Source organism: Pseudomonas sp. 58(2021), from assembly GCF_017491585.1.
Classification (GTDB): Bacteria; Pseudomonadota; Gammaproteobacteria; order Pseudomonadales; family Pseudomonadaceae; genus Aquipseudomonas; species Aquipseudomonas fluorescens_BT.
Genome location: NZ_JAFGYZ010000027.1, coordinates 1 through 57671 on the forward strand (window position 1 = coordinate 1; position 57671 = coordinate 57671).

The window sequence follows — 57671 nt, forward strand, 5'->3', positions numbered from 1 at the left end:
GTGTTAGGGAAATGAATTGCTGCTGATTGGTGGGTTTTATGGAAGGCTGTTTCGGCCGTAAGGAGACCATGGACACGCAGCGATTTCGCCATTAGTGTAACTGACTCATGTTGTATCTCTCTGCCGAAGGTCGCATTTTTCGCGCGAAAATCAAAAAATAAGGAGTTACACATGGGCAAGGAACGTAACCAGACATAATTAGCTAAATCATTACGTCAGATGTGTCGTCTACTACAGTTAGGTTGCAGATATGTCCCAATTTTTAGAGGCCTTCTGGCCAAACTTGGCTGCCACACTCGTCGGTATTGTACTCGGTGTTCCTATCGCTTTAGCTTTAAACGAGCTTGTTCTTCGACGACAAAGAAGATTGCAGACAGTAGACCAACATCGACAAGTGAGGGGAGCCATAGAAGTATTGGTTGCGGCGTGTCGTTACAATATCGGAGTTCTTGATACTATTCGGTCGGCGGCAGAAAAAGGAAAAGCTATGCATAGTCCTGACTTGCGACTCACTGCATGGGATGTGGTTTCACCTGTACTTTGTACAAATATTTCGGATTCAGAAATTCTTCAAATGCTCTCCCATCATTGGCTTAGACTTAAGCGTGTCCAGGCACTATGTGACGAGATATTCGCTAGAGAAGTAGCAAAATCACTACCTCCTATAGAAGATGAACAAGTGGCTATGGAGTTCTGGAAAATCCTCCACGAAAATACCGGTAACCTTTCTGCGCACGCTTCACAGGCCATCTCAATGCTAGAACATATAAAAACAAATATTGGTACTGATAGTGCTGGCCGAGCTTTCCCGCCTAAGTGGCGTTAGTGCTCAAATCGAAGCATCAGAAAGTAGGGGTGGATAAATTTTTTCGAAAAAGGTATATCCGTCCAATTTTTTCTGTTCCCATTTTTCTCAATATAAGAAACCTTAATGAGCAACGATCTCCCTTTCTTTGAACGCCCCGATCTCTCACCATATTTAGTGCACCTCACTCGGAGGTCTAGCGAAAATGGGAGTTCAGCCTTTGAGAATCTAGTATCCATCCTTTTAGAAGGGCGAATTGAAGGTAGTACAACCAAGAAAGGGTTTATTAAAGGCAGCAATCCTGCGACTTGCTTTATGGATGTACCTCTAAGTTCATTGAAGTACGTTCTAAATGAGGCAAACACGGATCCTGCGAAACCTAGGTACGAGCCTTATGGAATTCTTGTCACCAAAAAAACCGCTTATAAAAAAGGATGCCGGCCAGTAATATATCTTTCGAACGCCGAGATGGAGCAACTCGGAATTGACGAAGACGAAAAATGGCGCGTTGTCCGCTTAGAGAATGTGGATGGCAAAGGGATCAACTGGATCCATGAAAGAGAATGGCGGTGCAAAGGTAGTTTTGATCTTCCGGAATCGCCTATAGCTGTTTTAGTGAAGGATAGTTCAGAAGCTAAAAATCTTCAAAAAATAATATCAAAACACAAGCGCGAACTAATCAGTATACCTAACTCGGTAATCCCACTAAGCATTTTATGCCAAGGTTTACCCTACATGGTCTAATTATTTCGGAATTGAATTCAACAAAAGATTTAAATTTTAGTGATATGCTGTTGATAGTTATAAAAAGAAATGGGCTGATTCACTTTCTGAGAAGTGAATTAGTCCCATTTTTCGGTCCGGCTATCGATTATGGTGTGAAAGGTAAACGACTGAAACAATTGATCAAGCAAGCCGCTCAAGGAGGAAGTATGGGACTCGCGCAAATGTATGATGAGGTTTTCAGCGGCATCACTATTGATGAAATACGTAAGCGCATAGATTTTTTTTACAAGCACTCTGCGTCTTGGAGTGATGGCAAGACACTCGAGTTTATACTGGATTTGGCGATAGGAAAAACAGGATTCGCACGAACGCCAAGAATCCCAATATCGCGAAGGAGCTATCCAAAAAATGCAAATTTTATCAGAGCTCGAAACTTAAGGGATGAGCCTGCAGAGAAGAACTTCTTAATCGGCGATATGTGGGAGGCACCCGCGAGATTTGTAAAAGCTGGAAGACTTAATGCCCCAGGGGAGCAATTTTTGTATGCAACAGAGGGGCAAATCAAAGCACCAAAGCTTGAGGTTGGGATAGTAGAGGACGACCCTTATCTTCTCATATTCTATAAATCCACTGATGACATTGAACTAATTGACGTAGGCTGGCAAGAAAAAGCCATGCCAGACTATTTTGGAGTCCATGCCGACAAGGCAAAGGAAATTCTTGATTTTATAAATAACAGCTTTCGAAAAGATGAGATTTATATGATTAGCAATATAATCGCCAAAGAAGTTCATCAGAGAGGCTTTGATGGTTGGTGCTATCCATCCGTAAAACTGGAGGGCGCAATTAACGTTTGCTTCAATCTGTCAGCTAAAAGAAAATTAGATTTCTCAGGTGCTTTTGTCGCACGAGACCATGGGGATCAAAATAGTGTAATCGCTGTATTTGTTGATGGCGATGCAGGCTTGGCCACATTCAGTGATTGGCAAGATGAAAAATCGCAAGCGAAAAAGTTCTATGATGAAATTTGGGCTGACTATATGCAGACTGGAAATTTAAGTGATCTAAAAGAAAAAAATAAATCAACGAGTCCGGAGATTGTTTATATGCTGAAACCAAGCTAGTAGTATTAATATTTAGACCTGATAGGCTCACTGCACTTGCCAAGTTGTGGCTGAAATGAGGATGGTGAAATGGACTGATTTATTTTCTGAAAAATATATCGGTCCCTGAGAAATCCCCGCTTTTTCTTACAACAAATCAAGAAGTTGGGAATTGAAGAGACCTGCATGGGTCGGCAGCTTGTATTGCACCACACAAAGACAAGATCCCGATCCCATGCAGGCCATCCGATTCTTACACAGCGCGCTCACCCAAGCACTTCCCTCCGTCCACTCTCGTCGTCTGAAAACGTTGATGTGTTGTGTCAGAGCATTACTTCGAGGACGTCGGCCCACTCTGACAGGGCTTGGTCGATTCATGCCCGGCAAGGCCTACCCCAAGCACGCGATAAAGCAACAAAAAGGACAACAAAAAGGGGACTGATTTATTTCCAGATTTAGTCAGCCGGGGTTATAGCCACCTTGCCTAACGAGTGGTGGTCACTGGATCGCTCACTCGCAATTTCTGCGAAAAAAAGAGTGCTACTGCATCCAATCCGAACGCCGCCGCGTATATCAAGCACGGACAGAATCTCCTGGCCGATTTTCCTCACAAAGGATCATCACGATGAAACGCATTTCGATCAAAACGCAATTGATTGCGGGCCTTCTGACCTTGGCGGCAGGTAGCGGATTAGTGTTCAACGCTGCGCATGCTGCATCGATGAGTCACGACAGCGTCATGGTCGGCGGTCAAAGCATGTTGCCGAACAAGGACATCGTCGACAACGCAGTGAACTCGGCCGATCACACCACCCTGGTCGCCGCTGTGAAAGCTGCCGGTCTTGTCGACACCCTCAAGGGAAAAGGGCCCTTTACTGTGTTTGCACCGGTCAATTCAGCCTTTACTGCTTTGCCCGCAGGAACGGTCGATATGTTGCTCAAGCCAGAAAACAAGGCAACCCTCACCAAGATCCTTACTTACCACGTCGTGAGCGGCAAACTGGACATGGCCACCCTTGCCGAAAAGATCAAGGCCGGAGGTGGCAAGACCGAACTGACCACCGTCTCGGGCGGAAAACTGTGGGCAATGATGAATGGTCCGCACAACATCACCATCAAAGATGAGAAGGGCGACGTCGCCGACATCAGTACTTATGACGTATACCAGTCGAACGGTGTGATACAGGTCATCGACAAAGTCCTGATGCCGAAAAGTTGACCGGCGTCGCCGGTCGATTTCAGCATGACCGGCGAGTCTTCCGAGGAGCCCACCCGTGAATGGAACAACCGCGCGCCGTGGGCTAACCTCTGGCTGCAATCGACTTGTAGGACCTCACGACCCAATCGTTTGGAGAAAGGCTATTCCCATCGCCGACACTGACCAACTCAAACACCTTCTAGCCCAGTGTTCCCTGGGTGACCGACGCGCTTTTGAAGCGCTGTATCGTAGCGTGAGTCCGCGTCTGCATGGCGTGGCGCTGCGGTTCATGGGACGCCCAGATCTGGCTGAGGAGGTGCTACAGGAAAGTTTTGTGCGTATCTGGAACAATGCTTCACGCTACCAATCGCAACTGTCGGCGCCGATGACCTGGATGATCAATATCACGCGAAATCAGGCCATCGACCAATTGCGAAAGCGTCGCGAACGTCCGCTGAGTGATCTCGACGCGCAGATGCTGGTAGACGACAGCCCCTCGGCACATGAACAATTGAACAGCTCCCGTGAGACCACTTCATTGAATCGGTGCCTAGATGAGCTCGAAGGGATGCAACGTCAATCAATCACCATTGCTTATTTTGAAGGGCTTTCCTGTTCAGAGCTGGCCGAGCACCTGTCGGCACCGCTCGGGTCAGTAAAGTCTTGGATCCGCCGAGGCATGGAGCGGTTGCGCAGGTGCCTCGAGTCATGAACTACCAAACTCCAAGTCTTCGTCGCGCACTTGCCGCAGATTATGCCATTGGGTTAATGCCACCAGCTGCACGCCGGCGCTTTGAGCAGCTTTTACTGGAGGACTCGGAACTTCGCGCAGAACTTTCGCAATGGCGGGAAAGCCTTGCGAGCCTTACCCAGTCTCTGCCTGAATCACCTGTACCGGATCGTGTATGGCGCGGAGTTACGGCGCGTATAGATCCGCAAACAATGCAGTTGCCTGTGAAGCGACCATTCTGGAGCTGGCTCCGGGTGACGATTGCAACATGTTCACTGGTTGCAGCAGTAACACTGAGCGTTATCTATAACCGTGACGAAGTTCGCTACAGTGCAACGTTGCGTAGTGCCGACGCACAGTCGTGGATGAGCATTGAAGCGCACGAGAATTATCTAAAAATCAAACCCCTGGCTTTGGCGAAGATAGAAAAAAATCGTAGCTTGGAAATGTGGGTTATTCCTTCAGATGGAAAGCCTGTTTCGCTAGGGGTGATACCCCCAGGCGGAGACGGGGAGATCAAGTTGGGCAGTGCGCAGAAAGCGCTTATTGGTGAGTCCATCACGTTGGCCATCAGTCTTGAACCCGAGGGTGGATCGCCAACAGGACAGCCGACTGGTCCGGTGCTGTATCAGGGCGTACTTTCGGCTCTATGACTCAGGGCTGCAAACCGTTAATTTTCGTGAGTAAACGGCTCACTGATCGATCGTTCAGAATTCTGATTCAACGCAACGCGCTCATGAACATAAACGGCAGCTTTTGGCGGAAAGCTGACGCCCGAACAAAAACGATTACTCCCCACCAACCCGCTTCAGCCAATTCCAAAACGGATCGCCCGATTCCTGCGCATCCATACTTTCAGTATCGCGAACAAGCTCCGATGCTCTCACCGGAATGCTCAACCCAAGCGTTCGCTCTACATGGGCCCGTAACAGAAGCGGCGGTGGCGGGTAATCGTCATCGCCGTATTCTTTTTCACGCACTTCTTCAGGCGCCAGCTGGAACTGCTCTGGCCAGCAGAGTTCGTCGTACCCGATAGCCAGCAGGCGCAATAGGTCCTGCACGTTGTCGGTTAAGACACAGAGCATGTCTGATCCTGACCCGGAACCTGGATGGACAATTCGTTGCTGTCCGTTGTCGTCTCGCCACAGTCCGACCCACAAACCGTCACCACCGGTTCTCAAGCATATCGTTAGTCGGTGATTCATTTCGGGATCGTCACTTCGGGTCCATAGCGCAGTAAGGGCAGGATCCGGGACATAGAAGGTTGTCGTGGCAATATCGCTGTTTTCAGGTTCCGGATGCAGGGTCATGTAGCGCATGCCATCGCGACGTGTCCGGACACAGCCGTGTTCTTCCAATAGCTGAAGGGCTTGCTTCAGTAGCGGCGGCATCGGATTGCTGATGGGGAAGGCGGCGCAGATTTCCAAGAGCGGTTCACGCCACGAATACAAGTCCGGCTAGTGGGCCGCTACCCTGTCGACCGCCTATTGCCGATAGCTGAAATGTGATCTGTGTGCCACCCGTCTTGGCGATGCACGTGTGCGCTCAATCATGCCTGCTTGAATAGCCGATTGCTCAGCTGCATTGCCGCTTTGCAGGCAAGATGCCATCATCTGCCGAGCCCTGGAGCTTCATGCGATGCCCAGGATCTATATCGGCTGCATAAGGATGTATATGAACGTCGTGACTGTTAGAACAAAGGACGAACTGGCTACAGCTAGAAAGTCGGGTGTGGAGCAGATTGTTGTTCAGGGGGAACTCGCCGACAAGGTCAAGCGTGGAAAGAAGATTGCTTTTGCTAGTTCGATCACTCTCGCCGCTTTGGGAGCAGCGCTTGTTGCCACGCCATTGACCGGAGGCCTCTCATTTTTCGCCGCAGCCCCGGTCGCCGCGCTGACCGGGCTTGAAATCGCCGCCATTATTGCAGCTGCGTCGATTGGATTAGCACTCATAATTGCCTTGTTTAAGGACTATGAAGAGATTTCATATGAAAGCGGTAAGCTGGTGCTCAAAAAGAAATCATCATGAGTGTATTCATACCAAGCCCCATACTTTTTCTATGTAGTAAATGTAGCGATCTTTTGTACCGCTGGGGTTTGCGTTTCTAAAGTGCCGATCTATCCGAGTGAGGCAGGGTAGATATATTTTTAAGTGATCCTGCTCTCAGGGTTGTTGGTTTGTCAGGGTCGTTACAATAAATGACCTTTGACATAAAACGGAGCAGGTCGCTTGAAGCGGACCTTTGCATCAGTGTGATTTAAAACGCGTTGCGTTGTGTGGGGTTGCATATGGTTATTGTCGTGATTGCTGCAATTGTTTTGGCTATCGTTGTTTTTAAGATGTTGCTTCCTCTTTTGGGGGAGATGATAGGTGTGGTAATTGGGGGAGTGTTATTACTTGGCGCAATTGCTCTGTGCGTGGCTTTTCCGCCGATCATTATTCTTTTCTTGTTTGTCGGCATTGTCATGGCTGGCAAAAATAAATCTAAGGGGGAATGAGTCGCCATGTTAGAGGTAACGGGGGATTCTGCCACTTATCGATCACATTGAGGGGCCGCAGGTTCAGTGCATGATCTTTTGAGGGAAAACCCTCATTGTTGTAACGCTGACGCCTTACTAGCATGAACTCCGACATTGACCCACTCGATGGAGAGCAGCATGGCTACCACGCGGACTGATGACAAGCGCCCAACCCCCGATCCGGCCGAGGACAATGCGTTTTTCCCCTCGCCGTATTCCCTCAGCCAGTTCACTTCGCCCAAATCCGATCTCAGTGATGCCGAGTACCCGAACCGTTACAAGGGCGGGCGCTGGAAGATTCTGATGATCGGCGCGGACGAGCGCTATCTGCTGACCGACAACGGCACGATGTTCTCCACGGGCAATCACCCGGTTGAAACGCTGCTGCCGATGTATCACCTCGACAAGGCCGGTTTCGGCTTCGATGTCGCGACGCTGTCGGGCAATCCGGTCAAGTTCGAATTCTGGGCCATGCCCTCCGAAGACGCCGAAGTGAAGGGCTTCTACGAGCAATACCGCGACAAGTTCAAGCGTCCACTCAAGCTGTCCCAAGTGATCGAGGAAGCGCTGGGCGAGGACTCGGATTATATCGGTGCGTTCATTCCCGGCGGGCACGGCGCGCTGATCGGCCTGCCGGAAAGCGAGGACGTGAAAAAGATCCTGCAATGGGCCGTCGCCAAGGACAAATTCGTCATTACTCTGTGCCACGGCCCGGCGGCGTTGCTGGCGGCCGGCCTCGGTGAAACAAAAGACTCGTGCATCTTCAACGGTTACCGGATTTGCGCCTTTCCTGATGCCCTGGATGCGACGACCCCCGACATCGGTTACATGCCCGGCCACCTGACCTGGAAGTTCGGCGAGCAGTTGCAGGCGCTCGGTGTGGAAATCACTAACCAGGACATTTCCGGGGCCACGCTTCAGGATCGCAAACTGCTGACCGGTGACAGTCCGCTGGCGGGTAACGCACTGGGCAAGCTGGCGGCGGCCGCGCTTCTGAAAGAGGTCACGCCGGGGTGAGTCCCGCACCTGCCGAGGCACTCTTGCGCGCCGCCCTCGACATCGAGGCGGCGCCCACGCTGGCGACGATCCAGAAGGTCGTCCGCGGTTTCGCCGGGGCGTATGGTTACGATCGATTCGTCCTGTTCTCCGCCACCTCGGCGTCGGAGGACGTGGTCGAGCGCATTTACTGGGTGGAAGGCGACTGGTTTGGCGACGGTATTGGCGTCGACGCCGAGACCTACGTTCAACGCTGCCCCGTGACACGCCATCTGTTGGACGCCCGCGAATCCTTCTTCTGGAGCAAAGTGCAGGAGGAGAACGGCGAACTTTATCGGATGGTTCGCGTGCCGAGTGGCCCTGGTGTGCACGGATTGCAGATTCCGGTCTTCGGCCCGCAAGGGCTTGAAGGTGCCATGAGCCTGGGGGGCGAACAGATCGATGCCTCTGCGCGGATTCGTCTGGCGCTCGGCATGCTCGCCTCGGTGGCGTTTTACTCCGCCCGGCGATTGCTCGAAGCACCGCTGGAGGAGACGACCGGCAAACTGTCGAACCGTGAGCGCGAAGTGCTGGCGTGGGTCGCTGCCGGTCGACGTCAGTCGGACATCGCCGCCACGCTCGGTTTGTCCGGGCGCACGGTGGAAAATCACCTGCGTTCGGCTCGTCGGCATCTTGGCGTGGCCACTACCGCTCAGGCCATCAAGATTGCCATTCGCAAGGGGGAAATAAAGGGGTGAGGTTCGCACTCTGCCCGTGCCGTGCTTGAACGACCGTGCAAAACTTCTATGATGCAAAGGGCCTGCGCCGGTGGTCTGTAACCGGCGCCGCCCCGGGCCAAACTGATCGGCCGTGAGGCTGACCTGCAACGGGTCATCGACCCTATGCAGCAACGACCCAAAATGGGACACAAAAATGGGGACCAAAACCCGCCCTTCTTCATTTTTTGCCTTCAGCTCAAGTGGTTAGCTGCCAAGTAAGTGCCATTCAAATCTGTCCCGATTTTTTAGCTTTCATTATTGGTATAGCGCTCATGGCCCGTCAGGGCCGAATTATAAGGATTGGGGCCATGACACAGAAAACTCCTGCATTTCGCTCAATCAAATCGCATGAAGAAACCCTTAGCGCTACTGAAATTGTCGAACGTTTCGAGGCAGTAACCGGGTGTTCCCTGCACCCGACGAATGCTGGGAATGCTGCCAAAGTACTCGGTCTCGACTATATCGAGGTTAAGCAAGAGGTCACCTCTGGGGTTTGGACGGTGCAAAAGCGTTACTCGATTCTAGACATTGATTTTATCTTTGAACGACTTAAGGCGCTTGCAGACAACCGAGCCAGATATCAATGAAAAGGGTCAACACCACTCAAAGCTAGACGCCCCCTTTGGTTCACTTTTCTCTTTTATCTCAGGATCGGCTTGAACGTTGCTCAACTGCCCAAAAGTTTCATCGCCCCAGGGCTTCCGAAGCGTCGGACCACTCGGCGATAAATAAATCAGATATGGGATATTTCAAAAAAGGGGACGGATTTATTTTCTGAAAATAAATCCGTCCCCTTTTCCCGTTGGCGCGCCGCTCCTGCCAGGCAGACAGGGATCCCAATGGGCGCACAGGTTGTCATGGATAATCAGGAGTGAACCGGGTAATCCACATAGCCACGCTGGTCGCCACCGAAGAACGTGCTCGGGTCTGGGGTATTGAGCGACAACCCGTCGCGAATTCGCCTTGGCAGATCGGGGTTGGCCAGAAACGGTCGGCCGAACGCGATGATGTCCGCGCGGCCATCAATCAGGGCCTGTTCCGCCGTCTCGGGGTCGTAGCCTCCGGCGATCATCAGCACGCCGTGCCAGGCCGCACGCAGCTGACTGATGATGGCGTCCCAACGCGGATCGTAGTTTTCATCCTTGACGGTGCCTACGACGGCGGGCTCGACCAGATGCAGGTAGGCCAGTTTCCAGCGATTCAACGAACGTACGATATAGCCGAACGTCGCTTCAGGCGTCTCATCGCCCATGCCCATGAAGCGCCCCATCGGCGTCAGACGAACGCTCACGCGCTCTTCACCGATTTCGTCGACCACGGCGGCGACCACTTCCAGCAACAGGCGTGCACGATTTTCCAGGTTGCCACCGTACGAATCTTCGCGCTGGTTACTGTTGCTGTTGATGAATTGATCGAGCAGATAACCATTGCCCGCGTGAATTTCCACGCCATCCATCCCGGCGTTCAGCGCATTGCGCGCGGCTCGGCGGTAGTCGCTGATGATGTCTGCAATTTCCGACGTCTGCAGTGCGCGCGGCACCGGCACATCTCCCCAGATACCGTTGCCATCCGCATCGACGATGAAGGTCTTGCCCGGTACGGGCAATGCACTCGGGGCCACCGGCAATGCGTTGTCCGGTTGAAAGCTGGGGTGCGATACGCGACCCACGTGCCAAAGCTGCATGAAGATCAACCCGCCAGCCTCATGTATCTGGCGGCTGACTTCGCGCCAGGCCTGCACCTGTTCATCGCTATAGATTCCAGGCGTCCAGGCATAGCCCTGGCCCTGGCGGGAAATCTGCGTTGCTTCGGTGATGATCAACGCGGCACTTGCGCGTTGGCGGTAGTATTCGGCGTTCATGGCCGTCGGGATGTCGCCGGGTTGTCCGGCGCGTGAGCGGGTCAGCGGCGCCATCGCCACCCGATGAGGGAGTGTGTAGGGGCCCAGGGCGATAGGGCGGAACAGGTGCTGCGTCATGAGTGTTCTCCAGTCTTTGTAAAGCGTCGGCAGAGGGTGTCGGACGCTGGGTCTGGCACCGGATGGCCTTACGTTAAGCGGATGCTCTGCGCTTGATAATCCATGCGTGTCGCTACGCTGCGTTGCGTGGAATGCAACGCTGCGACGTTCAGGACGGTTGTTCCGAGCGAGTCAGAGGAAGGTTCAACCAGCGCCGGCCGGTGGCGTTCGCCACGGCATTGCCGATGGCCGCGGCCATGGGGCCCTGGACGATTTCGGCAGCCCCCAGAAACGGCTGTCCGGGTTGGTCGAGCAGATGAACGTCGACCTTTTTCGGTACCTGCGTAAAGCGCAGGATCGGGTAGCCACTCCAGTCGTAGCTGCGTATGCCGCCGGCGTCATAGGCGACTTTTTCATACAGCGTCCAACTGGTGGACTGGACAATCCCGCCTTCGACCTGATTGCGCAGCCCGTCGGGATTGACGATCTGTCCCACGTCCACTGCCGTGACGACATGATCGATCTGCACTTCGCCGGTCTGCGGATGCACCCGAAGACGCACGGCGATGGCGCAATAGCCCATGATGTTTTTGTAGCGAGCGAATGCGAAGCCTAGGCCCGCGCCAGGCTCGCTGCTTTTTTGCGGCCAGTCGACAGCGTCGCGAACCTGCTCCACCACGGCCCGTGCCCGGGGATCCGTCAGGTGCGCAAGGCGCAAGGCAACCGGATCAACCCCGGCACTGGCAGCCAACTCGTCCAGGCACGCTTCAATCGCGAAGATGTTGATGTGCGCGCCGAGCGAGCGCATGGCCGAGGTGCGAAACGGCATCTCGGTGACGAAATTCATGTTGATGCGCTTGGAGGCCAATGTGTACAGCGGCACCGCATTGCGATCCCCGTCGCCTTCAGGTTGTGCGATCGGCACCGACGGCGCGGACACGAAGGGGCGAGCCAGAAGTCGCGCCGGTAGCAATCGTCCGGCATTGACGATGCGTTCGTTGTGCGGTGTTGTCCACAGTTCATAATTCCAGTCCTGCAGTCTTGCGTGTGCATCGAGGTTGGCTTGCACTTCGGTGACCATCGCTGAACTGTAGGGCTCCCAGAGGTTCTCCTGTTCGCGCATCCATTGCACTCGCACCGGCGTGCCCGGCAGTTGCATCGCAATCAACGCTGCGTCGGCCGCCGCATCGTCTGCGCCGTTGTGGCCGTAGCAGCCGGAGCCTTCGGTATGGATACAACGAACGCGCTCTGGGGGTAATCGCACCATTTCGGCGATCCCGGCACGCAGGGGATACACGCCCTGAGTGTGGGTCCAGACGGTGAGGGTGCCGTCCTTGAACCAGGCCACGGCGCATGACGGGCCGATGGAGCCGTGCATCAGATACTGCTTGGTCACGCGTGCGCGATAGCTGTGGTCGGTCGTGCCCCGCGGCGTGCCCTCCTGGCTGATGGGGTAGCGGCGTGAGGGGAGGGTCTCCAGCAACCCATGGATGTCTTGCGCCTCGGGTATCGCCTGTCCGCCAGTCCAGCGCGCCGATTCGTAGCCGCTGCGCATGGCTTTGATGGCTTGCCACTCGTCACGCGCCACCACGGCCAGATAGTTGCCGTCGCGAATCACCTGCACCACACCGGGTAGCGTTTCGATCGATTGCGCGTCGAAGGTTTCCAGTGTGCAGCCTGGCCGAGGCGGGCGAATGACCCGGGCGTGCAGCATGCCCGGCAGACGTATGTCCTGAACAAACGCGGCGCCGCCGCTGACTTTGGCCGGAATATCCAGCCGTTGCAGCGAATGGCCGATCACCTTGAATGACCTCGCGGACACGCTCGGCGATTCGGCTTTGGCGTAGAGGTGCAGATCGACGTTTCTGACGGCATCGGCGTAGGACATGCTTTGTCCGGTGGGGCCATGAATGATGCCTTCCCGGGTCGTCAGCCGGGCAGGTGCTATTTCCCAGCTTCGCCCGGCCGACGCCAACAGCAGCTCTCGCACCTGTGCCGCCGCATTGAACAGCGCGGTTCCGCTGTCGAAAATGCTGTGGCTTCCGGCGGTATAGCCCTCGTTTGGCGTCAGTGCGGTGTCGGCGGTCAGCAGGTTGATCGCTGTCGGGGACACCTCCAGACGTTCAGCGGCAATTTGCAGCAAGGCTGTTTTGACGCCGGTGCCCAGTTCAACCTTGCCGGTGTAGACGGTGATGCCTTCAGGGCCGACGCGGATCCAGGCATCAAGCCAGGGGTTGGTACGCAGGCTGCCGGGGAGGTCAGGCGCCAGCACCACGGTGCCAAGCGTATCGACTTCTGTGTCCGCCCAGGCACGCCGCGTTGCGGGCAGCAGGGTAAACGCTACCAGCAAGGCGCCTCCACGCAAGAATGCGCGGCGACCGTGATCGACCTCTTTGACCCCTGTCATGGTGCGCTCCCGTTTTGCCCGGCCACCAGGCTGATCGCTTCGATAATCCGCAAGTGAGTGCCGCAGCGACACAGGTTGCCTGCCATGTGCTCGCGAATGGTCTCTTCGTCCGGGTGTGGGTTGCTTTCCAGCAATGCCTGCGCGCGCATCAACATGCCGGCAATGCAGTAACCGCACTGAGCCGCCTGTTTATCGATAAAGGCTTGTTGCAAAGGGCCGGGATGTTCGGCGGTGCCAAGGCTTTCGACCGTTCTGACTTTTTTGCCATCAAGGCCCGCGCAGGGTGTCAGGCAGGAAAAAACGGGCTGGTCATCGACGATGACGGTGCAAGCGCCGCATTGCCCCAGACCGCACCCGTACTTGGCGCCGTTCAATCCCAGATGATTGCGCAGCGCGTAGAGCAGCGGCATGTCAGGTTCCAGCTCCAGAGTCTGGGCGGAGCCGTTGACGTTGAGTGTGAGGTGGGTCATTTCGTCTCCTGACGTAGCGCTTCGAGAGTGGCAGAAAGGTCTGTCCAGGGCTGGTCGGGTCTGGCTTGTCGACGCAGGTATGTCGCCAGGGCTGCGAGTTGATCGTTGTCGAGGCTGGCGGCAAACGGCGGCATCACCGGTCCGGGCAAGCCCGGCGTTGCCGGGATGCCTTCAAGCACGGTTTTCAGGAAGTTGCGCGGGTGTAACGCTTGCAGCGCTGACGTGCGATCCAGTGACGGGCGCCCGTCGATTTCGCGCATAGGTGCCGCGTTGGCATGGCAGCCGGCGCAGGCGCTGGCGAACAGCAGGGCGCCCGTGGACTGATCGGAGAGGCCTGCGTTCGCCGTTGCATCTTGCGTTTCGGTGATCGCTTTGTTTGCCGGCAGGCTCAGCAGATACTCGGCGATCGCCTGTGCATCACCGACCGGCAAGGCGGCCAGACCGAGGCTGACCGGGCGCATCGGGCCGGCCGCCGTGCCGTGTCCGTCCACCACTTCTGCCCGCAGATAGCTCACCAACTGATCGTTGCTCCACGCGTTTGCACGGTGAGCCATGCCGAGCAGCGACGGTGCTCCCCAGCCATCCACGACACCGCCCGACAGGCTTTCGCCGGACTTCTCGGCACCGATCAGGTTCAACGGAGAATGACAGCCTGCGCAGTGCCCGGGCCCTTCGACGAGGTAGCGCCCGCGATTCCATGTATCAGATTGCTGCGCCATTGGCGTCAGTGGTTTTGCATGCAAGAACAGCAGATTCCAGAACGACACCAGCGGGCGGATGTTCATCGGGAAATTCATGCGGTTTTCCCGCGGCGGCGAGTTCACGGCCGGGCCGCTCATCAAATAGGCATAGGCATCGGCGATGTCCTCTGCGGTCATGCGCCGGTAGTGAACGTACGGAAAGGCCGGGTACAGGAAGTGGCCGTCGCGGGAGATTCCTTCACGCATCGCCCGCTCGAACGCCGGCAGCGACCATTGCCCGATGCCGGTCTGCGGATCGGGTGTGATGTTGGTGCTGTAGAGCGTGCCGAACGGCGTCACCAGGGGCAGTCCCCCCGCCAGGTGTTGGCCGCCGGGACGTGTATGGCACACCGCACAGTCACCGGCCTCGACCACTCGCGCACCGCGCTGCAGTTGCTCGGAACTGAATGTTCGCGGACGTTCGACGGGCTCGATCGCCGGGCGCCACATCAGTACGACGGCCCCGATTGCACCGAGTGAAGCGACGATTGCTGCGCTGATCCACAGAGGCTTGGATCTCAAGAACTGACCTTTCATGAGGACGTGACCTGCGAGAGACGCGGGGCGGGCATCAATGACGGATTCGAGACCATGAAGAGCTCCTTGGGCGACCGGGAAGGGGCGCCGATGGGGAGCCCTGTGCCAAGTACTCAAGGGTAGAGAGGATGTCGGCGTTCGGGTATTGCCGGAGCACGCAACAGAGTATTGCGTCAACAGCAACGTGCCGTTCGTTGCGGATGACGCATCACTCAATTGCCCGAAGGATGGATTCTCGGGGGCGACCGGAGTCCTTAGCCTTGCCATCACTTTCGCAAATCAGATGAGGTGTCACCATGCTCACGGGTAACCCGGCCGCTGCAGCCAAGTCCGAACAATCCGCTTCTCTCTCCGGCCTGATGGTCGCCTTCCTTGCGTTTTGCTGCGGCGCGGTCGTGGCCAATCTCTATTACGCGCAACCCATTGTCGAACTGATCGCGCCGCAGATCGGTCTGTCCAGCGCCAATGCCAGCCTGATTGTTTCGCTCACGCAGTTGGGTTATGCGTTGGGACTGCTGTTGCTGGTGCCGCTGGCCGATCTCATGGAAAACCGACGTCTGGTGGTGGGATTCACTCTCGCGGCGAGCGCGACCCTGATGGGTGCCGGCCTCACGCATTCGCCATCGATGTTCCTCGTTCTGTCGTTGCTGATCGGTCTGACTTCGGTAGCGGTGCAGATTCTGGTGCCACTGGCCGCGCATCTGGCGCCTGAAGCAACCCGTGGCCGCGTGGTGGGTAACATCATGAGTGGCCTGTTGCTGGGCATTCTGCTGTCGCGTCCGCTGTCGAGCCTGTTGGTGGACGTATTTGGCTGGCGCGGGGTGTTTTTCAGCGCGGCGGCACTGATGGCCTTCATCGCCCTTATCACTGCGATTGTGCTGCCGCGACGTGTTCCGTCACATCAGGCGACTTACGTGGCGTTGATCGGCTCGGTGTTTGCGCTGGCTCGTCGTTATCCGGTTCTGCGCCAGCGTTCCTTGTATCAGGGATTGTTGTTTGCCAGTTTCAGTTTGTTCTGGACCCTTGCGCCCATCGAGCTGATGCGTCACCACGGTTTCAGCCAGGTGCAGGTTGCGATTTTTGCTTTGGTCGGCGCCGTCGGTGCAGTCGCAGCGCCAATTGCCGGACGCCTGGCCGATGCCGGGCATACCCGGCGCGGGACACTCGTTGCACTGCTGCTGGCGCCGGTCTCCTTGCTGATTGCTGCATTGCCCGGCAGCGGTTACATCTGGCTGGTCGTCTGTGCGGTGCTGCTGGACTTCGCCGTGCAACTGAACATGGTGCTGGGCCAGCGTGAGGTGTACGCCATCGATCCGCACAGCCGTGCGCGCCTCAATGCGGTGTACATGACCAGCATTTTCGTGGGCGGGGCGTTGGGATCGCTGGTGGCGAGCCCTCTCTACGAGCATTTCGGCTGGCAGCTGTCTGCCGTCAGCGTGGCATTGCTGCCGGCGCTGGCTCTGGCGATGTTCCTGGGGCACAAGGCAAATGCCTGAGGCGCTCGAGTCGCGGGGGGCGATGGGGCACGGTCATACAAGACGCCTGGCGTTTGGTGATGCACAATCAGCCCCGTTCCTTTTTGACCGGGTCGCGCTTATGGACAAGTTACTGGCATTGAAGATGTTTGTTGAAACCGTGCGGTGCGGCGGTTACTCATCTGCGGCGCGCAAGCTCGGTATTTCGACTTCATCGGTGACTCGCCAGGTGGCGGGGCTGGAACACGAGCTGGGTGCCAGCCTTCTCAACCGCACGACACGCAACACCAGCGTGACCGTCGCCGGGCAAAACTATTTCGAGAAGGCTGTGGCCATTCTTGATGCCATCGACGAGGCAGACGCGATCGTCGCGGACCGTGGAAGCGAGGCGCAAGGGCGCTTGCGCATCAGCGTTCCGGTGGAGTTTGGTCGAAGGATCATCGCGCCCCATCTGGGCCGGTTGCTCGAGCGACATCCGGGACTGGAGTTAAGCATTGCGTTGAGCGATCAGGTCAGCGACCTGCTGAGCGAACAGATCGATGTGTCGGTGCGTCTAGGGTCGTCAGTGGTCAGTGAAGACATCGTCAGCAAGCGGGTCGGCGCTTTTGAACGCTGGGTGGTGGCCAGTCCGGATTACCTGAGTCGTCACTCGGTGCCGTGTCATCCCCGTGACTTGCTCGAGCACGCCTGCCTGCGCTTCGATTACGCGGGTTCTCACCAGAACTGGACGTTCCAGGGTGATGAGGAAACCATCCAGCTCAATGTGCACGGTCGCCTGCAAAGCAACAATGCCGACATCCTGCGAGAAGCGGCAGTGGCGGGCGGCGGGGTGACATTGCTGGCCGACTGGCTGGTGCGCGACGATGTTGCGGCTGGCCGGCTGACACGGTTGTTGGCACGTTATGAAGTCAATCCCGGCAGTGCGAGCAGTTGCATCAACGTGTTGTATTTGCCCAATCACCGGGGTTCGAGCCGAATCAATGTGTTCATTGATTTTCTTGAGGAGATTCTTGACGTTGCCCGGCGAACTGACGGCGTTCAATAAACCGCTGCGAAGTGAGATCCTCATGGCTGGAAACGGGTGAAATCAAGGAGCGACATCCCGGCGCTACACGGGAACAAATGTCTGCGCCATGCTTGAACGATCGTGCAAAACTCCTATGATGCAAGGGCCTGCGCCTGCTGTCTGCAAGCGGCGCCGTCACCTTCGTTCCCAGGAGAGATCGATCTTCGTGGAGTCCTATCCAGACGCCTTGCACGAATCCCTCACGACCCAATTCGTTTTCGGTCCGTTCAGCGTCGTTCCAGGAAAAAGATTACTGACCAGAAACGGCGTTCCGGTGGAGATCGGCGGGCGGGCGCTGGATCTGTTGATCGCCTTGCTCGAGCAACCGGGGCGGGTGCTGTCCAAGTACGACCTGATCGACAAGGTGTGGCCCGACAGCGTGGTGGCCGAAGGCAGCCTGCGCTTTCATATGACCGGCCTGCGGCGGATTCTCGGGGACGGTGAGGAGCAGGCCCGTTACATCGCGACCCAGGTGGGCGTGGGGTATGCCTTCGTCGCACCGCTGGAGAAAAAAACCACCGCTATTCAACCGGCGTCCGTTGCGCTTAGAGCTGCCGAGGGCGTCTGCAGTCTGCCGCCCCGGGCCAAACTGATCGGCCGTGAGGCTGACCTGCAACTGGTCATCGACCATATGCAGCAACCGAAGCTGTTCACCATCGTCGGCCCCGGTGGCGTCGGCAAGACCAGCCTGGCCATCGAAGTGGCGCATCGCATTGCGGCCCAAGGCTTTGAGCGCGTCAGCTTCGTCGATCTGGCGCAAGTCGAAGACTGCGCTTTGGTACCGTCGGCACTGGCCAGATCGCTGGAAATCCCGGTGCAGGCGGAAGACCCGACGTTTGTCCTGCTCTCGCATTTGCGGGAGCAGCGGTTGATGCTGGTGATCGACAACTGCGAACACCTGATCGACGCGGTGTCGACCCTGCTGGAGCAGATCAGCGACACCGCGCCGGATGTCGGGGTTCTGGCCACCAGTCGCGAACCGCTACGGGTGCGTGGCGAATACGTGCACTGGCTCAATCCGCTGGAATTTCCCCGCGAGCGGCAACGCCTCTGCGTTGAGGAATTGCTGGCATTCCCGGCCATCAAGCTGTTTGTCGAACGCGCCTCGTCGAGCAATGCCGCGCTGCTGCTGGAAGCGGGCGGTGGGCAGATGATTGCGGACATTTGCCAACGGCTGGAAGGCATGGCGCTGCCGATCGAACTGGCGGCGATGCGGGTCGCCAGCCACGGATTGAAGGCCACCCACGCGCTGCTCGGCGAGCGCTTCTCGCTAGGCTGGTCAGGGCGCAGAACGGCCGTGCCACGCCATCAAACCCTGCGCGCCATGCTCGACTGGAGTTATGACCTGCTGTCGCCGCAAGAGCGCCTGGCGCTTGAGCGGTTTTCGGTGTTCGTCGGGCCGTTTTCCCAGGAAGCCGCCGCTCAGGTGGCGGCCGAATCGCAACACGAAAGCACCACGGCGGCCGCGATCCTCGATGATCTGGTGTGCAAGGGACTGGTCACGGTCGATCACAGCGACTCGACGGATTCGTATCGATTGCTGGAAATGACACGCGCCTACGCCCGGGAGAAATTGACGGTGCGGGGAGAGGCCGAGGTCAATGCGCTGGCGTTCCGGCACGCGGCGTTTTACATGGACCTGCTCAGCCATCTGGGGACTTCCCCCGACGCAATTTTCCGTCACTCGGCGCGTCTGGCCAGCCAGTTGGGCAACGTTCGCGGTGCGCTGGAATGGAGCTTCGGGCCCCATGGCGATCCGGGTCTGGCGTTGCCGCTGGCGGCCGCGAGTGCGCCGTTGTTCCTGCATTTTTCCTTGCTGGTCGAGTGCCGCAGCTGGTGCTCCCGGGCGGTGGAACTGCTGGAGCTCGGTTACTACGGCACGCCCACCGAAATGGAACTGCAAGCCGCGCTCGGCCTGGTGCTGATGTTCACCCGAGGCAACAGTGAAGCCGCCGAAAAGGCCTTGCTCCGGGCGCAGGACATCGCCGTCGCGCTGAACGACTACGGCTCGCAATTGAGGTTGCTGGGCCGCTTGCAGATCTTCTACGAGCGCATCGGTGATTTCCCTTCGTCCCTGGCCTGGGCGGAGCAGGCAGCCGTGGTCGGCAACATCCTCAACGAGCCCGCCGCCATCGCGATTGCTTCATCGCTGACGGGCATCTCCCACCATCTGCTGGGCGATCAGCGTCTGGCGCGCCAGGAGCTGGAACGCTCGCTGCGCAACAGCTTGCCGTCCCATCCCAGCAACACGATTTATTACGGCTTCGATCACCGCAATCGCACCGGGCTGGCACTGGCCCGTTCGCTGTGGTTGCAGGGTTTTGCCGATCAGGCCCGGCACTGGGCCGAACTGATAGAAGCCGAAGCGTCGGCGCTGCAGCATCCGGTCACCTACTGCATCGCCATGGTCTGGATCTTGTGCATTTATATCTGGACCGGTGATCTGGCGAAGGCAGCTGCCAGCCTTGAGCGGTTCAGCGCTGTCGCCGAAACCAACGCACTCGGTCCCTACATTGCCGCCTGCCAAGGGTTGCGCGCGGCGATCGCCATCCGCGCCGAGGAACCCGGCGAAGCGGTTGCCATGCTGGAAGAAAGTCTGGCGCGGTTGCGTGGCATGCGTTACGAACTGCTCACGACCTCATTCGAAATCGCACTGGCCGAAGGCCTGATTCTGGAGGGCGAACACCCAAAGGCACTGACTCTGGTCGACGGCACCATCGATCACTGCCGGCGAAGCGGTGATGCCTTTGCACTGCCGGAGTTGCTGCGAATCAAGGCCGGTATTCTCAAGGTCGTCCAGGCCGATGATGTTCAGGCCATGCTGGCCGTTCTTGAGCAATCCATTGCGCTGAGCCGCGAACAGGGCGCCTGGGCTTGGGAGTTGCGGTCATCGATGGATCTGGCCCGGTTCTGGCTTGAACAGGGTCAGCCGGATCAGGCCCGGACGTTGCTCGGTGCCTGCCGCGAGCAGGCTTCGGAAGGCTTCGACAGCCTCGATCTGCTTCGGCTGGAAAGCTTCTGGCAGAGTTTGCCCGTCACGCCGGTGTAATCAGGGCGGCCATTTTCACCAGGTCCGCCAGCGAGCGGGCCTTCATCTTGCGCATCACCTTGCCGCGATGGGCCTTGACGGTGATTTCGCTGATGTTGAGGTCAGCTGCAATCAGTTTGTTCAGCCGCCCACTGACCACCGAAGCCATGATCTCCTGCTCGCGCGGCGTCAGAGTCTTGTAGGCCTCGAGCAGTGAGCGCAGGTGCTTTTCTCCCTCCAGCGCCACACGACTGCTTTGCAGCGCATCGGCCATGGCGGTGAGGATCACATCGTCATTGAACGGCTTGGTCAGAAACTCCACCGCACCGGCTTTCAAGGCCCGCACCGTGCGCGGAATGTCTCCGTACCCGGTGATGAAAATGATCGGCATGTTGTAGCGCTCATCGGCCAGGACGGTCTGCAGGTCCAGACCGCTCAGGTCAGGCAGGTTGATGTCGAGCACCAGGCAACTGGGCACCAGCGCCCGGGGCGCGTCGAGAAAGTCCTGCGCGGACTCGAAAAGCCGTGGCTGCCATCCAGCGAAGCGGATCATCAGTTCCAGCGACTCGCGCACGGAAATATCGTCGTCGACAACGAATACGACGGGCGTGACATCACTCATCGGTAATGCTCCACGGGAAAGGGCCATTGCGTTGTTCGCGTTCAACATGTCGATTCCTTTTCTGTTCGGCTTCACGCTCAGTCCAGGGGCAGGGCGGCACTAAGTGCCTTGAGCAACTGGGCTTCGCTGAACGGTTTGAAAAGGCACTCCACCGCGCCGTTGTTCAACAGCTTCGCCTGTTCGCGAGCGTCCCCGTGAGCGGTGATGAAAATCACCGGGATGCAATAGCCGCGACGCAGCAGTTCCTTGTGCAGATCCGGCCCGGACATGCCCGGCATGGCCACATCGAGAATCAGGCAATGGGTCAGGTCGAGATAAGGCGACGCCAGAAACGCCTGCGCCGAGGCAAATGCCTGGACGGCAAAGCCGAACTCCTTGATCAGGTCAGGCAGTGATTCACGAACCGATTCGTCGTCATCGACCACCGATACGAGCAAATGCGTACCCATCAATCATTCTCCACGGTGCGATCGGCGAGGTCGCGGTTATCGGTTTGCGGCAAATCCGTCGAAAGCGGGATGGCAAAGGTAAACGTCGTACCCGGGCCGTCGTTGGCGCTGGCCCAGAGTTTCCCGTCGTGACGCTCGATGATCGAGCGACTGATGGACAGACCGACGCCCATGCCCGAGCTTTTGGTGGTGTAGAAAGCATTGAAGATGCGCTCGACGTCCTGCGGATCTACCCCGTTGCCGCTGTCCCTCACCGCCAGGTAAACGTTCTCGTCCGCCCCCAGGCCGGTGCTGACGATCAACTGCCGGGGCCGGCCGTGGATCGCACTCATGGCCTCGGCGGCATTCATGATCAGGTTGAGGATCACCTGCTGAAGCTGGACCCGGTCACCCCTGACCAGCGGCAGGGCTTCGGCAAATTGCGGATGCAGCACCACGCCGTTGCGTTGCAGCTCGCCCAGCAGCATGGCGATGACTTCCCGTGCCGCGTCATTGAGGTCGACGTTTTCAATGGTGATGCTTTTTTTCGAGAACAACGCTCGCAACCGGTTGATCACATCGGCGGCCCGATTGCCGTCGCGAATGGTGCGGCGCGCGGTTTCCCGGGCTCCGTCGACATTCGGCGGATCGGCTCCGAGCATCCGCAGGCAGGTGCTGGCATTGGTGATGATGCCGGCCAGCGGCTGATTGACCTCATGGGCAATGGACGCGGTGACCGCCCCCAGGCTTGCGACTCTGGCCAGATGCGTCAGTTCGGAACGGGCCTTGTTCAACACTTCTTCGGCGAGCCGGCGCTGGGTAATGTCCTGCAGGGCGGCGATGTATTCGACGCCGTCCGGCGCATGGGTGATCGAATGCGCCACCAGCCGCACGTATTTCACTGTGCCGTCGGGCATCAGCAGCCGATGTTCGTGTTCGAAGTCACGCCCCTTGCGGCGTTGTCGTTTGATCATTTCCCGATGGCTGGAGATATCGTCCGGGTGCACGCGACGATAGATCGCCTCGAAGCCGGGCGGGGTGTCCGGGTCCAGTTCAAGGATGCGGTAGACCTCGTCCGACCACGTGATCTCGTCTGTACTCACCCGCCAGGAAAACGTGCCGGTAGCACTCAGGCGTTGGGCCTTGGCCAGAAAGACTTCCGCCCGCTTGCGGTCTTCGATATCGGTGTTCTCACCATACCAGCGCTCGACCCGGCCTGTGTCATCGCGCTGGGGCACGGCGCGGATCAGAAACCAGCGGTAAATGCCGTCGAAGCGCTTCAGACGAGCCTCATACTCACCGGCGCTGCCCGATTGCAGAATGGCTTGCCAATAGACCGCCAGTCCCGGCGCGTCGTCCGGGTGGATGGATGCCGTCCAGCCATCACCGCAGGCTTGTTCGAGGGACATGCCGGTGTAGTCGCACCAGCGTCGATTGACGAAGCCGACGCTACCTTCCGGCGAGGCACTCCAGACAAAACCCGGAACGGCATCGATGATCCCGCGCAGACGCTCTTCCGACGCGCTGACTTCGGCGAGGGCGCTGGCGATCAAGGCCTTGTCCCGCCGGCGCTCATCGATATCGACCTGCAGCACGCACCAGCGCGTGATGGTGCCTTCGCTGTCTCTGATCGGCAGGCCGCGCACATGGAACCAGCGATAGACTCCGTCGGCGCGCCGAATGCGATGCTCGATCTCGTAGGGGGTGCCGGTACTGACCGAGTGCATCCAGGCGGCGATGACCGAGGGTAAGTCGTCCGGGTGTACGGTTTCGCCGGCTTGCCATTTTTTCAGTTCATGGAGCGGGGCACCGATGTAATCCATGATTTGCCGGTTGACCTGCTCCAGTTCACCGGAAGGCGTCATGAACGCGACCATGGCCGGGATGCTGTCGATGATCGAATCGACCTCCGGCGCTGGCATGAGCGCATCAACCGCGCGGTCTGGAGCGTCCTTGATGACGCGCTCCTGCTCGTTCGTCATACCGATTCTCATTGTTTGCAGTCACCGTCGAACAAAGATGCGCCTTCGCATGGCACTCGCCCATCATACTTTGGTGTCGCCCGTAGCGAATATCTGCCGCCATCGCACACTGCGATGGGCATCACAGTGCCGGTTTTGTAAGCCACTGTATCCAGGGCCTGTCGAGCCATACAAGCATGCAAAGCGCCCGGTTCGGGAAACCGCGCAGATACATTCGCCGCGCAGCCTTGCCCCTGGTTTCAACATCCTTCGATGTTGATTGAAGACAACGTGACGTCCGCGCTCCTGCCAGCAGAACGGCAGCAGGACAGGTCGTCCCTGTAACAGGGCAGAACATTATGAAAGCAGTCGTAATCCAGGCCTTTGGCGGGCCCGAAGTCTTGACGGTGCAAGACATTCAACTGGCAGAACCGGGGCCGGGACAGGTCCTGGTCAAGGTCATGGCGGCAGGTATCAACTTCATGGACACCGGTGTTCGACGGGGCCTCGGCGCCGCGTGGGAGCTGCCGCTGACGCTGGGTGCAGAAGGCGCCGGCATCGTCCAGGCCACTGGCCCGCAGGTGACAGAGTTCGCTGCCGGTGACCGCGTAGCCTGGCACTACGTGCCGGGCAGCTACGCCGAACAGGTGATCGCCCCGGTCAGTCAGTTGGTGCCGCTGCCGGACGATATCGACTTCGCCACGGCCGCCAGCCTGATGATGCAGGGCCTGACGGCCAGCAATCTGGTGGACAAGGTGCATGCGATCCAGCCGGGTGACGTGGCCTTCGTGCACGCGGCGGCAGGTGGCGTGGGGCTGATGCTGACCCAGTTGATCAAGTTGCGAGGTGGCAATGTCATTGGCCGGGTGTCCCACGCCGACAAAGTGGAGGCGGTGCTCGCGGCCGGGGCTGACTATGTGGTGATCGGGCGGGCGCAAAACATTGCCGGTCAGGTCATGCGCCTGACCGACGGGCAGCGGGTGAATGTGGTGTACGACGGCACCGGTGCGGAGGGGTTCGCCGACTCGCTGGAGCTGCTGGATTATTTCGGCACCCTGGCTTTGTACGGACCGTTCATGAATCCGACCCCGCCGATCGATATCTTCAGCGTGCCGCGCAGCATCAAGCTGACGTATCCCTCGGTCATGCACTACGTGCGTGATCGCGAGGTACTGCTGGAAAAATCCCGGCAACTGTTTGCGTGGGTCAGTGCCGGCAAGCTGAAAACCTTCATCGGCAATCGTTATTCACTGGACGAGGTGCAACAGGCCCATCGTGATATCGAGTCGCGCAATACGACGGGCAAGCTGATCATCGTCCCTTAGTGCTGCGCCAGATCAGCAGGGCCGCCAGGACCTGGCCACCGGCGAAGAAAGTGAACAGGTCTTGTGCGGTCCATCGGGCATCCAGCAGAAAACCGGCGACCACCGGCGAAATGATCGCCCCCAGACGCCCCATCGCCAGCACCACGCCGACGCCGGTCGTGCGAACCGAAGTGCAGAACGCCTGGGGGGCCAGGGCATACAGCGCGGCGACCGCACCATTGAGCATCAAGCCCAGCGTGACGGCGACGAGCGCGGCCACACCGGGTACGTGTGAGGCCGACATCATCAGAGGCAGCAGGGCGGCGTTGAGCAGCAAAAAAACCGACAACAATCGCCGGCAGCCGAAACGATTGGCCGCCAGCCCCAGCAACAGCGCGCCGAGCATACCCCCAGACGCCAACAGAACTCCGATTTGCGCGCCTTGCCGATCGGTAAAGCCGTTGTGGACCAGCAGACTCGGGGTCCAGCTCATCACGAAGTAAAAGCAGAACATCAGCAGAAAGAGCGCCAGTGCCAGCGATGTGGTCTGTTGCCACTGACCGGGCGAAAACGGCCGGCTGGCGTTGTCAGGCGACGTTGAAGAGACAGGTGCGCGGTGTTCAAGTGCCAGAAATGAAGGCGACTCACGCAGCCAGAAGACCCCGACCAACGCCGCCGCCAGCGTAATGCAGCCACCGGACAGAAAGACATACCGCCAGCCCATGACATCATTGAGGACATGCGCCAGCACACCGCCCAGACTGGCACCCATGGCAAAGGCGAGAGATTGCAGGGCGATGGCCAGGTTGCGCCGCAGCGGGCTGGCGTGTTCGAACGTCATCACGTTTGCGCCTACCAGCACCGCCCCCGTGCCGATGCCGGTCAACAAACGCAGGAACATCAGCACGTGATGATTCGGGCTCCAGAACGACAGCAACATGCTCAGGCCACTGAGCAGCAGGCCGGCGAGCAATAGCGGTCTGCGCCCGAAGCGGTCGGCCCTGGGCGCAGCCAGCAGCGAACCGAGCGCCATCCCGATCAGACTTGCGCTCAGCAACAAGCCCAGTTGCGCGCCGTTCAATGCCCACTGTGTCGAAACCCGGCTGGCGGTGAAAGCCATGGCCATCACGTCCAGCCCATCGATCACGTTGAACAGCATGCACAGCCCGATCACCCACCACTGTGAGGTGTTTGATGGTGTGCCGCTCAGGTGTTCGAGCGCCGATTCCCCACGCATCCGCAATCCTTGTTCCGGTCTGTCATTCAAATGGGCCTTTTCCCCCGCCGCATTCTGCCCGTTAACCGTTGCTGAATTCGAGCGCGATTTTGCGCGCCTGGCCAACGCGTCATACCAAGGTATCGACCGACACCATCGTGTAATCGCCCCGCTGGCAGCGCGGTGGTCTGATCCGATTGGCGATGCCTTTCGAAAAATGACTACAAGGAGATCCATCATGGTTGCGGTTACGTGCGGTTTCACATGGCGCCATTGCCTGGCGTCAGCCATCAGAAGAGGGGCCCTGGGCCTTGCCGTGCTGGCAGGCAGCAGCGGCGCCTGGGCCACCAGCCCGATAACCGATCAGTCGCAGACCATTCGTCCGTACCACGTTCATGTGGATGAAGAGAAATTGTCTGATCTGCGCAAACGCATTGCCGACACCCGTTGGCCGGACAAGGAAACGGTCGGCGACGTGTCCCAGGGAGTGCAACTGGCGCAGGTCCAGGCGTTGGTGAAGTATTGGGGCGATGGCTACGACTGGCGCAAGGCCGAAGCCAAGCTCAATGCCTTGCCGGAGTTCGTGACCACCATCGACGGCGTCGACATTCAGTTCATCCACGTGCGCTCACGCAACCCCAACGCGATGCCGCTGATCCTGACTCACGGCTGGCCGGGTTCGCAGTTCGAATTCCTCAAGACCATCGGCCCGCTGACCGATCCCGTGGCCTATGGCGGCAAGGTCGAGGACTCGTTCGATGTGGTGATTCCGTCGATTCCCGGCCATGGTTTTTCCGGCAAACCGACCGAGCTCGGCTGGGGCCCTGACCGAGTGGCGAAGGCCTGGGATGTGTTGATGAAACGTCTGGGCTACAGCCATTACGTGTCTCAGGGTGGCGATCACGGTTCGGTGATTTCCGATGCACTGGGTCGCCTGGCGCCGCCCGGTTTGCTGGGCATCCACCTGAACATGCCGGCTACCGTGCCGCCGGAACTGGTCAAGCCGATCAACAGCGGCGACCCGGCGCCAGCGGGACTGACCGCGCCGGAGGTGACGGCCTTCAATTCGCTCAGCCAGTTCTTCGGCCGCAACGCCGCCTATGGCGCAATGATGGTGACCCGGCCGCAGACCATCGGCTATCTGCTGGCGGATTCGCCCGCCGGTACAGCAGCGTGGATGTACGAAAAATTCGCCGCGTGGACCGACAGCGACGGTCAGCCCGAGAAAGTCCTGAGCCGCGATGAAATGCTGGATGACATCAGTCTGTACTGGCTGACCGACAGCGGGGCGTCGTCCTCCCGTTTCTACTGGGAGAACAACAACAATAACTTCAGCGCCGCCGCGCAGAAGACCGCTGACATCAAGGTTCCGGTGGCGATCACCGTGTTCCCGCACGAGATCTATCGTGCGCCGAAAGTCTGGTCGCAGCGTGCCTATCCATCGCTGGCCTACTTCAGCGAAGTCAGCAAGGGCGGTCACTTCGCGGCATGGGAGCAACCGCAACTGTTCAGCGAAGAACTGCGCGAAGCCTTCCGGCCACTGCGTGCGGCTGCCCAGAAAACCGCGGCTCAGGCAGCGCGCTAACCCTTCAACCCGCAAGCCCTTCAACACCAAGCCCGGAACCGTCGCCCGGCGGTTCACGAGGGAGACTCGGCATGACTGACTCTAACGCTGTAACCCAATCCCGGCGCGTGCTCACCGTTTCGATGCTGGCGCTTGCGCTGGGCATTGCCTCGGTGCACGCCAACGCCGCCGAAGTGCCCGCCGGCAAGATCGACGCCATTACCGCCGGCACCAATGTTTCGTTCGGCGCGCTGAAACACGTCAAGGCCGGACTGCTGGACGTGTCCTATGCCGAAGTCGGTCCCGCCGACGGTCCGGTGGTCATCCTGTTGCACGGCTGGCCTTACGACATCCACAGCTACACCGATGTGGCGCCGGCGCTGGCGCAGAAGGGCTATCGGGTGCTGATTCCCTACGCGCGCGGCTATGGCGACACACGTTTCCTGTCTGCCAAAACCGTGCGCAACGGCCAGCCGGCGGCGCTGGCCAAAGATCTGATCGACTTCATGGACGCCCTGAAGATCAAACAGGCCGTGCTTGGCGGCTATGACTGGGGCGCGCGTACCGCCGACATCGTTGCAGCGCTCTGGCCCGAGCGGGTGAAGGCGCTGGTGGCGGTGAGCGGTTACCTGATCGGCAGCCAGGAAGCGGGCAAGACGCCGCTGGCGCCGGCGGCGGAGTTGCAGTGGTGGTATCAGTTCTACTTTGCGACCGAGCGTGGCCGTCTGGGCTACGAAAAGAACACCCACGACTTCGCCAAACTGATCTGGCAGCTGGCCTCGCCGAAGTGGACCTTCGACGACGCGACTTACGAGCGCAGCGCCGTCGCGTTGCAGAATCCGGATCACGTCGCGGTGTCGATCTTCAACTACCGCTGGCGCCTGGGGCTGATCAAAGGGGAAGCGCAATACGATCCGCTGGAGAAAAAACTCGCGGCATTCCCCTCGATCAGCGTGCCGACCATCACTATGGAGGGCGACGCCAATGGTGCGCCGCACCCACCGGCCGAGGCCTACGCCAAACGCTTTACCGGCAAGTACGAGTACCGACTGATCAGCGGCGGCATCGGCCATAACCTGCCGCAAGAAGCGCCGCAAGCGTTCGCCCAGGCGGTGATCGATGCCGATCATCTCTGATTGCCGGCCGAAGGGGATCCGACATGAAACTCAACCATTGGGCCGTGTTGCCAGCGGCCATTGCGCTCGCGGCACTGGCGGCTACCGGTGTCGCATTGGGCGAGGCCGATGACGGCGAAGCCTCGCCGATCTACGGCGTGAAGCTTCCGAAAAACTATCGGCAGTGGGCGCTGATTGCCCCGGCCCAGGAAGCCGCGCCGCTGGATGAACTGCGCGCGGTGCTGGGCAACGACCGGGCGGTCAAGGCTTACCAGAGCGCAACGCTGCCGTTTCCCGACGGCACGGTGCTGGTGAAGCTGGCGTGGAAACACGTGCAGTCGCCGGAGTTCGAGCCCGCCTCGATTCCGGGGGCGGCCACCACCGTTCAGGTGATGGTCAAGGACTCGCGCAAATACGCCTCGACCGGTGGCTGGGGATTCGGCCGGTTCATCAACGGCAAACCCGCCGACGAAGCCCAGCACCAGACCTGCTTTGCCTGCCATCAGGCGCGGGTGCAGAACCACGATTTTGTCTTCACTCGATACGCTCCCTGAATCCGTCATACGAGGAACATCCAGATGAAAAAAACACTGATTGCACTGAGCATCGCTGCGGGCCTGTGCCTGGGCGCCAATGCCTTCGCCCAAACCGCCAAACCCACGGTGGTGCTGGTGCACGGCGCGTTTGCCGACGCGTCGAGCTGGAACGGCGTGGCGAAAATTCTCGAGAAGGATGGCTACACGGTGATTGCCGCCGCCAATCCGCTGCGCGGCGTCAAGAGCGATGGCGCAGCGGTATCGGCATTGTTGAGCAGCATTCAGTCGCCGGTGGTGCTGGTCGGTCACTCCTATGGCGGCAACGTCATCAGTGATGCGGCCAACGATCATGCCAATGTCAAAGCGCTGGTCTACGTCAGCGCCTTTGCCCCTGAGGCCGGTGAAACCGTCGCCGGGCTGGCCGGCAAGTTTCCCGGCAGCACCCTCGGGCCAACGCTGGCGCCACCCGTTGCGCTGGCCGACGGCGGCAAGGACTTGTACATCCAGCAGAGCAAGTTCCACGATCAGTTCGCCGCCGACGTCCCGGCTGCACAAGCGGCGCTGATGGCCGCGACCCAGCGCCCGGTCACCGAAGCTGCACTGAACGAGCAGGCCGGAACGCCTGCCTGGAAGCACATTCCGTCGTGGTACATCTACGGCGACAAGGACAAGAACATCCCGCCCCAGGCGATGGCGTTCATGGCCAAGCGTGCAGATGCCAAGGCAGTTGAAGTGGTGAAGGGCGCCTCGCACGTGGTAATGGTGTCGAACCCGGCCCCGGTGGCCCGGCTGATTGAAAAAGCCGCGGCCGCCAACTGAAAACCTGCGACGTGCCGCAGCGCGTCGCAGGTCTGTCACCTCCCGCTCAGGCAACGGACACCTGCGGCGATGGTGCCGGTACCAGTCTGAGCAGGGGGGTGATGCCGAGCATCAACAGCAGTACCGCGAACAGTAAGATGTACGCCGGGCCATAGTGTCCGGCGTATTCGCGCAGGGCACCGAACAGCAGCGGCCCCAGCGCGGCAATCAGGTAGCCGATGAACAACATGAACACCGTCCACAACCCGGCCTGCTCACTGGTGCTGGCGTGATCCAGCGGCAAGGTCATGGCCACGGTGAAGCCCATGCCCAGCCCGATGGCCGCGAGCACCACGTACAGCATCGGCCAATACGCCGGCAGGAACGCCATGCCGCCCACCCCCAGCAGGGCCAGCAACGCCGACACCCCCAGCAGACCGCGCCGGTCGTGGGCCCTGCCCGGAATCAGTCCCGCCCCCACGCTGGCCACGGCGAACACCGCCGTAAAAATACCCAGCAGGACGCCCGGGGAAACACTCGACGTGGCCGCTTCCACCGAGGCAGGCGCCATCCAGGCGAAGAGGGCGTAGACCACGAATTGACCGGCACCGAAGTTCAATGCGATCAACCACGCCTGCGGATTGCCCCAGGGCAGACGTTTGCTCGGGTTCGACGGCGATTTCACTGCGGGCACCGGTATCGCAAAGCGCCGTGCCATCCACACCCAACTGGCGATGGCGGTGAGGCATGGCACGCTCCAGAACCCGGCGCTGACCCGCCAGTCCTGCGCCCGCTCGGCAATCGGCGCGCTGAGCACCGCCGCGAGGGTCGCGCCCAGACTCAGGCCGCCGGCGTAGATGCCCATGAACAACGCCGGCCGTTGTGCAAAGTGGGTCTTGATCCACGCGCCGGTCATCGCGCCGGCAACCGCAATGCCGATGCTGGCGAAGAACGTACTGCCAAGCAGAAAAAATGCATTCGGCGAAATCGCCCGCAGCAAGGTCGAGGCACCCAGCAGCGTCAGTGCAACCACTACACTGCGATCGATCCCGAAGCGCCTGGCCAGGCTCGGAACCACCAGCGCGAACACGCCCATGCACACGTCAGGAATCGAGGTCAGCAGCGCCGCCTGGGTGTAGCTCAACTGGAAGTGCTGCTGGATCAACAGCAGAATCGGTCCCACCGAAATGATCGGCGGCCGCAGGGCGATGGACAGGATCAGCAGGCCGATCACCGCCGTGACGCTCTGCTGGTGGCCGGAGAGATTGCGGGTGATTGCCATGGGGAAGGCCTCATTGATGAACAATGAGCGCAAGGCTAACAATGGGCCGGCCATGGCAAATGCCAGGGTTTGTCGCCAAAGTGACAATCGCAGCTTTACCACGATCAAGGTCTGTTTTCAGGAGCTTCCATCCGATGAAACGAGAGGTGCGCAAGGTCATTGCCAGGCGTGAGTCCGCACCGCGCAGCGAACGTTATCCCGACTATCAGGATGTGCCGCGGATGATGACCGTGCTGGTGCGCGATCAGGCCACCGGCGAGTACAACGAACCGCACGTGCATCGGCACGGGCAGTTGTTGTATGCCTCAAGCGGCGTAATGCGAGTGGCCACCGAGCGCGGGTTGTGGATCCTTCCACCGAAGCGGGCCCTGTGGATTCCGCCCGGGGTGATCCACGACCAGTTGATGCTCAGCGCGGTCAAGATGCGCTCGATCTACATCGAACCGCAGGTCTGCGCAGGGCTGGGCGATCACTGCAAAGTGCTGGAGATCCCCGGATTGCTGCGCGAGTTGATTCTGGCCCTGGCCGAGCAGCCGATCGAATACCCGCAGGAAGGTCGCAACGAGCACATCGTGGCCCTGATACTCAGTGAGCTGCAGGCGGCCCGGACGCTGCCGATCGAAGTGCCGTGGCCGGTCGACAGGCGACTGGTCACGGTGTGCGAGGCGATTCTGCAGGACCCCGGACAAGACCATTCGATCAGCTTTTGGGCAGACCGGGTCGGTGCCAGTTCGCGCACGCTGATACGCCTGTTCGTCAATGAAACCGGCCTGAATTTCCGCCACTGGCTGCAACAGGTGCGGCTGGCGACCGCCATCGATCGGCTCGACAAAGGGCTATCCGTCGGGGTGATTGCCCGGGATCTGGGCTACGCCAGCCAAAGCGCCTTCAGTGCGATGTTCAGACGGGTGATGGGCGAATCGCCCCGTGAATTTCTCGTCCGCGATTAGGGCGTTCGGGTGATTCCGATACCTTCGTATTCTGTCGTCGAAGGGAGGCGGGTGGTATCAATGACGCTGCTGTTGCAGGTGCACTGAACACCCACCCTCGTTCCGAGAGGAACCTTCGAAGAGTGAGAATCCTGATGCTTTTATACCTATCGACCTGGTCCGAAATCGCCCAATTCCTCGAACGCAGCCGCACCATCGTCATCCCGATCGGTTCCAACGAACAGCACGGGCCGACCGGCCTGTTGGGCACCGACTGGATGTGCCCGGAGATCATCGCCCATGAAGCGCAGAAAAACGCCGACATCCTGATTGCCCCGACCTTCAACATCGGCATGGCGCAGCATCACCTCGGTTTCCCCGGCACCATCTCGCTCAGGCCCTCGACCTTCATCGCCGCCATCGCCGACTGGACCCGTTCGCTGGCCGCCCACGGCTTTGAAAAGATCTTTTTCCTCAACGGCCACGGCGGCAACATCGCTTCCATTGAAGCGGCGTTTTCGGAGCTGTACGCCGAAGCGAGTTTCGCCCGACGCAAAGCCGGGTTCGCCCTGAAACTGTGCAACTGGTGGGATCTGGAAGGGCTCAACGAGCTGGCACGCGAGCAGTTCCCGACCGGCCACGGCATTCATGCCACGCCTTCTGAAATCGCCGTGACCCAATGGGCTTACCCCGATTCCATCAAGTCGGCGGACTACTCACCGCAGATCGCCAACTGGGGGCCGATCCGTGAAGCGGCGGATTTCCGTGCCCGTCACCCGGACGGCCGCATGGGCTCTGACCCGGCTCAGGCTTCGCCGGAAAAGGGCCGGCAATTGGTGGAAATGGCCGCTCGCGGTCTGGTGCAGGAGGTGCAAGCCTTCAGCCGCGAATCCTTACCTGACTGAACCCTCGCCCTGATCAACGCCCGGATTTTCCGGGCGTTGCTGTTTCAACCCTTGGGGAAAATCGCCATGTGGACTATCAAGCACAGCTACATCGATGGTGCGTTCGTACCCGTTCAGGGCCGCGAATCCATCGAATGCATCAACCCGGCGACGGAGACCGTCATCGGAACGGTCACCCTGGCCAATCGCGACGATGCCAGGCAAGCCATCGCCGCCGCCCGGCGTGCGCAAGTCACGATGGGCCGCACCTCGAAAGCCGAGCGCATCGACATGCTCAGGCGCCTTCAGGCGGCGGTGCTTGAGAGCACCGAAGACATTCGTGACACCGCCATTGAAGAATACGGCGCACCGTTGGCCCGTGCGCAATGGGTCAGCCAGTACGCGTCGCAGTCCTTTGCCAACACAGCGCAAGTGCTGGAGAACTATGAGCTGGCGCGGCCCGTGGGCCGTGCAAGGGTGGTCATGGAGCCGGTTGGGGTGTCGGCGTTGTTCGCGCCCTGGAACAGCACCGCCGGTACGGTGTGCAGCAAACTGGCGGCCGCCATTGCCGGCGGCTGCGCCTCGGTCATCAAACCGAGTGAACTCAGCCCGTTGCAGACCCAGGTCCTCGCGCTCGCCTTGCACCGTGCGGATCTGCCCAAGGGGGTGATCAATATTGTCCTGGGCCGTGGGAGTGATGTGGGCGACGAGATCAGCACCAGCCCGCACGTCGCGAAGGTCTCGTTTACCGGCTCCACCGCCACCGGAAAACTCATCGCCCGTGCCGGCATCGAGACGATGAAACGGGTGAGCCTGTCGCTCACCGGCAAGTCGGCGTCCATCGTGCTCGACGACGCGGATCTCGAAGCGGCCATCCCCATGGCACTGAATGCCGCCTTCATGAACAACGGTCAGGCCTGCGTTGCCGGCACGCGGCTGCTGGTACCGCGCGGATGCTTGCCGCAGGTGGTCGAGCAGGTGAAAAACCTGGTCGACGCGACCGTGGTCGGCAACCCCCGGGACCCGGCGACCGCCATCGGCCCGTTGGTCAACCAGGCGCAGTTTGATCGCGTGCAGGGCTTTATCCGGCGCGGGCTGGAGCAGGGCGCGCGATTGATTGTCGGCGGGGAGGGTCGGCCTGCCGGCCTGAGCCAAGGCTATTTTGTGAAACCTACGGTGTTTGCCGACGTCAGCAATGACATGGACATCGCCCGGGAAGAGATTTTCGGCCCGGTGCTGTCGATCATCGCTTATGACGATGAAGAAGACGCCATCCGCCTGGCCAATGCCAGCGTCTACGGTTTGCAGGCCTATGTGTTCACCCGCGAGGTCGAACGTGGCCGACGCATGGCGGCGTGCCTGGAGGCCGGTTCGGTGTTGATCAACCGGATCGCCCCGGAGCTGCTGGCACCGTTTGGCGGTGTCAAGCAGTCGGGGATCGGCAGGGAATTCGGGCTGTCAGGACTGGAAGCGTTTCTTGAAGCGAAAAGCATCGTAGAGGACTGACCTCGGCAGCAGGGCAAACAGGATCATTCCTGCTTGCCCTGCTTACGTCATTGCGGATCAGCCCAGCGCTTCGATGGCCTGCGCAACGCCTGCACCGTACGCCGGATCGGCCCGGGTGCAGTTATCGATGTGGCGTTGCCGGGTCTGGGCACTGGCGCCATGAATCGAGCGCGCCGTGTTCTCGAACAAGACCTGTTGCTGGGCGGGGGACATGGCCCGAAACAGCGCGCCCGGTTGCGAGAAATAGTCGTCGTCCTCGCGGTGATTCCAGTGCCCGGCGCTGCCTTTGAGGGCCAGCGGTGGTTCGCTGAAATCCGGTTGCTCGGCCCACTCGCCATAGCTGTTGGGCTCGTAGCCGAGGGTGCTGCCCGCGTTGGCATCGGTGCGCATCTGGCCGTCCCGGTGATAGCTGTTGACCGGGCAGCGCGGCGCATTCACCGGAATCTGATGGTGATTGACGCCGACGCGATAACGCTGGGCATCGCCGTAGGAGAACAGGCGAGCCTGAAGCATTTTGTCCGGTGAGAAGCTGATGCCGGGCACCACGTTGGCCGGGTTGAAGGCCGCCTGTTCGACGTCGGCGAAGTAGTTGTCGGGGTTGCGGTTGAGCTCAAGCACGCCGACTTCGATCAGCGGGAAATCCGCGTGGGGCCAGACTTTGGTCAGGTCGAACGGGTTGATCGAGTAGGTTTCGGCATCCAGTTCCGGCATGACCTGCACGTAAAGCTTCCATTGCGGGAAGTGGCCTTCCTCGATGGCGTTGTACAGATCGCGCTGGGCGCTTTCGCGGTCATCGCCGATCAGGGTCGCGGCCTGTTGGTCGGTCAGGTTCTCGATGCCTTGTTGAGTTTTCCAGGTGAACTTCACCCAAAAACGCTCGTTCGCCGGGCTGATGAAGCTGAAGGTGTGGCTGCCGAAGCCGTGCATGTGGCGATAGGTGCGCGGCAGGCCGCGGTCGCTCATGACGATCGTGACCTGGTGCAGCGCCTCGGGCAGCAGCGTCCAGAAATCCCAGTTGTTGCGGGCGCTGCGCATGTTGGTGCGCGGGTCGCGTTTGACCGCATGGTTGAGGTCGGGAAATTTCAAAGGATCGCGCAGAAAGAACACTGGCGTGTTGTTGCCCACCAGGTCCCAGTTGCCTTGCTCGGTATAGAACTTGATGGCGAATCCACGGATGTCACGCTCGGCATCCGCCGCGCCACGCTCACCGGCCACGGTCGAGAAGCGGACGAACACTTCGGTGGTCTTGCCCACGCTGGAAAACAGTCTGGCTTTGGTGAAACGGGTGATGTCGTGGGTCACGGTGAAGGTGCCGAACGCACCCGAACCCTTGGCGTGCATCCGCCGCTCGGGGATGACCTCCCGATCGAAGTGCGCCAGTTTTTCCAGCAACCATACGTCCTGCAACAGCATCGGGCCTCTTGGGCCGGCGGTCTGTACGTTGTTGTTATCAACCACGGGCGCGCCCGCGGCAGTCGTCAGCTTGTTCATGCGCAACTCCTGGCTTTTGTCGGTTTCCCGCCATCACATCAAAAGCCCCGGGCGCGATCTATTGCACCATGGTGTCGCCGGATAGTACGAAGGTGTGGTTGGAAGACGGTGCGTTTTGGTGTCGGCGGGGGACAGATCAGGCGAGGGTGATGCTGACCTTGATGTTGTTGCGCGTGGCCTTGGAGTAGGGGCAGTTCTGGTGCGCCGCGTCGATCAGTTGTTGCGCCACTTGCGGTTCGATCTGCGGCAGTGACACCGCCAGTTTCGCTTGCAAGAAGAACCCTTGCTCGCCGTGGACCAGGTCGATTTGAGCATCGACCCCGGCCATGGCCGGAAAGACGATCTTGCGCGCATTGCAGGCGTGGCGCAGTGAGCCGAGGAAACAGGCTGACCAGCACACGGCAAACAATTGCTCGGGGTTGGTTCCGATGCCGGGCGCACCCGGTGGAGAAAGCTTGAGATCCAGTCGGCCATCGTCACTGCGTCCTGTGCCCTCGCGACCTCCCGTGGTGCAGGTGTGCGCGGAGTAGAGGGTTTTTTCGATATCGATCATGGGCATTCCCTGAAGAGCATTTCACAGCGTGGAGGGCGGTTCATGTGGCCCGTGTGGGTTCATGACATTCGCGTGCAGGCGCACCCGCCAGCGCGTCGGCCGTGGCCATGGCGTCAGCATCGCGATGGCCCAGGTTGTCGAGCAGGGTCGAGCGGGCGATCTCGATCAGCCAGGCGCGAAACGGAAAGCTCGGGTCATGGGTGGCCTGTTCCTGATAGAGCGCCCTGAAGGCTTGCTGAACGAGGCTGCCGGTGTCTTCGCGACGGATCCGCCCGGCCTGCACCTGACCTTCGTAGAAGGCGACGAGTAACGGTGTCACCGTCGCGAACAGCTGTTGCGCCTCACCCCGGCCATGCCTGACGGCCCCCGCGACCAAGGCATACAGTTCGTCGTTGCCGAGCCGGTCAGCCTCGCACAGGCAATTGTGGCGATAACCTTCAGCCATGATCGGATCCCTCGCAAAACCATCGTTCGACTGAGCGCGGCTGCCGAAAAGATTTGCAGGTGGCCCGGCGTTCAGCGGTGAGATTCAAGCCTGCCTTCACACCCGATTGACTGCCAGTTATGCGTTGTTAGCGCTTGTTAGCGCTTGAAGCCTGCCGCGTTTCGCACGCTGACTTTTGCTTTGCCGAGTCTTGATTCTGCGCGGGTTTTCAACAATCGGCGCTTGCCAGGAGCGGCGGCTGGATTCCCGGCATTTATGACACCTCTGTCCCTTTGCCATCGTCACAACCATGTAGGAAACGTCCGATATTTATTTCGCAAAATTCCTACATTTTGTTTGCCTCCCTAACAAAAAACGTGGTTATTATCCGCCGGCGCTTCGGGTCACAAACCCGGCGCCAGAAGATTGCCGTGTGCCCACAGGCCCGGCAGTCGCAGCCGATCGGGACCACCCTGGCGCTGTCATCCACCGCGCAGGTTGTTCCTCGTCGTTGACCCTCAAATGGAAGTCGAGGTTTCAATTGATCACGCGGTTTGCAATCGACGATGCAATGGACAGGGCGACGGATGTCGTCAACGATTCTGTCATCTCCCCAGCTGCCTGCGCGGACCGCGCCGCGGTGTTCTTCGCCAGCCTTTCTCCCCCCGGTTTCCTGTGTGTGCCGGTGTGCGACGCAAGTCTGCACGCGCGTGCCGCGCCATCTTCCTGAATTCGAATGACCGAACCGGTACCTGATACCGGGGCCTGACTGGCAGGGTGCGTGCTGTCCCTGCCTGATCACAAAAACAATGTAGTCATGGACGGTAGCCTCCGATGCTCGACAACACTTCCTTGCGTGGGACGAATCCCGCGCAGCCCGACGTTTCATCCTCGATTCCGTTCGACACCGATCTGTGTGTGCACGGTCTGTTTGAAGCGCAGGTGCTGCGCAACCCCGAGGCCATTGCCGTGCGTTGGCAGGAAGAGGCGCTCAATTACCGCGATCTCAACACCCGCGCCAACCGCTTGGCCCATCACCTGCGCAGCCTCGGCGTTGGGCCGGACGTGCGGGTCGGGCTGTGTCTGGAGCGTTCGCTGGAGATGCTGGTCGGTGTGCTCGCGGTGCTCAAGGCCGGTGGCGCCTATGTGCCGCTGGACCCGGCGTATCCGCAGGCGCGGCTGGCGCACATGCTGTCCGACAGCGCGCCGCCGGTGGTGCTGAGCCATGGTCTGGCGCGCGATGTGTTGCGGGCGGCGCTCGAACAGTCGGCGACCGTACCGACGGTGCTGGATCTGGCCGAGGCCCATGACTGGGCTTCGTGCTCGGCAGACAACCCCGCCCCTCAGGCGATCGGCCTGACACCCCGTCACCTGGCCTACGTGATCTACACCTCGGGTTCGACCGGCACCCCGAAAGGCGTGATGGTCGAGCATCGCGGGCTGATCGCGGTGAGCGCTGCCTGGGCACAACTTTATGCTTTGGGCGAGCCGATCAACCACCTGCAAATGGCCGGTTTTTCCTTCGACGTGTTCAGCGCCGACCTGATTCGTGCGCTGGGGTTTGGCGGCACGCTGGTGCTGTGCCCCCGGGACACTTTGATGGACCCACCGGCCCTGTATCGCCTGATGCGGGAAGCTCAGATAGGCTTTGCCGACTTCGTCCCGGCGTTGCTCAATCCCTTGCTGGCCTGGGTCGAAGAGACCGGCCATGACTTGTCGTTCCTGCGCACCGTGGTCTGCGGCTCGGACATCTGGACCGCCCACAGCGCACGGCAATTGCGCAGGCTCTGTGGTGAGCGGGTGCAGATCGTCCAGGCCTATGGTGTGACCGAAGCGAGCATCGACAGCACCTGTTTTGAACTCACCGAAAGCAACCGGATCGATGCGGTGTTGCCCATTGGTCGGGCATTGCCCAACACCCGGATTTACCTGCTCGACGAGCAAGGCGAGCCCGTTGCCGAGGGTGTCGCGGGCGAGTTGTACATCGGTGGCGTCGGCGTGGCGCGGGGTTATCTGAACCTTCCGCAACTCACTGCCGAGCGTTTTATCGACAACCCGTTCGTGGCGGGTGAACGCCTTTACCGCACCGGAGATCTGGCGCGTCATCGGGCCGACGGCCAACTGGAATTCCTCGGCCGCAACGACTCCCAGGCCAAGTTGCGCGGGCTGCGTCTGGAACTGGGGGAAATCGAAACCCGGCTGGCGGACATTGCCGGCGTGCGCGAAAGCGCGGTGCTGCTGCGTCAGGACGGCCTCGGTGAACCTCGACTGGTCGCGTATTACTGCGAAAAACCAGGCGCGACTTTGAGCCCGCGCACACTGCGAGAACAGCTGCAAACCAGCCTGCCGGATTACATGGTGCCGACGGCATTTGTGCGTCTGGATGCGCTGCCGCTGACCCCCAACGGCAAGGTCGATCGCCCGAATCTGCCTGCTCCGAATGTCGAGGCATTCGATCAGCAGCAATACCAGGCGCCACAGGGCCCGCTGGAAACCGCGCTCGCCGCGATCTGGGCCGACGTGCTCGGCGTCGAGCGGGTCGGGCGACAGGATCAGTTCTTCGCCCTCGGCGGTCACTCGCTGCTGGTGATGCGCGTGCTGGCGCAGGTTCGCCATACGCTGAAGCTTGAAGTCGCGCCTTCGACGCTGTTCGCCGCGCCGGTGCTGGCAGCGTTCGCCGAACGGCTGCAAGCCAGTCAGGCGGCGGCTCGTCCAGCCATCACAACCCTTGAACGCTCGGGCGCGCAAACGTTGTCGTCTGCTCAGCAGCGCCTGTGGTTTCTGGCGCAAATGGAGGGTGGCAACGCGGCGTATCACATGCCGTTGAACCTGCGTTTGCGCGGTTCGCTGGACGTGGCGGCGCTAGAACGCAGCTTCAATCAACTGGTGGCACGCCATGCAGCGCTGCGCACCACGTTCATCGCAGTTGAAGGGGAAGGGCGGCAATTGGTTGCGCCGCCTGCGCACAGTGTCCGGCTGACGGTGACTGACGTGCAGGGGCACGATGCGCAAGAACGTCTGAGCCGCTTGATCGACGAGGAAGGCGCCAGACCCTTCGACCTGAGCCGGGGCCCGCTGATGCGCGTCAGTCTGCTGCGGCTGGCGGCGGATGACCATGTGTTGCTGCTGACCCAGCATCACATCATCTCCGATGGCTGGTCGATGGGCGTGCTGACCCGGGAACTGGGGCAGCTGTACGAAGCGGCGTTGCTGGATCGCGACGATCCGCTACCGCCATTGCCCGTGCAGTACGTGGATTACGCCGTGTGGCAGAAACAATGGCTGTCCGGCGACGTGCTGGAGCAGCAAAGCCGTTACTGGCGCGAAACCCTGATGGGCGCGCCGGTGCTGCTGGAACTGCCGACCGATCACAAGCGTCCACCCGTGCAGGATTACCTCGGCGGTTTTGTCCCGCTGGTCTTCGACGCCGTCCTGACCGCACGCCTGAAAGCCTTGGGCATGCAGCAAGGCACCACGCTGTTCATGAATCTGCTGGCCGGTTTTTCGCTGCTGCTGTCGCGCCTGTCGGGGCAAAGTGACGTGGTGATCGGCGTGCCATCGGCTAACCGTCCGCAGCAGGAACTGGAAGGGCTGATCGGTTTCTTCGTCAACACCCTCGCGCTGCGCATGAACCGCTCCGGCACGCCATCGGTGGCGCAATGGCTGCAACAAACGCGGCGGGTGGCGCTGGAGGCTCAGGAGCATCAGGACCTGCCGTTCGAGCAAGTGGTGGAATTGCTCAATCCGCCGCGCAGTCTGTCCCACAGTCCGCTGTTTCAAGTGTTGTTTGCCTGGGAGCAGGATCAGGATTCCGACCTGCTGCTGAGCGGGCTCGACGTTACGCCGGTCGAGAGCAGCCATCACGTGGCCAAGTTCGATCTGCAACTGGCGCTCCATGAGCGCGACGGGCAGATCGTCGGTGGTCTGGAATACGCCTCGGGCCTGTTCGAACGCGGTACCGTCGAGCAGTTCGGCGAGTACCTGCGCCGGGTGCTGACGCAGATGGTCGAGGACAGCGAGCAGTCGCTGGCCGGGATCAAGCTGCTGAGTGCCGAGCAACACCAACAGATCGTTCATGACTGGAACCGTACCGCGCGGGATACCGCGTCACTGCCCGGTTGCGTGGCGCGCTTTGAAACCCTCGCCTGGCAAAATCCAGACGCCGTGGCGCTGCTCGCGGACCGTGAGCAACTGAGCTACCGCGAACTGAATCGCGCGGCCAACCGCCTCGCGCATTACCTGATCGAGCAAGGCGTCGGCCCCGAGCATCGCGTCGGTTTGTGCCTGGAGCGTTCGCCGCAAATGGTCATCGGCCTGTTGGCGATTCTCAAGGCCGGCGCGGCGTACGTGCCGTTCGACCCGGCTTACCCGAGTGAACGCCTGGCGTTCATGTTCAGCGATGCCGCGCCGACCATGCTGCTGACCCAGTCGAGCCTGTTGGCCGGGCTGCCGGCCAACGAGGCGAAAATCTGCTGCCTGGACACTGACGCAGCGCAATGGGCGCAACACCCAACGGATGATCCGCAGGTCACGGTGAGCCCGGAAAACCTCGGCTACGTGCTCTACACCTCCGGCTCCACCGGACGACCCAAAGGCGTCGCCCACAACCGTCGTGCGCTGGATAACCTGATTGCCTGGCAACTCGATCAATCGACGACACCACAGCGCGTGCTGCAATTCGCCTCGCTGAACTTCGACGTCTCGTTCCAGGAAATCTGCAGCACCCTCTGCCAGGGCGGCAGCCTGTTGCTGATGACCGAAGACAGCCGTAAGGACCTCGCCGCGCTGCGCCCGACCCTGGTGGCCGAAGGCGTGCAGCGGGCATTCCTGCCGTTTGCGGTGTTGCAGCAACTCGCCGGCCTGACCGCGGCCGATGCGCCGATGCCGGCCGGTGGTTGCGAGATCATCACCGCCGGTGAAGCCCTGCAGATCAATGACGAGCTGCGCGGGTTTGTCCGCGGGCTCGGCGGTGCGCGGTTGCATAACCAATACGGTCCGACCGAAACCCATGTGGTCAGCCAGTTCAGCCTTGACTGCAACGAGGCCGAATCCTGGCCGGACGCGCCGCCCATTGGCCGTCCCATCGCCAACGCGCGGCTCTACGTGCTGGACGAGCATCTGAATCCGGTGCCGGTCGGCGTGGCGGGCGAGTTGTACATCGCCGGCGCCTGTCTGGCCCGGGGGTACCTGAACCGCCCGGACCTGACCGCCGAACGCTTCCTGCCGGACCCGTTCAGTGCCGAGCCGGGCGCGCGGATGTACCGCAGCGGCGACCTCGCGAAATTCCAGGCCGACGGCAACGTGCAGTACCTGGGACGCATCGACCAACAGGTCAAACTGCGCGGTTTCCGCATCGAACTCGGCGAGATCGACAGCCTGTTGCATCAACAACCCGGCGTGCAGGAAGCCGCGGTGCTGCTGCGTGAAGACGTGGTCGGGGACAAGCGCCTGGTGGCCTATGTGGTCGGCTCCGCGACCAGCGAATCCCTGCGTGCCGAACTGCAACGCCAGTTACCCGAACACATGATCCCGAGCGCCTGGGTCCGGCTCTCGCAATTACCGCTGACCCGCAACGGCAAGCTCGACCGCCAGGCGCTGCCGGCACCGGAACGCAGCGCCGGGGCGACTTACGAGGCGCCGCGCAACGACACCGAACGGCAAATGGCCGAGATCTGGGCCGAAGTGCTCAAGTGCGAGCGGGTCGGCATTCACGACAACTTCTTCGACCTCGGCGGCCACTCGCTGCTGGCTACACGGATGATCTACGCGATCAACCAGCGCATGGGCGCGCAACTGTCCCTGAGCAGCCTGTTCCAGACGCCGGTGTTGCTGGATCTGGCGGCGCAGGTGTCGCGTGAAGAGCAGAGCGTTGAACCGGCATTTATTCAGATCGAGCCGGATCGCGGCAATCGGCATGAACCATTCCCTCTGACCGATATCCAGCAAGCCTACTGGTTCGGTCGCGAGGCCACGGTCAGCCTCGGTGGTGTCAGCGCCCACGGCTACGAAGAACTGCGCATTCCCGAGTTCGACGCCGAACGTTTCGAACAAGCCTTGAATCGCATGATCCAGCGCCACGACATGCTGCGCGTGGTGTTCCTCAGCGACGGCACCCAACAGGTGTTGGCGCAGGTGCCGACCTATCGCATGCCCCGCAGCGACCTGCGCGGGTTGCCCGCCAAAGAGGCGCAACGCACCCTTGAGGCAACCCGCGAACGCCAGTCCCATCAGGTGCTGGACGCCAGTCGCTGGCCGCTGTTCGAGTTCAGCCTGTCGTTGCTTGATGACGGCATCACTCATTTGCACATCAGTCTCGATGCGCTGATTGTCGACGCTGCGAGCACGCAGATTCTCGCCCGCGAACTGATGGCGTTCTACGCCGATCCGACCCTGGAGTTGGCGGAACCGGGCCTGACTTTCCGCGACTACGTGCTGGCCGAACAGCAACTGCGCAACGGCCGCCGCTACGAGCAGGCGCTGGGTTACTGGCGCGAACGAGTGACTACTCTGGCCCCGGCGCCGGATCTTCCGTTGGTGCGCCAACCCGAAAGCATCGCCAACCCGCACTTCACCCGCCGTGACCGCGACATGTCGGCGGCGCAGTGGGCGCAGCTCAAAGCCGTGGCCAAACAGTTTGCGGTGACGCCGTCGGTGATGCTGCTGACCGCGTTCAGCGAAGTGCTGGCGCTGTGGAGCCGCACCCCGCGTTTCACCCTGAGCCTGCCGCTGTTCAACCGCATGCCGTTGCACCCGGATGTCGACGAAATCATCGGCGACTTCACCTCGCTGGTACTGCTGGAAGTCGGCATCGACGGTTCACAGAGCTTCACCGACAAGGCCCGAGCGGTGCAGGCGCAACTGTGGCGTGACATCGACCATTCGGTGGTCAGCGGGGTGCGGGTACTGCGCGAATTGTCCCAGGCCCGGGGCGTGCAGCAGACGGCGATGCCGATCGTGTTCAACAGCACGCTGTCGGAAGCGGCGCCGGAACTGGCTGAATTCAACCTGGCCGACGCGTTGAACGCCCGGCACATGCACAGCATCACCCAGACCCCGCAGGTGTGGCTCGACCACACGTTGCTGGAGCTGGAAGGGCGCCTGTTGTTCAACTGGGACAGCATCGACGAGCTGTTCCCGCAAGGCATGATCGAGCAAATGTTCGTCGCCTATAACACGCTGCTCGACAGTCTCTGCGAGCCGACAGCCTGGGGCGCGAACACCCCACAACTGCTGCCGCAGGCGCGGTTGCCGGCGCCGGTCGACCATCAGCAAACGCTGCCGTTGATGCACGAGCTGTTCGAACGTCAGGCCCTCGCCACGCCGGATGCACTGGCGGTGATCGGCACGCGACAGCTGACGTACGCCCAGTTGTGCAAAGAGGCCCGGCAACTCGGCGCCCGACTGCAAGCGCAGGGCGTACTGCCGAACCGGTTGGTCGCGGTGGTGATGGAGCGCGGTTGGGAACAAGTGGTCGCGACTCTGGCGATTCTGTATGCCGGCGGCGCTTATCTGCCCATCGAGCCGACCCAGCCGGCGGAGCGGCTGCGGCATATTCTGGAACGGGCGGAGGCGAGTCTGGCCCTGACCCAACCGGTGCTGCTCGACAAGATCGAATGGCCGGCACAGGTCACGGCCATCGCGGTGACCGATGAAATCTCAAACGATGGACTGCCACTGCAACCGGTGCAGGTGAACGAAAGCGACCTCGCTTACGTGATCTACACCTCCGGCTCCACCGGCCAGCCGAAAGGCGTGGTGATCGACCATCGCGGTGCGGTCAACACGCTGCTCGACATCAACCGGCGCTTTGCCGTCGGCCCGAACGACCGCGTATTGGCGATCTCGTCGCTGAGTTTCGACCTGTCGGTCTACGACTTCTTCGGCACGTTGGCGGTGGGCGCTGCGGTGGTGCTCCTCGAGCCGCAACTGTCACTCGATCCGGCGCACTGGCTGGCGTTGATCGAACGTCATCGGGTCAGCCTGTGGAACTCGGTGCCGGCGCTGCTCGGCATGCTGGTCGAATACGTGGAGGGCGAGGGCGGTGCGTTGCCTGTCAGCCTGCGGGTAGCGATGTTGTCCGGCGACTGGATTCCATTGACCTTGCCCGAGCGGGCCTGGGCCTTGCAGCCCGACTTGCAGTTGATCAGCCTGGGCGGCGCCACCGAAGCGTCGATCTGGTCGATCTGCTATCCGGTGCAGCACGTCGACCCGGCGTGGCGCAGCATTCCCTACGGCAAGGCTCTCGATCATCAGCGCTTCTACGTGCTGGACGAAGCACTGCAAGTGCGACCAGCCTGGGTCGCGGGGCAGTTGTACATCGGCGGCATCGGTCTGGCGAAAGGTTACTGGCGCGATGAAACACTCAGCGCGGGCAGCTTTTTTGACCATCCACTGACCGGCGAACGGCTGTATCGCACCGGTGACCTGGGGCGTTTGCTGCCGGACGGCAATATCGAATTCCTCGGCCGCGAAGACAATCAGGTCAAGGTTCAGGGTTATCGCATCGAGCTGGGCGAAATCGAAGCCGCGCTCAATCGCCACCCCGGGGTGCAGAGCGCGGTGGTGCGGATTTTGGGCAGCACGCTGGGCGAAAAGCGTCTGGCGGGCTACGTGCTCAAGGCCGACCCGGCGTTGCAGGCCAGTGATTTCAACGCGTATCTGAGCGACAAGCTACCGGCCTACATGATTCCGGCGTCGTTCACGTTCGTCGAGGCGTGGCCGTTGTCGTCCAACGGCAAGGTCGACAAGAAGCGCCTGCCGGAACCGGAGCAAATCGAGGAGCAAGGACCGGCGCTGGAAGTCGAGGGCCCGCAGGAACAGCGGCTGGTGGAGATCGTGCAGGGCGTGCTCAAGCGCGAATCCATCGCCGCCAACGCCAACCTGCTGAACCTTGGCGCAACATCTATCGATATCGTCCGGATCAGCAATGCATTGTCCGGCGCCTTGCAGTTCCGTCCGCACGTGGCGCAACTGCTGGCCCAGCCGACGTTGCTGCATCTGCTTGGCATGTATCGCCAGAACCGGGCGCGGCAGGATCTGCTCGGCAATGTTCAGCAGGCCCCGGAGCCCGTGCAGGACATCATCGAAGATCCACAGCAACGGGCGCAGTTCAAGGCTGAGCAACGCGGTCGCCGCGCGTTCGCGGAAACCCTGCCGGCGCTGGCGCTGGACCTGCCGCAAGATCCGGCCTTTGCCCGGCGTCTGAGCGATTACCGTTCGGTGCGCCAATACGCTCTGCAGCCGATCGCCACCCAGGCCTTTGCGCACGTACTGGCGGCGCTGGCCCAGGGGCAACTCGACGGAGAGGTGAAGTACCAGTTCCCGTCGGCGGGCGGGCTGTACCCGATTCAGGCCTACCTTTACGTCAAGCCAGATCGCGTGCTCGGCGTGCCCGGTGGCGCGTATTACTACGATCCCCGTCAGCACCGTTTGCTGGCGCTCCAGAGCGGAGCGCTCGACCCGGACACTTACGACTATTTCGTCAACCGTCCGGTGTACGAGAACGCGGCGTTCTCGCTGTTCTTTATCGCCGACATGGCCGCGATCCGCCCGCTGTATGGCGAGCGCAGCCGCGACTTCTGCCACATCGAAAGCGGGGCCATGGCGCAGTTGCTGAGCATGACCGCCGTCGAGCACGGCCTGGGTCTGTGCGGCATCGGCTCGGTCGAGGAACAGCAACTGACGACGCTGTTCGACCTCGGGCCGAACCATGAATTGATCTACTCGATGATCGGCGGGCTGCGCACGGCCGATGAACAACACCGCGCGCCGGTCGAGGCGTTTGCCATCGAGCCTGTGTCCGCCAGCCTGGACGACGAAGACATGGAGGAGTTCGAAGTATGAATGCCGATCAATTGCTGGCGTTGTTCGCTCGCCATGGCGTGATGCTCGAAGTGGACGGTGACAGGCTGCGCTGCAAGGCGCCGCGCGGGTTTCTCACCGAAGAACTGACCCAGGCGCTCAAGCGTCACAAACAGGAACTGATTGCCTTGCTCGGCAGGCACGATGACGCGGTGATTCCCCGTCGTGCCGGCGAGCACGCATCCTGGCCGTTGTCATTCTCGCAGCGGCAATTGTGGTTTCTCGATCAACTGGAACCCGGCAACCCGTTCTACAACGTGCCCACGGCGGTGATGCTCAAGGGACGGCTGGACGTGGCGCTGCTGGAGCGGGCGCTCAACGAATTGGTTGCCCGCCATGAAGTCCTGCGCACGACGTTTTGCAGCGTGGACGGAGAACCACGTCAGGTGGTGCACCCGTCGATGCCGCTGTCGTTGACGGTAACGGATCTGCGCCAGTTGTCAGTCGATGAGCGTGGGCAACAAGTGCGATTCGCCGTCGAACAGGACGCCCGGGCACCGTTCGACCTGGCCACCGGGCCGTTGCTTCGCGCGTCGTTACTGCGCCTGGCCGACGACGAATACCTGTGGCTGTACAGCGTGCACCACATCATCGCCGATGGCTGGTCGATGGGCGTGATCCTGCATGAAGTCGCGACGCTGTATGGCGATTATCTGCGTGGCGAAACGCCGACCCTGGCGCCGTTGCCGGTGCAATACGCCGACTACGCCTGCTGGCAGCAACAGCGAATGGGCGGTGCGGTGCTGGACGCTCAGCTCGATTACTGGCGTCTGACCCTGGAAGACGCGCCGCTGTTGTCGACCTTGCCCGCCGACCGGCCGCGGCCGCTGGTGCAGCGTTATGTCGGCGCCACGTTCAGTTCCTCCGTCGATGGCGGCACCTTGCGTGAACTCACGGCGCTGGCCCGGCAGACTCAGGGCACGCTGTTCAACGTGTTGCTGGGCGCTTTGGCGGTGCTGCTGTGGCGCCACAGCGGCCAGCAGGACTTGTGCATTGGCACGCCGTTCGCCAACCGCAATCGCCCGGAAGTCGAGCCGCTGATCGGCCATTTCGTCAACACGCTGGTGCTGCGCCAGCGCCTGAATCCACAACAGACCTTCGCCGAATTGCTGCGCGAAGTACGCGGGCAGATGCTCGACGTCCACGCCCATCAGGACGTGCCGTTCGACCGCGTGGTCGAAGCCGTCAACCCGCAACGTGATCCCGGCCATTCGCCGTTGTTCCAGGTGATGCTGGTGTTGCAGAACACGCCGGGCAACGCGGTGCAGATGCCCGGTCTGGAACTGGCGCCGTATGGCACCAGCAATGCCACGGCCAAGTTCGATCTGGCGTTCGAGTGGGTCGAGCGGGAAGGGCGGCTGGACCTGTTGGTGGAATACAACACCGACCTCTATGACGTCGAGACCATCGAACGCGTGAGCGGGCACTACCGCCATCTGCTTGAGCAGATCGCCGCTGATGCCAAGCAACCGATCAATGCCTTGCCGTTGATGAATGAGGCCGAGCGTCAGCAAGTGCTTGTGGACTTCAACCGCGCCGCGCCGCTGACGCAAGCGGCGCCCTGTGTGCATCAACTGGTCGAAGCGCAGGCCGCGAGCAATCCTCAGGCCTGCGCGGTGGTGTTCGAGGGTGAATCCCTGAGCTACGCCGAACTCAATGCCCGGGCCAACCGACTGGCGCGGCATTTGCGCACCTTGGGCGTCGGCCCGGACGTACGCGTGGCGGTGTGCATCGAGCGTTCGCTGGAGTTGCCGGTGGCGCTGCTGGCGGTGCTCAAGGCCGGCGGCGCCTACGTGCCGCTGGATCCGGATTACCCGCTGGGACGCCTGAGCCATATGCTCGGCGACAGCACACCGGCGGTGCTGCTGACCCTCGGTTCGGCGCACGGGATTTTGCGCCAGGCTGTGCAAGGCTCGACCTGGGAAGCGCCGATTCTCGACCTCGAAAAAGATGCCGCGAGCTGGGCGTCGTTGCCGGCGGACAACCTCGATCCACGCAGTGTCGGCGTCACCCCTGACCATCTCGCTTACGTGATCTACACCTCGGGCACCACCGGTTTGCCCAAGGGTGCGATGGTGGCCCACCGTGGGCTGAGTAACCTGCTGTTGTGGTGCTTGCAGGTCTGCGGTGAAGCGGGAGCGATGCTGCACAAGATCCCGTTCGGTTTCGATGCCTCGGTCTGGGAAACATTCTGGCCGCTGGCAACCGGCGGAAGGCTGGTGATTGCGAAGCCCGGTGGGCATTACGAGCCGGCGTATCTGGCCCGCGAGGTGCGCGCGCAGAAGGTCACGGCGCTGGTGTTCGTGCCGGCGATGTTGCAGCTGTTTCTGGAGGTCGAGGAGGTCAGTCAGTGCGCTTCGCTGACCGATGTGTTCAGCGGCGGCGGTGAACTGCCGCCGGCCCTGGCCCGGCGCTTTCAGGAGCGCCTGCCCCATGCGCGGCTGCACAACGTCTACGGCCCGACCGAAACCACGGTGATCAACAGCATCTGGACCCTGGAGCCCGGCGCCGAGGTACCGGCCCGGCAACTGCCGATCGGTCGGCCGATTTCCAACAACCGTTTTTACGTGCTCGATGACCGCGATGAGCCGGTGCCGGTGGGCGTGACCGGGCATCTGCACATTGGCGGCGTGGGCGTGGCCCGGGGGTATCTGGGGCTGGCGCAGCTCAGCGCCGAGCGCTTTATCGACAACCCGTTTGTCGCGGGAGACCGGCTCTATCGCAGCGGCGATCTGGCGCGTTATCGCCCGGACGGTCAACTGGAATTTCTGGGTCGCAACGACTTTCAGGTCAAGTTGCGCGGTGTGCGCCTGGAGCTGGGCGAGATCGAAGCCCGGCTCGAAGCGTTTCCCGGTATCCGCAGCGCCGTGGTGTTGATGGTCGGCGAAGCGGCGCAGGATCAGCGACTGGTGGCCTGTTGTGTGGTCGCCGAATCGATGGACCAGGCGGCGGTGCAAGCCCATCTGGCGACGACGCTGCCCCGTGCGGTCGTTCCCGGCAGTTATCTGTGGCTCGACGCCTTGCCGCTGACCGCCAATGGCAAGGTCGACCGTGCCGCGCTGACAGCGCTGGCGGACGAGGAAATGGTCAATCGTCAGGTCAATCTGAGCAGCCCGCGCGATCACATCGAACTGACGCTGTACCAGATCTGGAAACGCCTGCTGCTGGTGCCGCAGATCGGCATCCGCGACAACTTCTTCAATGTTGGCGGTACCTCCATCGCCGCGATCAAGATGGCCCATGAAATCAGCCAGGTGTTCGCGGTTGAAATGCCGGTGCGCGTGGTGCTCAGCTACCCGACCATCGAGGCGCTGGGCGGCTGGCTGCGGGTCGGGGCCAACCCTGCGGTTGCGCAGGGCAATCTGATCGAGTTCCGTCGAGGTGAGGGGTACAGCAACGTGGTGTGCATCCACCCGGCGGGCGGCACGGCGTTCTGTTACCTGTCGCTGGCCAAGGTGTTGCCGGATGAAGCCGGCGTCTACGGGGTGCAATCGCCGGGGCTGAATCCGGGGGAAAGCACCGAGCCAACGGTCGAAGCAATGGCCGAAGCCTACTTGCGCCAGATCGAACCGCTGACACGGCAACCGCTGATCCTCACCGGGCTGTCGTTCGGTGGTCTGGTGGCCTATGAAATGGCGCGGCGATTGACGGCGGCGGGGCATCGTCAGGTGACGGTGGTGCTGCTCGACACCCAGGGCAGCGACGATCCGGGTTTCCGCGAGCAGATCGGCACCGTGGACATGGCCGAGTTCCGCGACAAACTGGTGCGCTTCAATGGCATGTACCCCGGCATTGAAGACGAGCAGGTCGAACGCTACTTCAACATCTACAACCACAACCGACTGGCCATGGCCGCTTATGAGTGCGCGCCGCGAGCCGGGCGTGTTGTGCTGATTCAGGCACGGGAAGACTTCAGCCGCCATCAGTTGCATGAACTGCGCGGATTCTGGCGTCGACGCGCGGGTAGCGGCTATCTGGCGAAACTGGTCAGTGGCGGGCACTGGGACATGCTCGAAAGCGCGGAAATCCATCGAGTTTCGCAGATCATCCGTCGAGAGCTGCAACGCTTCACCGCGCAGGAGGCGAAATGATGAGTGCGTCCAATGACCTGACTTTGCTCGCATGCTTTGCCGAGCAAGTGCAGCGTGATCCGAAGGCTGCGGCCGTCATCGACGGATCGGTAACCCTGAGTTACACGGAACTGGCCAGCGCCAGCGAGCGCATCGCCCGAGGGTTGCTGGCGCGTGGCATCAAGCCCGGCCAGTCGCTGGCGTTGTGCATGCCGCGTTCATGGCAATGGCTGGCGGCGATCCTTGGCGCGCTGAAAGTCGGCGCAGTGGTGGTGCCGCTGGATCGGGCCAGCCCGCGTAAACGCCGCGAATTGATGTTGGCAGATGCGGCGTGTGTCGGCCTTGTTACCTTGGGCGAAGAGCCGCTGTGGTCGTCTTCATTGTGGCAAACCAGTGTCGAGGACTTGCTCGATCAACCGGATGCTCCGCCGCAAACACTGGCCGAAGATTGTGCCGAGGTGATGTTCCTGTTCTACACCTCGGGCACCACCGGCATGCCGAAAGCAGTCGAGGTCGGCGAGCGCGGCTTGCTGCGTCTGGCGCACACCGATGGTTATATCGAGATTCGTCCGGCGGACCGGTTTGCCTGCCTGTCCAACCCGGCGTTCGATGCGTGCAGTTTCGAGCTGTGGGCGCCGCTGCTCAACGGCGGCTGCTGCGTGATGATCGCCGACGAGGACGTGCTGGATGCGCGTCGGCTGGCCGAGGTGCTGGAGCGGACCCAGGTCGACAACCTGTTCATGACGGTATCGCTGTTCAACACCTTGATCGCCGAATGGCCGTCGTGCTTTTCCAGCGTGCGTCAGGTGCTGATCGGCGGCGAGCAGATCAGCGCCGCAGCCGTGCGTGCGTGGTACCGGGCCAACCCAGAGAGCCGGTGCCGGATCTTCAATGTCTATGGGCCCACCGAATGCACCACGTTTGCCCTGTGCTGGCCGATCAGTCGCGACTTTGTCGGCGACTCGGTGCCCATTGGCCGACCGCTGCCGGACACTGGCGTGCAGGTGTTGGACGAGCAGCAACGGCCGGTACCGGCGGGAGAAGTGGGCGAACTGTATTTGAGCGGCAGCGGTGTCGCCCGTGGCTATCGCAACCGGCGCGAAGAAACTGCTCGGCAGTTCGTGCGCTTGCCCGACTTCGACGGTGGCGCGTCGGTGCATTACCGCACCGGTGATCTGGTGCGGCGCAACGCCGAAGGCTTGATCGAGTACCTGGGGCGGGTCGACCGGCAGGTGAAGATCCGTGGTTTCCGGATCGAGCCGGGGGAGGTGGAGCAACGGATGCTGGAGTATCCGGGCGTGGCGCAGGTGTACGTCTGCACCCGGCGTCAGGCGGCGGAGGATCATCAACTGCTGGCATTCATCGTGTCTCGCGGGAACCTCGACTATCACGCACTTGAAACCCATCTGCGGGCGCAACTGGCGCCGTATATGCGCCCGCATCAACTGTTCCTGCTGGAGCGCCTGCCGCTGACGGCCAATGGCAAGATCGATCGAGACAGCTTGCTGGCCCAACCGCTGAATCCGTGGCATCCAGTCTTGGCGACGATGGAAAACGACAACGCTTCGCCGGCGCTGGACTGGTTGTTGGGTCAGGCTCGTTCGCTGCTCGGCCAACCGTCCCTCAGTGCCCAGGATGACTGGCTGGGAAGCGGCGGCGATTCGCTCAAGGCCATGCGCCTGCGTTCGGCGATTCGTGTTCGCTGGCAGCGCGAGATCGCGCTCGACACGTTGCTCAACGAGTCGTTCTTGTCGTTGGCCGAGCAACTGACCGGTGAAACGAACTGCGAGTCGATCTACCCACCTGCGCCTCCGATCAGTCGCGCAAAACGCTTGCCGGCCACCGCTGAACAGCGCCGCCTGTGGCTGTTGCAGCAACGTTCGCCGACCTCGACCGCTTACAGCGTGCCGCTGATTCTGCATCTGGCGGCAGGTGTCGATGTCGCGGCACTGGCCGAGGCCGTGGGGCGTCTGGTGCTACGCCATCCGGGGTTGCGCACGGCTTTTGCAACCGGTGGTGATGGACTCGATCAGGTAATCGCCGAACAGGGGCCGACCTGTCGAACCTTCGCGGTCGAGCATTTCACCGAGGACAACTGGCAGGCCTTCGCCGAGCTGGTGTTCGCCGCGCCGTTCGACCTGACCACCCCCAACCTGTTTCAGGCCTGGCTGTTGCCGTTCACCGATGGCCGCTGCCGGCTGTTGCTGAACCTGCATCACATCATCGTCGATGGCTGGTCGGTGAACCTGCTGTTCGCCGACCTGAATCAGCTTTACACCGATGTCCTGCAAGGCCGCGACAGCCCGCAACCGGCGGGCCGATTGACGACGCTGGAGTTTGGCCAGTGGCAGCGCCAGTGGAGCGTCGATCCGCATTATCGCGACCAGCGCCGGGCATTGGCCGAGTTGCACCGCCGCCAGGAAGAACCGTCGCCCGCACTGATGCCAATGCGCGAAATCAGCCCGGACGCCCGGTTGCACCGAGAACCCTTGGGCACCCTGCGCAGCGCCGCCCTCGAACGCTTTTGCACGCAACAGCGACTGACCCGTTTCGAAGTGCTGTTCAGTGTCTTCGCCTGGAGCCTGTACGCCCTGACCGGATGCGAGCGGCCACGGATCGCCAGCCCGGTGTCCAACCGGCCGCTGGCGGAGTTCGAAGACACGGTCGGTATGTTTGCCAACACTGTGCTGATCCCCACCGCCGTCGAACAGGCATTGACCCTGAGCGAGCAGATGCGCAAGCAGACCGCCACCGTGCGCGAGGTGCTGGCGTTGCAGGACGTGGCACTGGCGGATCTGGTGGAAGACCTGCGGCTGTCGTCGAGCCCCTTGCTGTTCGATTTCATGTTCGTGCTGGAAAACACTGATTACGCGGCACTGGCGGAATCGAGCCTGCGCGCCACGCTGGAATTCAACGAACTCTTGCACGCCAAGTGCCCGCTGACCTTGCTGATGGTGGGCAGTGGTTCGCAGTTGGAGTGCTGGTGGGAATATCAGTGCAGCTATTTCGATGGCGAACAGATGCGGGCGGTGAACGCACTGTTTCGCCGAGGCCTTGACCTGCTGTTGGAAACCCCGGCGGCGAACCTCAACGATTTGCTGGAGCCGTATCGACGCAGCCTGCCACCGGCCAGCGAGGGCCCTCGGATCGCGTTGCCGTTCAACACATTGGCGGACGGGTTCGAGCATCAGGTGCATTGCACGCCTGAGGCGGTGGCGCTGGTTCAGGGCCAGCAGCGCCTCACCTATAGCGAACTGAATGCGCTGGCCAATGCTCTGGCGGCAAATCTGATCTCGCGTCATCCGTTGCCGGCCGCAAACGCGCCGCTGCATGTGGTGCTGTTCCTCGATGCCTCGGTGGAACATATCGTCGCCTTGCTGGCGCTGGCCAAACTCAACCTGACCGCTGTGCCGCTGGATCCCGCTTATCCGGTGGCGATCCAGCGTCAGGTGCTGGAACAGGCGCAGCCGCATTGTGTGCTGTTCAGCGATGCGACCGAAGCGGCGCTGGAGGAGCTGAACGCGGGGCGATTCGCCATGCACCGGGTTGACCTGCGCGCCGATGCAGGGACATTCGAGCGTCCACGCCACGCTGGTGAGCGGCCGCTGTACACGCTGTTCACCTCTGGCTCGACCGGCACACCGAAAGGTGTACAAGTGTCGGAACGCACCCTGTGCAATCTGCTGCAATGGCAGCGCACCGAGGGGCAGTTGCCGGCGAAAGCGGTAACCTTGCAATTCTCCATGCTGTCGTTTGATGTGTCGTTTCAGGAGATTTTCAGCACCCTGTGTGGCGGCGGTTGTTATCACCTGATCACACCGCGCTGGCGTCAGGACGCCGAGGCGTTGCTGGGCTATATGGTCGAGGTTCGGGTCGAGCGCCTGTTCCTGCCGTACGTGGCGTTGCAGTATCTGGCGCAAACCGCTGTGGCTCGCGGAATCTACCCGCCGGCATTGCGCGAAGTGATCACCGCCGGGGAACAGCTGCTTTGTACCGAGGCGTTGCGCAACTGGTTCGGCGGCATGCCGCAAGCTTCATTGTTCAATCACTACGGCCCGACCGAAACCCACGTGGTCAGTGCCTTGCGCCTGCCGCCCGTGGCGCGGGACTGGCCGTTGCGCGCGCCGATCGGCCATGCCGTCGGCAACGCCCGATTGCTGCTGGTCGATGAGCACGATCGCCCGGTGCCGGTCGGCAGTCGCGGCTATCTGCTGGTGGCCGGACCGATGGTTGCCCGTTGCTACCTGGCTGATCCTGCGCTGAACGCTACGCGGTTTGTCGAGCTGGCAGACGGCTGTTTGTATTACCGCACCGGCGATCTGGCGTGGGCCGATGCCCAAGGCTGTCTGCATTTCCTGGGACGTGACGACCAGCAGATCAAACTCAGCGGTCATCGTCTGGAACTGGGGCAGATCGAGGCGGCGCTGATGCAGGTGCCTGAGGTGGTCAGCGCGGTGGTGGCGGTTCAGGCTGAGCCACCGCGACTGACAGCGTGGCTGCAACTCGAAGGCGAGCCTGCGACCTCGCAACTGCTGGATCGTCAGGTCGCGCGGCTGCTGCCGGCCCATGTGCGGATCGATGAATATCGGCGGATCGATGTCTGGCCACGCACCCCCAGCGGCAAGATCGACCGCAAGGCCTTGCCGGCTCTGGGCGAGGCGCTGGAACGGCGCAGCACGCCCCGGCCGGTCGTGCAATTGACCGCACTGGAACGGCAACTGAGCGAGTTGTTCCAGGCCGTGATCGGCCGCGACATCGAGCCGGAGCAGACCTTCTTCGAGGCCGGCGCCACCAGCCTCGGCCTGATGCGTTTGCATGGCCGTTACGCCGAAGAGCTGCCGCACAAGGTGACGATGGCCGATCTGTTCGAACACGTCACGATTCGGCGCCTGGCGGCGCATCTGTCGACAGCGCCGGTGGCAGCGGTGGAGCGTGTAAGGCAAACCGATTCAGGTCACCAGCCGATGGCAATCATCGGCATGTCGGTCAATGTGGCCGGGGCGCGGAACCTGTCCGAGTTCTGGGCGATGGTGCAAGGCAATGGGCTGGGCATCGAGCACTTTACCGCCGAAGAAGGTCTGGTCGGCGCCCGCAGCCAACTGGCCGGCATGCTCGACTTCGATCCCGAGTACTTCGGCATCAGCCGCCAGGAAGCGCGTTTGATGGACCCGCAACAGCGGCATCTACTCATGGGCTGTGTGCAGGCCCTGCAGCACGCGGCCATCGTCCCGTCGGCGGACGGCCCGCGCATCGGCCTGATCGCCAGTTGCGGCGAAACCACGTACTTCCAGCAGATGCTGCGCGACACCGCGCAAGGCGATCTGCCGGACGGTTTCCAGATGGCGCTGCACCACGACAAGGACTTTCTGGCGACCAAGGCGGCGTATCACCTGGACCTCAATGGCCCGGCCCTGAGTGTGCAGGCGGCGTGCGGCAGCTCGCTGATCGCGGTACACCTGGCCAGTTCGATGCTGCGTCAGGGTGACAGTGACGTGATGCTCGCGGCGGGTGTGCTGATCGACCCGACCCTGACCGAAGGCTATCGTCACCGTTCGCAGCACATCTTTTCCGCCGATGGTTTGTGCCGCCCGTTCAGCGACGATGCCAGCGGGACCATCGGCGCCAGTGGTTATGGCGTGGTGGTGCTCAAGCCATTGGCCAGGGCGCGGGCCGATGGTGACCGGATCTATGCGTTGCTCGAAGGCTCGGCACTGAACAACGATGGCCGGGCCAAGATGAGTTACACCGCGCCGTCGGTGGCCGGGCAAAGCGCGGTCATCCGCGATGCCTTGAACCGGGCCGGGTTGACCGGTGCCGACATCGGCTACATCGAGGCCCACGGCACCGGCACCTTGTTGGGGGACCCGATCGAAGTCGCGGCGCTGACCCAGGCCTTCGGCGATGCGCCAGCCGGCCATTGCGCATTGGCTTCGGTGAAGAGCCAGATCGGCCACTTGGGCGCGGCGGCGGGGGTGGTCGGGCTGATTCGCGCCAGTCTCGCGGTATTCCACGGCGTGCTGCCACCGAACCTCGGGTTTGGCCGGATCAATCCGCAGATCGATCTGGAACATTCGCCGTTCTACGTGCCCACCACGTCCAGGCCATGGCCGCAAGGACGGCGACGTCTGGCGGGTGTCAGCAGCTTCGGGATCGGAGGGACTAATGCCCATGTGATTGTCGGCGCCGCACCGACGGTGCAGGAAACAGCCGAGGAAACGCTGCCACTGTTGATGGTTTCGGCCCAAAGCCGATCTGAATTGCTGCGCGATATCGCGGCGATTCGCGAACACCTGCAAGCGCATCCGGAGCAGCGCACCGCGTTGCTGCGGCACTTGCAGTCAGGTCGACGCCAACTGCGCTGGCGCTTTGCGATGGTCTCCCAGCCGGGTGACGACATTCCTTTGCTGCCGACAACGGTCAAGGAAATCACCACGCCGGGTGTGCAACTGATCGCCCGTGATCACTCACCGCAGGCATTGCTGGAGGCCTGGTACGAAGGCGCCCATATCCACTGGCCGCAGCGCTCGGCACCGCCACCCTGGGACTTGCCGCCAGCGTCGTTCGATCTTCAGACCTATCGCTTTGAACCCACTGCCGAAATCGTTGCCCCCG

38 protein-coding genes (1 of these 38 running past the window's edge) are annotated in these 57671 nt (G+C 61.0%); 25 read left to right on the plus strand and 13 right to left on the minus strand.

The features are described 5' to 3' along the window. Positions 1-250 precede the first annotated feature (250 nt). The 6 genes from J5M72_RS24900 to J5M72_RS24925 all read left to right on the plus strand — a co-directional run bounded on the left by J5M72_RS24900 (position 251) and on the right by J5M72_RS24925 (position 5215). On the plus strand, positions 251-826 hold the full coding sequence (locus J5M72_RS24900) for a hypothetical protein (RefSeq protein ID WP_207867509.1): 576 nt from the start codon (positions 251-253) through the stop codon (positions 824-826). A gap of 105 nt (positions 827-931) precedes the next feature. Then, on the plus strand, positions 932-1549 hold the full coding sequence (locus J5M72_RS24905) for a hypothetical protein (RefSeq protein ID WP_207867512.1): 618 nt from the start codon (positions 932-934) through the stop codon (positions 1547-1549). Beyond that, positions 1522-2655, plus strand: a complete 1134-nt coding sequence (locus J5M72_RS24910) for a hypothetical protein (protein WP_207867514.1) — start codon at positions 1522-1524, stop codon at positions 2653-2655. Before J5M72_RS24905 ends, J5M72_RS24910 begins: the two co-directional genes overlap by 28 nt. Before the next feature lie 604 nt (positions 2656-3259). Next, entirely contained in the window at positions 3260-3853 is a 594-nt protein-coding gene (locus J5M72_RS24915; protein WP_169429947.1) for a fasciclin domain-containing protein, read from the plus strand. A 124-nt stretch (positions 3854-3977) separates the two neighbouring features. After that, positions 3978-4544: a sigma-70 family RNA polymerase sigma factor gene (locus J5M72_RS24920; protein WP_249314436.1), complete on the plus strand. Its 567-nt coding sequence runs from the start codon at positions 3978-3980 to the stop codon at positions 4542-4544. Next, positions 4541-5215: an anti-sigma factor gene (locus J5M72_RS24925; RefSeq protein ID WP_169429949.1), complete on the plus strand. Its 675-nt coding sequence runs from the start codon at positions 4541-4543 to the stop codon at positions 5213-5215. Before J5M72_RS24920 ends, J5M72_RS24925 begins: the two co-directional genes overlap by 4 nt. Before the next feature lie 135 nt (positions 5216-5350). On the opposite strand, the gene J5M72_RS24930 is transcribed toward J5M72_RS24925, so the two are convergent. Further along, entirely contained in the window at positions 5351-5989 is a 639-nt protein-coding gene (locus J5M72_RS24930) for a hypothetical protein (RefSeq protein ID WP_207867517.1), read from the minus strand. 247 nt (positions 5990-6236) lie between these two features. On the opposite strand from J5M72_RS24930, the gene J5M72_RS24935 reads away from it, so the two are divergent. From J5M72_RS24935 to J5M72_RS24955, 5 genes are all read left to right on the plus strand, one after another. Then, positions 6237-6590 carry a hypothetical protein gene (locus J5M72_RS24935; protein ID WP_169429951.1) on the plus strand — a complete coding sequence of 118 codons (354 nt, stop codon included), beginning with the start codon at positions 6237-6239 and terminating at the stop codon, positions 6588-6590. A 260-nt stretch (positions 6591-6850) separates the two neighbouring features. After that, positions 6851-7060: a hypothetical protein gene (locus tag J5M72_RS24940; RefSeq protein ID WP_207867519.1), complete on the plus strand. Its 210-nt coding sequence runs from the start codon at positions 6851-6853 to the stop codon at positions 7058-7060. A 159-nt stretch (positions 7061-7219) separates the two neighbouring features. After that, positions 7220-8098, plus strand: a complete 879-nt coding sequence (gene hchA, locus J5M72_RS24945) for a glyoxalase III HchA (RefSeq protein WP_207867522.1) — start codon at positions 7220-7222, stop codon at positions 8096-8098. Then, a complete protein-coding gene (locus tag J5M72_RS24950; RefSeq protein ID WP_169429954.1) occupies positions 8095-8814 on the plus strand; it encodes a PA1136 family autoinducer-binding transcriptional regulator in 720 nt (239 codons plus the stop codon). Before hchA ends, J5M72_RS24950 begins: the two co-directional genes overlap by 4 nt. Positions 8815-9143: 329 nt before the next feature. Further along, a complete protein-coding gene (locus J5M72_RS24955) occupies positions 9144-9422 on the plus strand; it encodes a hypothetical protein (RefSeq protein WP_169429955.1) in 279 nt (92 codons plus the stop codon). Positions 9423-9700: 278 nt separating this feature from the next. Here J5M72_RS24955 and J5M72_RS24960 read toward each other — a convergent pair whose 3' ends face one another. The 4 genes from J5M72_RS24960 to J5M72_RS24975 all read right to left on the minus strand — a co-directional run bounded on the left by J5M72_RS24960 (position 9701) and on the right by J5M72_RS24975 (position 14946). Next, complete coding sequence (locus J5M72_RS24960; protein WP_207867524.1) at positions 9701-10813, minus strand: alkene reductase; 1113 nt, start codon at positions 10811-10813, stop codon at positions 9701-9703. Between the two features lie 148 nt (positions 10814-10961). Beyond that, on the minus strand, positions 10962-13199 hold the full coding sequence (locus tag J5M72_RS24965) for a molybdopterin cofactor-binding domain-containing protein (RefSeq protein ID WP_207867526.1): 2238 nt from the start codon (positions 13197-13199) through the stop codon (positions 10962-10964). After that, a complete protein-coding gene (locus J5M72_RS24970) occupies positions 13196-13669 on the minus strand; it encodes a (2Fe-2S)-binding protein (RefSeq protein WP_169429958.1) in 474 nt (157 codons plus the stop codon). Before J5M72_RS24970 ends, J5M72_RS24965 begins: the two co-directional genes overlap by 4 nt. Beyond that, positions 13666-14946 (minus strand): c-type cytochrome, encoded by a 1281-nt coding sequence (locus J5M72_RS24975; RefSeq protein WP_207867528.1) that lies wholly within the window; start codon positions 14944-14946, stop codon positions 13666-13668. The genes J5M72_RS24970 and J5M72_RS24975 overlap by 4 nt, the downstream gene beginning before the upstream one ends. Before the next feature lie 296 nt (positions 14947-15242). On the opposite strand from J5M72_RS24975, the gene J5M72_RS24980 reads away from it, so the two are divergent. From J5M72_RS24980 to J5M72_RS24990, 3 genes are all read left to right on the plus strand, one after another. Beyond that, on the plus strand, positions 15243-16442 hold the full coding sequence (locus tag J5M72_RS24980) for an MFS transporter (protein WP_207867530.1): 1200 nt from the start codon (positions 15243-15245) through the stop codon (positions 16440-16442). A gap of 100 nt (positions 16443-16542) precedes the next feature. Then, entirely contained in the window at positions 16543-17466 is a 924-nt protein-coding gene (locus tag J5M72_RS24985) for a LysR family transcriptional regulator (RefSeq protein WP_207867532.1), read from the plus strand. Between the two features lie 187 nt (positions 17467-17653). Further along, positions 17654-20536, plus strand: coding sequence for a winged helix-turn-helix domain-containing protein (locus J5M72_RS24990; RefSeq protein WP_207867535.1), 2883 nt, complete (start codon positions 17654-17656; stop codon positions 20534-20536). On the opposite strand, the gene J5M72_RS24995 is transcribed toward J5M72_RS24990, so the two are convergent. The 3 genes from J5M72_RS24995 to J5M72_RS25005 form a co-directional block, all read right to left on the minus strand. Next, positions 20523-21137, minus strand: a complete 615-nt coding sequence (locus J5M72_RS24995; protein ID WP_207867537.1) for a response regulator — start codon at positions 21135-21137, stop codon at positions 20523-20525. The two genes, J5M72_RS24990 and J5M72_RS24995, sit on opposite strands and share 14 nt — an antisense overlap. A 77-nt stretch (positions 21138-21214) precedes the next feature. Further along, a complete protein-coding gene (locus J5M72_RS25000; protein WP_207867539.1) occupies positions 21215-21586 on the minus strand; it encodes a response regulator in 372 nt (123 codons plus the stop codon). After that, positions 21586-23547 carry a PAS domain-containing sensor histidine kinase gene (locus tag J5M72_RS25005; protein ID WP_243433480.1) on the minus strand — a complete coding sequence of 654 codons (1962 nt, stop codon included), beginning with the start codon at positions 23545-23547 and terminating at the stop codon, positions 21586-21588. Before J5M72_RS25005 ends, J5M72_RS25000 begins: the two co-directional genes overlap by 1 nt. A gap of 338 nt (positions 23548-23885) precedes the next feature. Here J5M72_RS25005 and J5M72_RS25010 point away from each other — a divergent pair, with 338 nt between their 5' ends. Further along, positions 23886-24851 (plus strand): quinone oxidoreductase, encoded by a 966-nt coding sequence (locus J5M72_RS25010; protein ID WP_207867542.1) that lies wholly within the window; start codon positions 23886-23888, stop codon positions 24849-24851. Here the strand turns inward: J5M72_RS25010 and J5M72_RS25015 are convergent. Continuing rightward, a complete protein-coding gene (locus tag J5M72_RS25015; protein WP_207867544.1) occupies positions 24838-26067 on the minus strand; it encodes an MFS transporter in 1230 nt (409 codons plus the stop codon). The genes J5M72_RS25010 and J5M72_RS25015 overlap by 14 nt on opposite strands. Positions 26068-26284: 217 nt before the next feature. On the opposite strand from J5M72_RS25015, the gene J5M72_RS25020 reads away from it, so the two are divergent. From J5M72_RS25020 to J5M72_RS25035, 4 genes are all read left to right on the plus strand, one after another. Beyond that, positions 26285-27631 carry an epoxide hydrolase family protein gene (locus tag J5M72_RS25020; protein ID WP_207867546.1) on the plus strand — a complete coding sequence of 449 codons (1347 nt, stop codon included), beginning with the start codon at positions 26285-26287 and terminating at the stop codon, positions 27629-27631. A gap of 71 nt (positions 27632-27702) precedes the next feature. Further along, a complete protein-coding gene (locus J5M72_RS25025; RefSeq protein WP_207867548.1) occupies positions 27703-28746 on the plus strand; it encodes an alpha/beta hydrolase in 1044 nt (347 codons plus the stop codon). A gap of 23 nt (positions 28747-28769) precedes the next feature. Continuing rightward, on the plus strand, positions 28770-29279 hold the full coding sequence (locus J5M72_RS25030; protein ID WP_207867550.1) for a cytochrome P460 family protein: 510 nt from the start codon (positions 28770-28772) through the stop codon (positions 29277-29279). A gap of 24 nt (positions 29280-29303) precedes the next feature. Then, entirely contained in the window at positions 29304-30080 is a 777-nt protein-coding gene (locus J5M72_RS25035; protein WP_064382021.1) for an alpha/beta hydrolase, read from the plus strand. Between the two features lie 46 nt (positions 30081-30126). Here the strand turns inward: J5M72_RS25035 and J5M72_RS25040 are convergent, their stop codons facing one another. Then, positions 30127-31341 (minus strand): MFS transporter, encoded by a 1215-nt coding sequence (locus tag J5M72_RS25040; protein ID WP_207867553.1) that lies wholly within the window; start codon positions 31339-31341, stop codon positions 30127-30129. Positions 31342-31475: 134 nt separating this feature from the next. Here J5M72_RS25040 and J5M72_RS25045 point away from each other — a divergent pair, with 134 nt between their 5' ends. The 3 genes from J5M72_RS25045 to J5M72_RS25055 all read left to right on the plus strand — a co-directional run bounded on the left by J5M72_RS25045 (position 31476) and on the right by J5M72_RS25055 (position 34660). After that, positions 31476-32291 (plus strand): helix-turn-helix transcriptional regulator, encoded by an 816-nt coding sequence (locus J5M72_RS25045; RefSeq protein WP_207867555.1) that lies wholly within the window; start codon positions 31476-31478, stop codon positions 32289-32291. A gap of 134 nt (positions 32292-32425) precedes the next feature. Further along, positions 32426-33175 carry a creatininase family protein gene (locus tag J5M72_RS25050; RefSeq protein WP_207867557.1) on the plus strand — a complete coding sequence of 250 codons (750 nt, stop codon included), beginning with the start codon at positions 32426-32428 and terminating at the stop codon, positions 33173-33175. Positions 33176-33241: 66 nt separating this feature from the next. After that, complete coding sequence (locus J5M72_RS25055; RefSeq protein ID WP_207867559.1) at positions 33242-34660, plus strand: aldehyde dehydrogenase family protein; 1419 nt, start codon at positions 33242-33244, stop codon at positions 34658-34660. Positions 34661-34717: 57 nt separating this feature from the next. On the opposite strand, the gene J5M72_RS25060 is transcribed toward J5M72_RS25055, so the two are convergent. The 3 genes from J5M72_RS25060 to J5M72_RS25070 all read right to left on the minus strand — a co-directional run bounded on the left by J5M72_RS25060 (position 34718) and on the right by J5M72_RS25070 (position 37149). Next, a complete protein-coding gene (locus tag J5M72_RS25060; RefSeq protein WP_207867561.1) occupies positions 34718-36151 on the minus strand; it encodes a catalase in 1434 nt (477 codons plus the stop codon). A 136-nt stretch (positions 36152-36287) separates the two neighbouring features. Next, positions 36288-36704, minus strand: coding sequence for an organic hydroperoxide resistance protein (locus J5M72_RS25065; protein ID WP_207867563.1), 417 nt, complete (start codon positions 36702-36704; stop codon positions 36288-36290). Positions 36705-36744: 40 nt separating this feature from the next. Next, on the minus strand, positions 36745-37149 hold the full coding sequence (locus tag J5M72_RS25070; RefSeq protein ID WP_207867565.1) for a hypothetical protein: 405 nt from the start codon (positions 37147-37149) through the stop codon (positions 36745-36747). 813 nt (positions 37150-37962) lie between these two features. Here J5M72_RS25070 and J5M72_RS25075 point away from each other — a divergent pair. The 3 genes in view from J5M72_RS25075 to J5M72_RS25085 are tightly spaced (each overlapping or abutting the next) and all read left to right on the plus strand, a layout consistent with a single transcriptional unit that may run on beyond the window. Next, entirely contained in the window at positions 37963-46971 is a 9009-nt protein-coding gene (locus J5M72_RS25075) for a non-ribosomal peptide synthetase (protein ID WP_207867567.1), read from the plus strand. Further along, complete coding sequence (locus J5M72_RS25080) at positions 46968-51080, plus strand: non-ribosomal peptide synthetase (protein WP_207867569.1); 4113 nt, start codon at positions 46968-46970, stop codon at positions 51078-51080. Before J5M72_RS25075 ends, J5M72_RS25080 begins: the two co-directional genes overlap by 4 nt. Continuing rightward, positions 51077-57671: the 5' portion of a non-ribosomal peptide synthetase gene (locus tag J5M72_RS25085; protein WP_207867571.1), read on the plus strand. 2504 nt of this gene lie beyond the right edge of the window; only the first 6595 of its 9099 coding nucleotides appear in the window; its start codon is at positions 51077-51079; its stop codon lies beyond the right edge, outside the window. Before J5M72_RS25080 ends, J5M72_RS25085 begins: the two co-directional genes overlap by 4 nt.

Coding starts and splice junctions, on each gene's coding strand:
- J5M72_RS24900 (WP_207867509.1), top strand. CDS start 251: ATGTCCCAATTTTTAGAGGCCTTCTGGCCAAACTTGGCTGCCACACTC.
- J5M72_RS24905 (WP_207867512.1), top strand. CDS start 932: ATGAGCAACGATCTCCCTTTCTTTGAACGCCCCGATCTCTCACCATAT.
- J5M72_RS24910 (WP_207867514.1), top strand. CDS start 1,522: ATGCCAAGGTTTACCCTACATGGTCTAATTATTTCGGAATTGAATTCA.
- J5M72_RS24915 (WP_169429947.1), top strand. CDS start 3,260: ATGAAACGCATTTCGATCAAAACGCAATTGATTGCGGGCCTTCTGACC.
- J5M72_RS24925 (WP_169429949.1), top strand. CDS start 4,541: ATGAACTACCAAACTCCAAGTCTTCGTCGCGCACTTGCCGCAGATTAT.
- J5M72_RS24935 (WP_169429951.1), top strand. CDS start 6,237: ATGAACGTCGTGACTGTTAGAACAAAGGACGAACTGGCTACAGCTAGA.
- J5M72_RS24940 (WP_207867519.1), top strand. CDS start 6,851: ATGGTTATTGTCGTGATTGCTGCAATTGTTTTGGCTATCGTTGTTTTT.
- hchA (WP_207867522.1), top strand. CDS start 7,220: ATGGCTACCACGCGGACTGATGACAAGCGCCCAACCCCCGATCCGGCC.
- J5M72_RS24955 (WP_169429955.1), top strand. CDS start 9,144: ATGACACAGAAAACTCCTGCATTTCGCTCAATCAAATCGCATGAAGAA.
- J5M72_RS24960 (WP_207867524.1), bottom strand. CDS start 10,813: ATGACGCAGCACCTGTTCCGCCCTATCGCCCTGGGCCCCTACACACTC.
- J5M72_RS24965 (WP_207867526.1), bottom strand. CDS start 13,199: ATGACAGGGGTCAAAGAGGTCGATCACGGTCGCCGCGCATTCTTGCGT.
- J5M72_RS24970 (WP_169429958.1), bottom strand. CDS start 13,669: ATGACCCACCTCACACTCAACGTCAACGGCTCCGCCCAGACTCTGGAG.
- J5M72_RS24975 (WP_207867528.1), bottom strand. CDS start 14,946: ATGAAAGGTCAGTTCTTGAGATCCAAGCCTCTGTGGATCAGCGCAGCA.
- J5M72_RS24980 (WP_207867530.1), top strand. CDS start 15,243: ATGCTCACGGGTAACCCGGCCGCTGCAGCCAAGTCCGAACAATCCGCT.
- J5M72_RS24985 (WP_207867532.1), top strand. CDS start 16,543: ATGGACAAGTTACTGGCATTGAAGATGTTTGTTGAAACCGTGCGGTGC.
- J5M72_RS24995 (WP_207867537.1), bottom strand. CDS start 21,137: ATGAGTGATGTCACGCCCGTCGTATTCGTTGTCGACGACGATATTTCC.
- J5M72_RS25000 (WP_207867539.1), bottom strand. CDS start 21,586: ATGGGTACGCATTTGCTCGTATCGGTGGTCGATGACGACGAATCGGTT.
- J5M72_RS25005 (WP_243433480.1), bottom strand. CDS start 23,547: ATGACGAACGAGCAGGAGCGCGTCATCAAGGACGCTCCAGACCGCGCG.
- J5M72_RS25010 (WP_207867542.1), top strand. CDS start 23,886: ATGAAAGCAGTCGTAATCCAGGCCTTTGGCGGGCCCGAAGTCTTGACG.
- J5M72_RS25015 (WP_207867544.1), bottom strand. CDS start 26,067: ATGCGTGGGGAATCGGCGCTCGAACACCTGAGCGGCACACCATCAAAC.
- J5M72_RS25020 (WP_207867546.1), top strand. CDS start 26,285: ATGGTTGCGGTTACGTGCGGTTTCACATGGCGCCATTGCCTGGCGTCA.
- J5M72_RS25025 (WP_207867548.1), top strand. CDS start 27,703: ATGACTGACTCTAACGCTGTAACCCAATCCCGGCGCGTGCTCACCGTT.
- J5M72_RS25030 (WP_207867550.1), top strand. CDS start 28,770: ATGAAACTCAACCATTGGGCCGTGTTGCCAGCGGCCATTGCGCTCGCG.
- J5M72_RS25035 (WP_064382021.1), top strand. CDS start 29,304: ATGAAAAAAACACTGATTGCACTGAGCATCGCTGCGGGCCTGTGCCTG.
- J5M72_RS25040 (WP_207867553.1), bottom strand. CDS start 31,341: ATGGCAATCACCCGCAATCTCTCCGGCCACCAGCAGAGCGTCACGGCG.
- J5M72_RS25045 (WP_207867555.1), top strand. CDS start 31,476: ATGAAACGAGAGGTGCGCAAGGTCATTGCCAGGCGTGAGTCCGCACCG.
- J5M72_RS25050 (WP_207867557.1), top strand. CDS start 32,426: ATGCTTTTATACCTATCGACCTGGTCCGAAATCGCCCAATTCCTCGAA.
- J5M72_RS25055 (WP_207867559.1), top strand. CDS start 33,242: ATGTGGACTATCAAGCACAGCTACATCGATGGTGCGTTCGTACCCGTT.
- J5M72_RS25060 (WP_207867561.1), bottom strand. CDS start 36,151: ATGAACAAGCTGACGACTGCCGCGGGCGCGCCCGTGGTTGATAACAAC.
- J5M72_RS25065 (WP_207867563.1), bottom strand. CDS start 36,704: ATGATCGATATCGAAAAAACCCTCTACTCCGCGCACACCTGCACCACG.
- J5M72_RS25070 (WP_207867565.1), bottom strand. CDS start 37,149: ATGGCTGAAGGTTATCGCCACAATTGCCTGTGCGAGGCTGACCGGCTC.
- J5M72_RS25075 (WP_207867567.1), top strand. CDS start 37,963: ATGCTCGACAACACTTCCTTGCGTGGGACGAATCCCGCGCAGCCCGAC.
- J5M72_RS25080 (WP_207867569.1), top strand. CDS start 46,968: ATGAATGCCGATCAATTGCTGGCGTTGTTCGCTCGCCATGGCGTGATG.